The organism is Mycobacterium sp. MMS18-G62 (genome assembly GCF_053877835.1).
Genome location: NZ_CM132662.1, coordinates 3229902 through 3287572 on the forward strand (window position 1 = coordinate 3229902; position 57671 = coordinate 3287572).

Here is a 57671-nt window from a genome sequence, read left to right on the forward strand (position 1 = left end):
GCTCGGTGCGCATGACGCGGCGCTCGGTTTCGGGGTCGTTGTTCAGCCTGTCGGTCAAGGTCGCCAGTAGTTCCCCGGCCGAGCGGCCGCTCGCGCACACCAGGTAGACATAGCCGAACTTGTCTTCGTACGCCCGGTTTTTATCCGCCAACTCCGAACGGAGGTGCTCGTTGGCACCCCGCACTCCCGCCTGCTCGCGTGCGGACGACGGATTGCCTGCGGGCGCGCCGATGCGAGGATGGCCTGCGAGCGCCGCATCGATCTCGCGCTCGGTTAGTTGTGCCAACACACTGTCGGCGTGCGCGAGCAGGTCGTCGGCGTTGCGGAACGGACCGCCGGCAAGCACCTGCTGCGCCCACATCCGCGACGAGCACACATCGAGCAGTCGGTCGAGGCCGAGCATCGTCTCAGAATCGGCCAGGTTCAGACTGTTTGCATGGCGAATGCGACTTCCGCTGCCGGTGTGCTCCTTGCCGCTGGAGCGGGGCGCCGCTACGGCATGCCGAAAGTGCTTGCCGACCAAGGCCGGTGGCTGAAGGCCGGCGTCGTAGCGCTGGCGGACGGGGGCTGCGGCGATGTGGTGGTGGTGCTGGGGGCCGCGGTCGTCGACGTGCCACCGCCCGCCCGGGTGGTGGTGGCGGCGGACTGGGCGGACGGACTGAGCGCGTCGTTGAGCGCTGGATTGCGCGCTGTCGACGCCGACTACGCCGTGCTGCACACCGTCGACGCGCCCGATGTGGGTGCCGATGTGGTGCGCCGAGTGCTGGACGCGGCGCGCTGTTCGCCGTCGGGCCTGGCCCGCGCCCGCTACGGCGACCGGCCCGGCCATCCCGTCGTCATCGCCAGCAGGCACTGGCCACAGCTGCTCGCCGGGCTCGGAGGTGACCAGGGGGCAAGCCCGTTTCTGCGCGGCCGAACCGACGTCGCCGTCGTCGACTGCGCCGACCTGGCATCCGGTGCCGACATCGACACGCAATGACTACGTGAGTGTGTCCGCGAATCGCCGCACGGCGTCGCCGGCGGCCTGCGCGGCCGCGTCGTGGCCGGGGCACGCCCGCAGGCGAATCTGCCCCGAGGCCGGATACAGAGTCACCTCCGCCAGCATCTCGCCGGTCGTCGGTTCGCAGATCGCCCATGTGTAGGAGCGGTCCGACAACCACAGTGCGTTGCAGCGCGTGACGTAGTCCGGCTCGGTTTCCCCGAGCGCGGCGAGCGCGGGACGGTCGTCGATCAGCTCGTCCTGCCGGGGCGCGCGCAGATACCACGCACCGGCGTTGATCTCGATGGGCTCCAGAAGGGATCCAGGCCTTGCCTACTTGATCTCGGCGAGCACCGTGCCCTGAGTGATGGCTGCGCCCGCCTCGACGGCAAGGCCGGTGATCGTGCCGTCCTTGTGGGCGGTGACGGGGTTCTCCATCTTCATCGCCTCCAGGACGACGACGAGATCGCCCGCGGACACCTCCTGGCCCTCCTCGACGGCGACCTTCACGACGGTGCCCTGCATCGGGGCTGTTACGGCGTCACCAGACGCGGTGGCACCGGCGTGCGCGCCACGCTTGCGCGGCTTGGGCTTCTTGCGCACGACATTGCCGCCGCCCGCGGGGGCGCCGCCGTTGCCGATGGCGAGGTCGCCGGGCAGCGACACCTCGAGGCGGCGGCCGCCGACCTCGACGACGACGGTCTGCCGCGGGATGGTGTCTTCTTCCTCGATCGGGTCACCGCCGGTGAACGGCTCGACGGTGTTGTCCCACTCGGTCTCGATCCACCGGGTGTGCACCGTGAAGCCTTCGCCGTCACCGATGAACGCCGGGTCGGACACGATCGCGCGGTGGAACGGGATGACGGTGGCCAGGCCCTCGACCTTGAACTCGTCGAGCGCGCGGCGCGAGCGGGCGATCGCCTCGTCACGTGTGGCGCCGTAAACGATCAGCTTGGCCAGCATCGAATCGAATTGGCCGCCGATCACCGAACCGGTCTCAACGCCGGAGTCCAGGCGCACACCGGGACCGCTGGGCGGATGGAACAGCGACACCGGGCCGGGGGCGGGTAGGAAGCCACGGCCGGCGTCCTCGCCGTTGATGCGGAACTCGATCGCGTGGCCGCGTGGCTCGGGATCCTCTGTGATGTCGAGCTTTTCGCCGTTGGCGATCTTGAACTGCTGCAACACCAGGTCGATGCCCGCGGTCTCTTCGGTGACGGGGTGCTCGACCTGCAGACGGGTGTTCACCTCGAGGAACGAGATCAGCCCGTCCTGGCCGACCAGGTACTCGACGGTGCCGGCGCCGTAGTAGTGCGCCTCCTTGCAGATGCGCTTGGCAGATTCGTGGATCTCCTTGCGCTGCGCGTCGGTAAGAAAGGGAGCCGGCGCTTCTTCCACCAGCTTCTGGTAGCGGCGCTGCAGTGAGCAGTCGCGGGTGCCGGCGACCACCACGTTGCCGTGCTGGTCGGCGATCACCTGCGCCTCGACGTGGCGCGGTTTGTCCAGGTACCGCTCGACGAAGCACTCGCCGCGGCCGAACGCCGCGGTCGCCTCGCGCACCGCCGAGTCGAACAGCTCGGGAATCTCCTCCATGTTGCGGGCGACCTTCATGCCGCGGCCGCCGCCGCCGAACGCCGCCTTGATCGCGATCGGCAGGCCGTACTCCTCGGCGAACGCGACGACCTCGTCGGCGTTCTTGACCGGGTCCGGGGTGCCCGGCACCAGCGGCGCCTGCGCGCGCGCAGCGATGTGGCGCGCGGTCACCTTGTCGCCCAGATCGCGGATCGACTGCGGGCTTGGCCCGATCCAGATGAGCCCGGCGTCGATGACGGCCTGCGCGAAATCGGCGTTCTCCGAAAGGAATCCGTAGCCAGGGTGGATCGCGTTGGCACCGGACTTGTCCGCCGCATCGAGCAGCTTGCCGAAGTCGAGGTAGGACTCGGCCGAGGTCTGGCCGCCGAGCGCGAATGCCTCGTCGGCGAGCTTCACGTGTGGCGCATCGGCGTCGGGTTCGGCATACACCGCCACGCTGGACAGCCCGGCATCCTTGGCCGCCCGGATCACCCGGACAGCGATCTCCCCACGGTTGGCGACGAGCACCTTGGAGATCTTTGAGCTGGCGTGACTAGCCACTGCGCACCCTTTCGGCATGTTCTCTAAGAAACGTCTTTAAGAATGTATCCCCGGCAGTTTAAGGGGCGCACATCTGAGCACGTCGAGCGGTGGTCTCCTACCGACGAGTAGGTTTCTACTCGCCGCGCAGCCGCCGCTTGATCCGCCCCAACATCGCCGACATTCCCCTCAACCGCAGCGGGCTGATCAGTGCCGCCAGGCCAAGCTCGGTGTAGAAATCGTCGGGCACCGCAAGGATGTCGGCGGCGGGCTGCCCGTCGAGCCCCGCAGCGAGGATCGACGCGAACCCGCGCGTCGTCGGCGCCTCGGCCGGCGCGGAAAAGTACAGCCGCACCTTGTCGCGGTCGGCAGCGTCGACATGGAGGAACAGCGGCGATTGGCATTCAGGCACCGGTTCCATCGCGGCCTCTTCGAGCTCGGCCGGCAGCGGAGGCAGCTCGTTGGCGAACTCCAGCAGCAGCTGCAGCTTGTCCTGCCCCTGTACGTCGCCGAAGTCCGAAACCACCTCGGCGAGGGCGGCCGGCATCGATGTCATGGCGCTTCGCCAGGCTCTTCCCCGACGGCGACGGGCACCCGGACCGCATTGCCCCATTCGGTCCACGAGCCGTCGTAGTTGCGCACCCCTGGCTTGCCCAGTAGATGCGTCAGCACAAACCAGGTGTGGCTGGACCGCTCACCAATGCGGCAGTACACGACTGTCTTGTCGTCAGGCGTGAGGAAGCCGTACAGCTCGTCGAGCTCGGCGCGGCTGCGGAAGCGGCCGTTGTCCTGGGCCGCCTTGGCCCATGGGATGGACCGTGCAGTGGGGATGTGGCCGCCGCGCAGTGCGCCTTCTTCGGGATAGTCGGGCATGTGGGTGCGTTCGCCGGTGTACTCCTGCGGCGAGCGCACGTCGATCAGCGGCTGCTCGCCGAGGATCTCGAGCACGTCGTCCTTGAACGCGCGGATCGGCGCGTCATCGCGGTCGACGACCGGGTAGCCCGTGCTCTGCTTGCTTGGCACGTCGAGGGTGGTCTCGCGGCCGTCGGAGATCCAGAGGTCGCGTCCACCGTCGAGCAGCCGCACGTCGGGGTGGCCGAACAACGTGAACACCCACAGCGCGTAGGCCGCCCACCAATTGCTCTTGTCGCCGTAGATGACGACGGTGTCGTCGCGCGAGATGCCCTTGCGGTTCATCAGCTCGGCGAACTGCTCGCCGTTGATGTAGTCGCGCACGTGCGGGTCGTTGAGGTCGGTGTGCCAGTCGATCTTCACGGCGCCTGGAATGTGGCCGGTGTCGTAGAGCAGCACGTCCTCGTCGGACTCGACAATGGCCAGCCCAGGCCGGCCCAGATTGGCTGACAGCCAGTCGGCGGTTACCAGGCGTTCAGGGTGGGCATAAGACTGCAGGGCGGTATTCGGATCGGCAGGCAGCGGCACACCTTCAGCCTACCCAGGCGGCGCGCCGAACAGCACACACCCAATGCCCGAATTGGATTGCGGCAAAGTATCGTGAACACTCGTCGTCGCAACATCTTCGCGCTAGGAACATGAGGAATGATGGCTGAGCCAGCAAAGTACGATGTCGGAATAGTCGGACTCGGTTATGTGGGGCTCACGTTGGCTACCGTGCTGGCCGAAGCCGGCAACACCGTCATCGGGGTGGAGAAGCGACCCGATCTGGTTGAGATGACCAATCAGGGCATCCCGCACTTCACCGAAACCGGTCTGCCCGACGCGCTGGCCGGCGTGACGAAGTCCAAAAAACTGGTGGCGGCCGAGCGATTCGACGACAGCTTCACTTGCGACACATACATAATCACCGTCGGCACGCCGTTGTCGCCCGACGGCGTGGCCCGCGTCGACATGATCGAAGCGGCGGCCCGCGACATCGCCGAGAACATGCGCGACGGTGCGTTGGTGATCCTTCGCTCCACCGTGAAGGTAGGCACCACGCGCGACGTGGTGGCCCGGGTACTGGCCGCCAGCGGAAAGAAGTTCGACATCGCGATGTGCCCCGAACGCACGCTGGAAGGCAAGGCGCTGCAGGAATTGCGCGAATTACCGCAAATTGTGGGAGCCGACAGTATTGAGGTCGGGGATCGCGCCGCAGCGATATTCCGCAGGCTCACCATCTCGATAGTTCAGGTGGCCGATATCGAGACCGCCGAGATCATCAAACTGGTCAGCAACACGTTCCGCGACGTGCAGTTCGCGTTCGCCAACGAGGTCGCGCGAGTGTGCGACGCGTTCGGGGTGAGCGCGCACGAGGTGATCTCGGCCGGCAAGTTGGGCTACAACCGCACCAACATCCCGCTGCCGGGTCTGGTCGGTGGGCCGTGTCTGGAAAAGGACCCGCACATCCTGATGGAAAGTGCGCGCACGCGTGGCATCGAGATGGAGATCACCTCGGCGGGCCGGCTCGTCAACGAGCGCCAGCCCGAGGAGACGGTCCGGTTCATCACCAGTGAGATCGACCGTCGCGACCTGGCGGCGTCGGGGCCGCTGAAGATCAACGTTCTCGGCATGGCGTTCAAGGGTCTGCCGGAGACCAGCGATCTGCGTGGATCGATGTCGATCAAGGTGCTCGACGCGTTGAAGAAGGCGCACCCCAACGCCGAGATCGGGGTGTACGACCCGGTCACATCGCCGGAGGTGCTGGCGGCCGAGTTTCCAGACGAGAAGGTGTTCACCCGGTTCGGCGACGCGGTCAGCGGAGCCCACGTGGTGGTGATCGCCAACAACCACCCGTCGCTTGGCCAGATTTCGCCGCGCACCATCAACGAATTCATCAGCCCCAACGGGTTCGTGTTCGACTACTGGAACCACTTCAGCCACCTACCGACGTCCGAGCTGGGGGATTCGTATTTCGCCGTCGGTCGCAGCGGATGGGCGCCCGTCGATGCCTAAGCGCGTAGTAGTCACCGGCGGTGGCGGTTTCATCGGCGCGTACCTGGTCAAGCGGCTGGTCGCCGACGGTTGGAATGTCGCCGTGGTCGACTCCCTGGTCCGCGGAGACGCCAGCCGGTTCGCCGAAGTCGCTTCTGACGTAGAGCTTTTCACGTGCGATGTTCGCGACCAGGATGCATTGGAGAAGGCGTTCGACGGCGCCGAGGTGGTGATGCACCTGGCGGCGATCAACGGCACCGAAAACTTCTACAAGAGACCGGAACTCGTGCTCGATGTGGGACTGCGAGGCGCGCTGGCGGTGGTGAACGCGGGCCGGGCCGTCGGGGTCCCGGATCTGGTTGTGGCCTCGACGGCCGAGGTGTACCAGACGCCGTCGGTGATACCGACGCCGGAGACGATTCCGCTGATGTTGCCCGACAGCCTCAATCCCCGCTATTCCTACGGGGGTTCGAAGATCGTCAGCGAGCTGATCGCGTTCAATTACGGCCAGGACCACTACAGGCAGGTGCAGGTTTTCCGGCCGCACAACGTCTTTGGGCCCAACATGGGTTGGAAACACGTTGAGCCGCAGTTCATCATGCGAGCGCTGGCGGCTCAGGCCGCGGGCGATAGCGCATTCCCGATTCAGGGCGACGGCACCGAGACGCGTTCGTTCTGCTACGTCGACGACATCGTCGAAGGCATCCTGACGATGTACGAAAAGGGTGGGCACCGCGAGATCTACCACATCGGCAGCGACGAGGAGATCAGCATTCGTGACCTCGCCGCCCGCATCGGCAAGATCGTCGGCATCGATCTGGACATCCGTCCTGGCGAGCTTGCGGCCGGTGGCACGAAGCGCCGTTGCCCCGACATCTCCAAGATGCGCGGGCTGGGATGGTCGCCGGCGGTGGGCCTGGAGGAGGGGCTGGAGCGCACCGTCGCGTGGTATCGCGAACACCGCGACGACGTCCCCGCCAACGAGTTGATGTAGCGGCGCGCACCGCCGTCGAAGAGCTTGCGTGAGCGTTGCTGCTGGACTAGCTTTGCCAAGCAAGCTGGCTGGTGAACACGTCATAAGTTCTGCTAGTTAAATTTGCGGGGGGCAAAGGGGGCGGTATGACGACTACACGTCGATCTGCTCCGTCTACCGGCGTCGTCGGGGCGACCCCAGGCCGCTTTCGCATTCGAGGTCTGGATGGTGCGCGTGGCTTGGCCGCACTGGGAGTCCTCATTGCACACGTCGCCGATTACTACCCAGCCGAATCAACTCTGTCGGCGCGCATAACGGCGCTCGTCGGTGTCAGCCTCATCTTCTTCTTTGTCCTCAGTGGCTTCTTGCTGTTCCTGCCGTATGTTCGGGCATTGACCGAAACTGCATCCCCGACGATGCCGAGCACGAAATATTTTGCGGCCCAACGCTTTGCCAGGGTTGTCCCGGCATACATCGTCATCCTGCTGATCACCAATTACGTGCTGCAGACCGCATACGTCCACAATCCGATGCTGTACCCATTCGGCAGCGGCGGCGGCACAGGCATGATCACGGACCCGGGGCAACTGGTCGCAAACCTGACGCTCACCCAGACGTATATTCCCCAGTATTTTCAAACCGGGCTGAATCCGTCTTGGTCGTTGAGCATGGAGTACGCCTTCTACGCATCTCTTCCACTGCTGTGTGCCGTCATCTTCGCGGTACGTAAGCGGTTTTCGGTGCGGCCGTACAAGCTCGCCGTTTTTGCGGTTATTTCACTGCTCGTAATGGGATTCGTGGGCAAGCTGCTGGCTCCCGTGCTCATCTCCGACTACGACACGATCAACCCTTGGCTCACCAACTGGGGCCCCAACTGGGGGGCGGTTTACCTGCGAAGTTTCCCAGTCAACGCCGATAATTACGCCTTCGGGATGCTGGCGGCGGTCGTCATTGTCGCGATGGAACGCCGAGAGCTCACCGAACGCGTAAGCCGACACGTCCGCTTATACAGTGCTCTGGCGACAATTCCGGTCGCCGTCTTGTTCGTACTATCGCTGTCTCTGCATCGACAGTTCGAAACCAGCGCGTTGGCGCTGTTCGGAGCGTTGTTGATCCTGGTCGTGGTCGCCCCGTCGGCACGTGGGCGAGATTCGATGTTGGCAAACTGGTTTGATGTTCGTCCGGTGAGGTTCCTGGGCCGGGTGTCACTATCGCTATGTCTTTGGCATTTTCCGATCATGCTTTTACTCGGTCGCTGGGGTCTGATGCGAATGGGTTCTGTGTCGGCGACCGTGGAAAATATATTGTTGGTATTTTCAATCGCACTTTTAGTGTCGACGGTATCCTTCTATTGCGTCGAGCGGCCCGCGATGAACGCCGCAAAGCGTTTGAGGAATCGATGGCGATGAGGCACCGGCGCTGAGCTAGCCTCATCACCCATCGTTATGACGTTGCTGTAATCGGTCATGGGACTTTGCGCAGCGCATCGATAATGGCACCTGAATCATTCGCGGACTTCCGCCTTCAACCGGGCAATCGGCGGCGTGCTCGCTACGGCAGCCTGGACGGGTGCGCGACGACGGCGGTCGGCAGTCGGCAGTCTGACGTATGTTGTCAAGTCTTCGCTGGTCTCAGAATGAAGCCGACGACAAAGCGGAGGGTCGTTGTGGGCGCCGGTGTCGCCGCCGCGTCGGCGCCGCCACGCGATATCGACCCATTTTGAACACGGCGTTCGTGAAATCGCGTCTGGCACAATTCGTTTTTTGGATATTGGTGCCCTCCGCCAGAGGCAGCTGCGGTGCGGCAGCGCACTCGAACGTACAGACGACGACGCCGGTGATGTGGCCTTTCGCGCTACTCATATCGCTTTGGCAAATTTCGCTGAGACGCACCAACTAGGGAATGAGGCGACGTTGCGGTCGGGCTCGGAAGCGGCAACGTGGGTCCGCGACACGCGACATGGACGTTGGGTTTGCCAGCCGCCCGAAATAGGTTCAAAATTCCCCCGACAAGTGCATTGCGCAGTTGCCACGAATGATGCGACTATGTTGCTGTGCCGGTCAGCGGCATTTGAGTGATAGGCCGACGAACCAAATATGTCGGGGGGAAGTGGACTTTGCCATGAGCAAACATGCCAAGCAGAAGAGCCAGGGTCTGAAAATCAAGGCGGTTGCGGCCGCCGGTGTGCTGGCTGCGGCTAGCACGGCCGTCTGCGTCTTGCAGTCGGCGCAGACGCCAACTAGACCGGCGAATCCGGTGTCAATGTCGCAGCCGGGCGCCTATGCGACACCCAATACGCTGCTCGCGGCCGCGATCGGCGACCTGCCAGTTGCGGCCGACCCCGCAGCCGGCCTGGTCGTGTCCGGAGGCACCAGCGCTCCTGGCGGTAGCGGGCCTGCGACGCCTGGCCAAAACGCTTCGTTTACACCATTTCTCATAGGTCCAGCCAGTCCCTCGTCCGGCGGGACGACCATCCTGCGCACCGCAGTCGTACAGCCAACCCTGGCGATCCCCGGCGACAACAAGGTCCTTCCCTTCATCGGGTCCGGCCAGAGTGATTCGAAGAATGCAGCGCTGGCCCCGACGGCCGCGCCTGCGGGGCCGGACTTTGGTGCAATGTTCCGGTTCTTCGTCGGCGACGGCACTGCGCCGGGCGAGAACGCAGGCATTCTCTGGGGAAACGGCGCTGACGGTGGCCCCGGTCAAGCCGGCGGCAATGGCGGTCTTTTCTTTGGCAACGGCGGCGCGGGCGGTGACGGCCTTGCAGGACAGGCGGGCGGCAACGGTGGCAACGCGGGCCTTTGGGGTAATGGCGGCGCCGGCGGCAAGGGCGGCGACGGAATCGTCGGAACCGACGGCACGGCACAGGGCGCTGCCGGCGGTAACGGCGGCAGCAGCATGTGGATCGGCAACGGCGGGGCCGGGGGAGCGGGCGGTAATGCTGTTGCGCCTGGCGACGCGGTAGGCGGCGCGGGCGGCAAGGGCGGCGACGGCGGCAAGCTCCTCGGCGACGCGGGGACCGGCGGTGCCGGCGGCACGGCGACGAGCGCAGAGGGCAATGCCACTGGCGGTGCCGGCGGGCAAGGCGGATTGATCGGCGTTGAGGGCAATACCGCTCAAGGCGGCGCAGGCGGCGATGCCCAGGCCGTCAATGGCAACGCCGCGGGCGGTGCCGGCGGTGATGGCGGGAACAGCGTGTGGGACGGCTTCACCGGTAATGGCGGCGCCGGCGGAAACGCGACCACCGTCACGGGTGACGCCACCGGCGGCAACGGGGGCAACGGCGGCAACACTGGCTGGGATGGCTTCGGTGGCGACGGCGGCAACGGAGGCACCGCCACAACCACGACCGGCAATGCGACCGCTGGTAACGGCGGCAATGGCGGCGCGGGCGGCTGGAGCGCGATAAGCGGCGACGGCGGTACTGGCGGTAAGGCCACCACAGGCACTGGCACCGCGACGGGCGGCAACGGCGGTAGGGGCGGCGACTCGCTGCCGCTGAGCTTCAATGCGCCGGGCGGTAACGGCGGCAATGGTGGCGACGCAACCGCCACTACCGGACCCGGTCATGGCGGCGACGGCGGTCGCGGAGGCATCGGCCAGCTCGGCGGCCCGAACGGCACCGACGGCACCGGTGGCACCGGAACCGGAGGCGCCGGCAGCAGCAACGGCAGTAACGGAGGTTCGGGCGGCAGCGGCTAGACCGGATTGGCCTGCCACAGTTGAGAAATCGACAGACCCGCGTGCTGCAGTAACAGTCGGGTCAGCGGCAGGCCGATGCCGATAACCGATGACGGATCACCATCGACTCCGTCGATGAACCAGCCGCCGAGGCCGTCGAGAGTGAATCCGCCGGCCACGGTCAGCGGTTCCCCGTGCTCGACGTACGCGTCCAGGTCGGCCGGCGATGGGACGCCGAAATGCACGGTGGTACAGGTGACGTCGGCCGCGCGGTAGGTGATCACGTTGTCGCGCAAGCGAATTACGCAGTGGCCGGTGTAGAGCTGTCCGGATTTGCCTGCAATCTGCCGCCAGCCCTCCAGGGCCGCGTCTGCGGATGACGGCTTGCCCACTAGCTCGCCGTCGCGGAACAGCATCGAATCACAGCCAATCACAACGCAATCCGCGGCGACGCCTGGATCCAGCGAATGCGCGACGACATCGGCCTTGGCCGCGGCCAGCGCGGTAGTCACATCCCCAGGGGTCGCCTCAGGATCCAGCCGCGCGACGACGGCGTCCTCGTCGACTCCAGAGACGACGACAAGCGGCTCGATTCCGGCCTGGCGCAATACCTTGCGGCGGCCCGGCGAGGCCGACGCGAGCACCACCCGGGTCATTTCCGCATGTGCGTCCGTTCCAGCAGCGTCACACGCTGCCAGCTGAACGTCGTGTAGCGAAGCCGGTCCACGGGGTGGCCCCACAGATTCTGCTCGGCCTCGCGTGGCTCCTCGGGAGTGCCGGACGCCGCCGCGAGAACTGCGAGAAGCGCCGCGAGCTCGTCTTCGGTCGGGTGGCCCTTGACGACGTTGATGTGTGGCTCGTGCGCGTGCGGATCGGCGGCCGCAACCTCGATTTCGTCGCTCATAGTGGAATGTTCCCGTGCTTCTTCGGCGGCACCTGCGCGATCTTGCGTTCCAGCAGTCGCAGCGCCGTGGCCACGTAACCGCGGGTATGCGACGGCGGGATGACCGCGTCGACGTACCCGCGCTCGGCCGCGATGTACGGGTTCACCAACGTGTCCTCGTAGTCCTGCTGCAACTGCAAGCGAAGCGCATCAACATCTTGGCCGTCCTCGGCCGCCTTCTTGAGCTCAGCGCGGTACACGAACCCGACCGCGCCCGAGGCGCCCATCACGGCGATCTGGGCCGTCGGCCACGCCACGACCACGTCGGCGCCCATGTCCTTGGACCCCATCACGCAGTACGCGCCGCCGTAGGACTTGCGGGTGATCACGGTGACCTTGGCGACGGTCGCCTCACCGTAGGCGTAGAGCAGCTTGGCGCCGCGGCGGATGATGCCGTTGTACTCCTGGTCGGTGCCCGGCAGGAAGCCGGGAACGTCGACCAGCAGCACGATCGGAATGTTGAAGCAGTCGCAGGTGCGGATGAACCTGGCGGCCTTCTCCGAGGCGTTGATGTCCAGGCAGCCCGCGAACTGCGTCGGCTGATTGGCGACGATGCCGACCGGACGTCCCTCGACGCGGCCGAAGCCGACGAGGATGTTGGTGGCGTAGCCGGACTGCACCTCGAGGAACTCGTCGTCGTCGAGGATGCGGGTGATCACCTCGTGCATGTCGTATGGCTGGTTCGGCGAATCGGGGATCAGCGTGTCGAGGTCGATGTCCTCGTCGGTCAGGTTCTCCTCGATCGCGCCGGGGTGCGGCGGCGCCGGATACCGCGGCGGGTCGCTGAAGTTGTTGGCGGGCAGGTAGCTCAGCAGCTCGCGGACGTAGTCGAACGCGTCCTGCTCGCCGGAGGCGACGTAGTGCGCCGTGCCCGACTTCGCCATGTGGGTGTGCGCGCCGCCGAGCTCCTCCATCGTGACGTCCTCGCCGGTGACGGTCTTGATCACGTCGGGGCCGGTGATGAACATCTGGCTGGTCTGGTCGACCATGATCACGAAGTCGGTGAGTGCGGGGGAGTAGACGTGGCCGCCGGCCGCAGCACCCATGATGAGCGAGATCTGCGGGATCACCCCCGACGCCTTGATGTTGTTGTGGAAGATCTTGCTGTACAGGCCGAGCGAGACGACGCCCTCCTGGATTCGCGCGCCTGCGCCGTCGTTGATGCCGATCAGCGGACGACCGGTCTTGAGCGCCAGGTCCTGCACCTTGACGATCTTCTCGCCGTAGACCTCGCCGAGGCTGCCGCCGAACACGGTGGCGTCCTGAGAGAAGATGCACACCTCGCGGCCGTCGATGGTGCCGTAGCCGGTCACCACGCCGTCGCCGAGCGGACGCTTGTCGGCCAGGCCGAAGTTCGTGCTGCGATGCCGCGCCAGCGCGTCCAGTTCGACGAACGAGTCCTCGTCCAGCAGCGCCAGGATCCGCTCGCGGGCGGTCAGCTTGCCCTTGGCGTGGACCTTCTCGACCGCTGCCTCACCGACGGGATGCTTAGTCTCCTCGGCCCGCTTGCGCAGATCGGCGAGCTTGCCCGCGGTGGTGTGGATATCGACCTCATGTTCGGAAGCAGGCTCGGTAACGCTCGTCATGGTGGTCGATCTTATCGACTCCTTAGAGTGTTCTCTCAGGCAGGCTTGCGCAGCACCACCACAGCGAAGCTCGTCAGCTGCGGCACCGGGTGCTTGAGGAGGAAGTTGCTCTTCGCGCGCTCGGCGGCGTCCAGCGGCTTGATGTAGTGGTAGTAGTGATGCCCGAACGTGGCGTGGTACTCCTCGACCTGGAATCCGATGCGCTCGAATCGCCGCTTCGCGCGGCGGGTCGGGCCGTTGGTCCAGCGGTAGTACGCCGGGAACTTCTCCAGATTCTCCGAGTTGATCCGCCCTGGCTGAACCTTGTCGAGGAGCTTGCGGGCGAGCTCTTCGGGAATGAGCTTGTTCACCATGAACGGGAAGGTGAACATCGTCGGGAAGTAGTGCACCGACAAGCCGCCCGGCCGCAGCAGTTTGAAGCAGTTCTCATGAAAGACACGGGGATTCGGCAAGTGTTCGCACAACATCTTGGAGAACACGAGGTCGTAGGAGCCCAGGCCGTCGTTGATCGGCTGGCACAGGTCGGCCACGCGGGTCTCGACATCGCCCGAGGCTTTCGACAGTTCGTTGGCCGAGATGTCGACGACGATGCGGTGCTCGGCGAAGCCCCACTTCTCGAGATCGCCGACGAACGGATTGGCGCCGCCACCGAGTTCGGCGACCGTCTTGACGTTGTTGCGCCGCGCCAGATCCAGAACCTGATCTTCGTAGCCCTGCCAGAGCGACGTCATGTCCTTGTAGTTAACCCGGCCCCTGGTCGTGGTCACTGAACCGACGGTGTCGTTCGCCATCTGCCCACTTTCATAGGTTGTTTGCCGGGACGTCACACTATACATCGACAAGACCGCCGCACGCTGGTCGGTCGCAGGGCGACCCGAGTCACATCGAAGGAAGCGCGGACGCCGAAAAACCAGGTGTCTGAGAGCGCGGCCAGGCGGGCTCGCGACGAATATTCATTTGCTACTCGCGAAGCGTCATTGTCGTGTTCAAACAGAAACCGGCCAGCTAAATGGTTATTAAGCCGTCATCTACGCGCACGTCAATCATGGTGCAGGCGCGTACCGCGGGCGTCCGAGCCGCGGCAGTGCCGCATTCCCAACCGGACTGGTGCACGCTCCGCGCAACCGTTCGCCGACGTCGCACAAGGACGCCCGGCCTGCGGCGGCGCCGGTGGGCAAACCGCAAGGCGTGCGTAACCGAAGTTCTCCGGTAGCTTGTGACCGAGACAAGTTTGCGGTTCTATATATGGCTGCGGGTGTGAAAAGCCATCCCGTCATATGTCCGCAAATCGACCAGCGAAGCCTTTCAAGGGGATTATCAACGTGCACGCGAAGCGCAAATATGACGGCGTTGACGGGCCTCGAGTTGCGATCGCGCACGACTACCTCACCCAGCTCGGCGGTGCGGAAAAGATCGTGCTGTCGATGAAGAAGGCTTTTCCCGACGCTCCGATCTACACCATGCTCTACGACCCGGCCACCACCTATCCGGAGTTTGCCGAGTGCGACGTCCGGACACCGTGGGCCAACAAGATCGGCCTTTTGCGCAAATACCATCGCGCGGGCCTGCCGTTGTTTCCGTTGATCGCGCGCTCGGTGTTCATCGATGCGGACATCGTGCTGACCAGCACCAGCGGCTGGGCGCATGGGTTCCGCACCAACGGCCGCAAGCTGATCTACTGCTATTCGCCTGCGCGCTGGCTGTATCTGTCCGACAAGTACCTCGGTGAAGAAGCCGGGCTCGTCAAGCGGCTCGGGCTCAAGCTGACGGGGCGGTACCTCAAGGCCTGGGATCGCCGCCAGGCGCTGGCCGCCGACAAGTACCTGGCCATCTCGACGTTGATCAAGGGCCGGATCGCCGACACATACGGCATCGACTCGGAGGTCATGTTCGCGCCGGTCGCGATGTCGCAGTCCTTTGACACCGAACCGATTCCGGAGTTGCAGAGCTGGTTTCCCACAGATGCGGACGCCGACGGCGGCTTCTACCTGGTCGTGTCACGGCTGCTGCCCTACAAGAACGTCGACGTCATCGTCCGCGCATTCGCCGGCACCGGCCGACGGCTGGTCGTCGTCGGCAAGGGGCCAGACGCCGAGCGGCTGCGCGCCATGAAGACGCCGAACGTGATGATGCTGTCGGATCTGACCGACGGCCAGATGGCCTGGCTGTACAAGAACTGCCGCGCGCTGCTGGCGGCCAGCTACGAGGACTACGGGCTGACCCCGATCGAGGCCGGTGTGTGGGGGCGTCCGAGCGTGGCGCTGCGCTTCGGCGGGTTCCTCGACACGATCGACGAGGGCGTCACGGGTATGTACTTCGACGAGCCAGACCCACGCGCGATCGCGGAGGCGCTTGACCGCTTCGAGGCCATGTCGTTCGACGCGGACAAGATTCGGCGGCACGTCGAGCAGTTCACCGAGGAAGTCTTCACCGAACGGCTGCACGCTGCCGTCGACCAGATGGCGGCCGCCGATGGCTGATGGGCCCGGCGGCGTTGCGCTGCAGCCTCTTTCGCCGTATGGCATCACCGATTGGCAGGCTCACGTGCACAGCGATTCGGCACTGCACCGGCCCGCGGATCGAGCCGTCATGGTGGGCGACGCGGGCAAAGCCGCCGCGATCCTCGACTGGCGGCCCACCACACGCTTCCCCGACATCGTGGGGGCTATGGTTGTTTCGGATCTACGACAGGAGCAAAGTCCGTGAGTGTCGAACCCCAGACAGCGGATCCCGAAGACGTCGCCCGTAAACGTGCCGCCGCCCCGGGCTTGAAAATGCCACCGGAACCGGAGTGGGTGCTCGGTCCGGATGGGCGTGTGATCGATTTCAAGATGCAGGGCATGGGGGTTGCGCGCAAGGCGCGCAATCGCCTTGGCGAATTGATCTTCAACATGTTCATCACCCACATCCCGTCGCACACCATCCGCCAGGGGTACCTGCGGTTGATGGGCGCCACGATCGGCAAGCATTCGGCGATCATGCGGGGCACGACGATTCTGGACATCGAGTTCCTCACCGTCGGCAACGGCACCACGGTCGGCTCCCGCTGTCTGCTGGACTCCCGTGCGGGGCTGTGGATCGGCGACAACGTCATCATCGCCGCCGATGTGCACATCCTCGGCGGTGGACATGACATCAATCATCCGGATTTCCTGCCGGTGCCGATCCCGACGGTGATCGAGGACTACGTGTGGATCGCCAGCCGCGCGATGGTGTTGCCATCGCTGATTCGCCGCGGTGCGGTCGTCGGGGCGCAGGCCTTGGTGATCAAGGACGTTGGCGAGTGTGAAGTGGTCGGGGGTAATCCGGCCAAGGTGATCTCCAAACGCAATCCCGACGCCCTCCGCTACACCGGCCGCTTCCGTCCGCTGTTCTGGTGATGACGACAACGCTCTCCGACTATCGCCTGGTGTTCGTCGGCCCCGCCCTGGGGCAGACGGCCGTAGGCGATTACGCCGAAAATCTGATCGCCGCACTGCGGCCCCACGTTGGCGAGCTCATCGAGCATCGCACCCTGGCGCCCGGTGGTGACAGTGCCCGCGACCTGTGGCGGCATCGCCAGGCCGTCAAGGAACTGGTCGAAAAGGGACCGCCGGGACGGGTGTTGGTGCACGCCGAACTCGCCGCGGGCGGGCTGGTTCCGTTCTGGTCCACGGTCGGCCTGCGCGGGGTGCCCGTCACCGCCACCGTGCACGACCCGCCGCAGGGCATCTGGTGGCCGGCCCGTACGAAGTTCGTGGCCAAGCACCGGTTGATCATGCACGGGTTGCACTATCCGCTGCGCCCGGTCTCGCGAGCGCTCGAAGGCGCCGTCAGCGGGCACCGAATGATCTTCGCGCTCAGTAAGATTGGCCGTCATTCGATCGACATGACCTATCCGAACACCACCACGGTGTACGTGCCGTATCTGGTCTGTGACCGCCCGGCGATCAAGCCCGCGGAAGCCCGGCCCAAGGCCATCGGCTTCTTCGGACACGTCTACCGCGGCAAGGGTTTCGATCAGATCGCCCGCATCCGCCGCGAACTTCCCGACGACATCCTCATCCGCTGTGCAGGCCGAGGCACCGAGTCGCTGCCGCGTGCGGAGGGCGTCGATATCGTCGGGCCTGTCGACGGACCGGATGAGGACGCGTTCTTCGAGTCGGTGCGGGCCATCGTGATCCCGTACGGCAAGCGGCACTTCTATGCCGAGACCTATCCGGCGTCGTCGGTGGCCGCGCACGCGTTGGCTTACCGCACCCCGATCGTGTGTACCGGCTACGGTTCTCTCGCCGAATTCGGCGAGGAAACCGGGGCGGTCGTCGTGCCGATGAACGACGGCGACGACGTCCGCGCAATCCCGCCGGGATTTTCGGAGGCGATCGCCTCGCTGGTCAACGACGAAGAGCGGTTGGCCAAGCTCGGCGCGAATGCCGACCGCACCCGGCAAGAGCGCTCGGCACCTCGAGCGGCGGCCGCCTATGCGGCGGCCTGGTCGGAGATGCTGGCGCGGGGATCCGAACAATCATGATCGGCCGGGCCGACTCGGCGAGGTTATGGTTGTGCCGGGGGATACGACAGGAGCAAAGTTCGTGAGTGTAGAACCCCAGACCGCGGATCCCGAGGACGTCGCCCGTAAACGTGCCGCCGCGCCGAGCTTGAAGATGCCACCGCCGCCCGAATGGGTGCTCGGGCCCGACGGCCGGGTTGTGGATTTCAAGATGCAGGGCATGGGTTTTGCGCGTAAGGCGCGCAATCGCCTCGGCGAGTTGATCTACAACACGTTCATCACCCATATCCCGTCGCACACCATCCGTCAGGGGTTTCTGCGGTTGATGGGCGCCACGATCGGCAAGCACTCCGCAATCATGCGGGGGACGACGATTCTGGATATCGAGTTCCTCACGATCGGCAACGGCACCACGGTCGGCTTGCGTTGTCTGCTGGACTCCCGCGCGGGGCTGTGGATCGGCGACAACGTGACGCTGGCGAGCGATGTGCACATCCTCGGCGGTGGACATGACATCAACCACCCGGATTTCCTGCCGGTGCCGATCCCGACCGTCATCGAGGACTACGTGTGGATCGCCAGCCGGGCAATGGTGCTGCCGTCGTTGATCCGCCGCGGCGCCGTCGTCGCCGCACAGGCGTTGGTGGTCAAGGACGTTGGCGAATGCGAGGTGGTCGGGGGGAATCCGGCCAAGGTGATCTCCAAGCGCAATCCCGACGCCCTGCGATACAGCGCGAAATACCGGCCGCTGTTCTACTGATGTCCCCGGAGCTGAACCAGTACCGCTTGGTCTTTGTCGGACCGGCGGAGGGCCGCACAGCGGTGGGGGACTACAGCGCCGACTTCATCAAGGCCATCCGGCCATACGTCGGTGAGGTCGTCGAGGTGCGCACCGGCGGCCCCCTCGCGGACTCGGTGGCCGACATTCGGCGCTATCGCCGGATGGTCGCCGACGCCGTGGCCGAGCGGCCGGGCCGGGTTCTGGTACACGCAGAGCTGGCCGCCGGTGAGACAGCGGCGTTCTGGGCGATCGCCGGCCTGCGAGGCGTCCCGGTTACCGCGACGCATCACGATCCGCCGCAAGGAGTTTGGTGGCCGGCGGGCATCAGGGGGCTCGCCAAGAGCCGGCTGATATTCCACGGCATCCACTATCCATTGCGTCCGGTGTCCGCCGCCGTCGAGGGCGCGGTCAACGGTCGTCGAATGTTGTTCGCGCTCACCCAAACCGGACGGCTCTCCATCGAACGCCGCTATCCGCGATCGCACGCCGTCTATGTGCCACACATCGTCCGCGAACGGCCGGCGATCAAGCCGGTCCAGGATCGTCCGAAGGCGGTCGGATTCTTCGGCCACGTCTATCGCGGCAAGGGCTTCGAGCTGGTGTCTCGCATCCGCGAGCAGCTACCCGACGACATCGCGATCCGGGTGGCGGGGCGAGGGACCGAATCACTGCCGCGCGTGGACGGCATCGAGCTTGTCGGCAGGGTCGATGGACCCGAAGAGGACGCGTTCTTCGAGTCCATCCAGGCGGTGATGGTCCCGTACGGCAAGCGGCACTGGTACGACGAGACATATCCTGCCTCGGGCGTGGTGGCGCACGCCACCGCTTATCGCACGCCGGTGATCTGTACGGACTATGGATCGCTTGCCGAACTCGACGACAAGGCCGGAGCGATCGTGGTTCCAACCAACCCGGCCAAACCACAGGCGATCGCACGGGATTTGACGGTGGCGGCTGCCTCGCTGCTCAACGATCGGGCCCGGCTGACCGAACTCGGTGAGTACTCCGAAAAGACCCGGCAAGCCCGCTCGGGTGCACGCATCGCCGAGGCGTTCGCCGCGGCGTGGTCTGAACTGTTGGCACGGCACGGTGTCTGAGGTCTCCGCGCCGGAAGCGGCGCCGCGCAACATCGCGAAGACGCTTCTGGCCCTGGTGTGGATCTACGGCGGGCGTGGGCTCGGCCTGCTGTGGACGCTGGTGATGATTCACCAGTTGGGTGTCGACGATTACGGTCAGTACGGCATGGCCGTCGCGCTGAACGCGATTGTGGGCCCGTCGCTTGACAATTCGTTCTCCGTGCGCGCCATCCGCGAGTCCGAGGAGCGGTTCGTGCGGGAGCGGGTCACCCGTTTCCTTGTCGCCCTCACATTGATCGTCCTCGGAATCAGCCTGGTCGGCGAGATCTACTTCGTCGGGTTCGGCCTGATCGTCGCGGGCGGCGAGATCGCGCTCAACGTCGTCAAGAGCCGATCGGCCCGTGACGGCCATCCCGACCGGGTGTATCGAATGGATACCGCCAGGCAGTTCACCGGCGTCGGGATGGGAACGGCCTATCTGTATCTGGTGCCCGGGGCGACGCTGCTCGGCGCGAGCCTGGCGTATTGCACGCCCTACGCGGTGGTCATCGTCTTGGCCGCGTTCGCCGCGGGCAGGCATCGGCCCGGGCTGCCCGGACCGCTGCGCCTGATGGCCGCGCTCACCGGAGAAATGCTGGGCACCGCCGCGTATCTCCAGGGCGACGTGCTGCTACTCGGCGCCCTGACCAACAGCACGACAGTCGGCTACTACACCTTGACGTGGGTGGCGGCGGCCGCGGTGGCGGCGGCGGGTCAGTCCTTCGGCATGACCTATCACGAGCCGTTGCGCGCGGCCAACGGCGACCTGTCGGCGGGTCCGCCGCTGCGAAACACGTTGGGCATCGCCGCGATCGGCGGCACACTGATCTTCCTGATCGGCGTCGGCTTGCTGGTCTCGCCCGCGCCCACCGAACTGGCTATTGCGATGATGGTGATGTCCGGCTTCGCCGCGCTGCGCATCGTCGTATCGGTGTTCCAGGTCATCCTCTACACACAGCGCCGTGACGTCATGCGGTTGACGGCCGCTATCTGTCTGGTGCCGTTCAAGCTGGGGCTGCTCGCGCTGCTGTCCTTCTTGGGTGCCATCGGTGCGGCCATCTCTTCGACAGTCACCGACGCCGTGCTGCTGCTCATCTTCACCTATGCGCTGTATTGGCAGAGGAAGAAATGACCAAAGCCAGTTTTCTGCTCTCCAAGGATCCCGTCTACGAGCACACCGGCGACATCGCGCTCGCGCGGATGCTGATGCAGCTGGCCGCCGATTCCTTCGAGGTGTCCGCGGTGTGCCTGTCACGCGAATCCGGCACGACGACAGCAGATCTCGTGACTGGTGGGCTGCCATTGCGCCGAGTCCGCAAATCAGAGATCCAGCCGCGCAAACTGCTGACGAAATCCCTGCGGACCCGGCGCAGTCTGGTGCACGTCCGGTTCGACACCGACGACTTGGTCGAAGCCATCGAGGCGTCCGTCGCCGACGTGTTCGTCGCCGAACACAGCTACATGGCCGAATCCTTTCTGCGCAGTGTGCATTTCGGTGCCCGCAAGCTCGTCGTCAACACCAACGTGACCGAATCACTGGTATGGCGAGCGACCAGGGGAATGCTCGGCCGCGTCGAGGAACCGCGGCTGCTGCGCGACGAACTGCGGGTGGCACTCGCAGCGGACGCGGTCGGGACGTATGACGCCGAAGAAGCGGAGTTCTACCGGGCCAGGGGAGTCAGGGGCGTGCGCTTCCTCGACATCACCATGCCACCCGGCGATCAGGTCGACGTTTCGGCGACGCCTCGGCGGCTGGTCTTCATGGGCACCCGCGACTGGCCGCCTAATCAGGAAGCGTTCCTGCATGCCCTGAAGATGTGGCCGGCGATCGCGGCGGGTATCCCCGACGCCGAACTATGCGTAATCGGTGCGAAAAAGCCGGGGGCGGCCGACCCCGACTATCCCGACGGGGTTCGTGATCTCGGGTTCGTCGACGACCTGCACGCGTTTCTTGGCAGCTGCCGGGCGATGATCGCCCCGATCAAGACGGGCGGGGGAGTGCGCGTCAAACTGCTCGACGCGATCAGGATCGGGTTGCCGGTGGTGGCCACTACCCCGGCGATCGGATCACTAGGGCCGATCTTCGGTCTCACTGCGGTCGACGACGACGCCGCGTTCATCGCCGAATGCCGCCGCTTGTTGACCGACCGCGACGCCGCGGTCAAGGCAGGCGACCGGCTGTTCGATATCAACAGGGACCGCTGGCAGCAGCGCCTTCCTCACCGGGCGGTAGAGGCGCTGCTGCGCGCGGAGGATGTGGCCGCCGACGCTACGTGAGGGTGACCTTGAAGCCGGTCCACGGCATCCAGGTGATGTTGCCGTGCTGGAAGTTCACGCGGGAACCGCCGTTGGCGTAGATCTCGTCGCTGGTCGCCAAGCCGAGCTGCGGCACCCACGCCTGGGCGAAGCCGAAGCTGGCCCAGTGCACACCCGTGGCCTGTGACCACCACACTCTAAAACCGTTGGTGCCGTTGAAATCCTGCCATCCGTTGGCGAAGGAAGCATTGGGCGTGGCGTTGCGGGCCACCGCGAAGTCAGCGACGGGCTTGGGCGAGGAGAAGATCCCGTTGGGCGTCTCGAAGAGGGTGTTCACCGTCCGTATCTGGGCCCACATCGTGGGTGTGGCTTTGAACACTGGGCTCAGCACACTGCCGTGAACCGGGTCGGTGATCTTAGAAAATCGTTGAAACTCAGGCGATTTGGGTACGCCAGCAGCGATCGCCGCCTTCAGGTCCTGTTGAGCTGGCTTCGGTGTCCAGTTGGACTGGAACACACCGAAGGTGTCGTCTACGGTAGTGCTCGCGGTGTTGCGGTCACGCGTGGTGTAAAACATCAACGGGCCGGTGTAGGGCATCTCCTGCCACTTGGTGTACATGTCCTTGAGGAACGCGGACTGGGTGGCGGGATCGCTGATCGATGTCGGCTGGCCGTATTCGGTGTTCCAGATCTTCTTCGCGGAGTCGCCGTTGGAGATCATCGCCTGCCGCATCTGGATGAGTTGGTTCACAGGCGAATTCGCCTGCGGAACGCCGTCGGAGAATTTCAAGTAGTAGTGGTACGGATGAAACGACAAGGCGTCGAAGTAATTCTTGGCGCCCGCCGTGTACATCTGGTTCACGAACTTCACCGGGTCCATGGCGAAATTGCCCCAGTCGATGACCGCGCCGAGCACGCCCGCGATGACGGTCACCGCCGAATCGACGGCCTTGATCTTCGGGTAAGCGGCCTTGAGAAGGTCGGTGTAACCGGCGGGGTCGGGCTGCGGCGAGTAGAAGTAGGCCGAATTGGGCTCGTTCCAGATCTCGTATGCCGAGACTTTGCCCTTGTAACGGGTCGCCACCTTGGCGGCGAAATCCCCATACGCCGCGGGTGAGGCCGGTCTGCCGCTGATCGGTTGAGCACCTGCCGCGACTGCCCATCCCGGTGTGGAGTTGATGAATCCGATCACGGATATGCCCTTGGCCGCTGCCGCATTGATGGTCTTGTCGACCGTCGACCAGTTCAGCTGACCTTGAATCGGTTCCACACCGGCCCACGGAATCATCAGGCGGACCGTCTTTACATTCGTCGAGCCCATGATTTGCAATGTGTGGTCAACATCGGCCGGTGTCATACCGTAAATGTCGGAGTCGGCAAACCCAATTGTGGTGGGCAACGGATTGATGTTGGCGCTCTCAGCGACGATAACGCGCCGTGGCGAATCCGGGGGAAGCACCACTGCGACGGCAAGGGCGCAAACGACTCCCGTGAAAATCGCGGCGACAATTGTGCTGACCCGACGAAGCCGGCGGCTCCTGCCTGAGCGCACGGGTTACCTCCAGTTTTCTACAGAGGAAGCGCCATTACGACGCGAGTGTGCCCTCAGTTTGCCGTAGCCAGCACCTTTTCTTGGGCATGAGTTGTGGTGTGTCGCAACGAATCCGTGGATTGCCGAGGAATCGTTTACGCAAATGTCAATTTATGGAACGCCCACCCTGACGCCCACATGCGGCGCTGAAACGGCATCTGCCTGAGTTGATTGTCTCTGAAGCGCGTCCCGGCGTTCACGGTCGATATAGACAAGAAACGCCAGCAAGATCGAATACAGGAGCACGATCTGCGCAATATCCGCGGTTCCATGGTCGAGTTGCATTCCGCCAAAACAGAATGCGATGAACACGCCGCCATACAGCGCCCAGGGCAACGAGCGCGAAATCAACGCACGGTAAGAGATAATGCAGCCGACGATCATAACGGCGAGAAATGCCAGGCCGGTGATGATTCCCCCGCGATAGACGGTGATCAACGGCGCGTTCGACACCAGGTTCAGCGTGTACGAGTACGAGGGATCGAGGAATTCGCGTCGGCCCCAGCCGTGCCCGAACACCCAGCTCCCCGACATCTGACCGGGGAAGTTGTGCAAGGCATCGAGTCGGGACGTGGAGCCGGCGTCATCGCTTCGGAACGACGACAGGATTCGTCGGCGCACAGGTGAGATCAGGAAACACAAAGCGGCGATGAGTGCCAGGCTGGCGATCGTCGCGATGCGGTCGCGCGACCGCATCGTGTGGAAAATCAACACCAGGACGATCCCAACAACCAAAGTCCCAATGCTCTGCCGGCTGAGGGTCAGCGCCAAAGCGGCGGTGATCAGCGTCGTGAGGACCACCCGGCGCCAGCCTGCGAACAGCAGGATGCCGAGTATCAGCGCGACCATCAAGTTGAGTCCGGCGCCGTTCGGCTCCACCCAGGTGCCGCCCAAGCGCTGTGTTCGCGATGCCCCCGCGTTTGTATATGCGTAAAAACCCACCGTGTATTGCTCGAGGTATCCGAATGCGCGTAGAAAGCGGAAAGACGTGTGGTTTGGATCGAATGCGATGAGATAGAAGCCGAAGATCCCGTTGAGCGCTGCGCCGCATACGAATATGCGCCCAAAAGTTGCCAGATGCTGCTGCGAAAGCTGAAGCAACGGAAATATCATCGACATTGCAATAACCCACCGAATGAAGATCGAGACATCGGCGAGTGAGTGGTAGGTCGCGACAACGGATAGCCCGGACGTGATGATCAATGCCAAAACGGCCAGCTCGAGCGGATGTGGAGAGCGAGCCAAACGGGGGTGAAGGAGGGATGCGAGTAGGCACCCGAAAGCCAACGGTAGATAAAGCGGCAAGTGGGCACCCGGAAAGCGGCCATATTGAAGTAGGGCCATCACGGCGGCCAAGGCCCAGAACAGCCACAGCGGATGTCGTACACCCACATATGCAGCCACAATTAAGGCCACAAGGCCGACAACACCCAGCAGCGACAGCTTCCCGAAGGACATTGCCAGCCAGACCGTTGCAGCTATCACAGCAACGATCGCGGCGGATACCATATGATTGCGGAGCTGATCCCAGCGGGTGTTCACGAAGACCATGCTCTCAGCTCGACCAGCTAAGCTCAATCCCGGCTGGCCGGACCGCACTTAAAAGGTGGCCGCTGGGGTCGCGAACGCTAACCTGACAACCGTTAAGACGCCCAATTTTGAGGGGACGACGTTGGAGATCAAGGAATACCTGCGCATTTTCGCCAGGTACTGGTGGGTGATCGTGATCCTGACAGCTGTTGGCGCCGCCATCGGCTGGGGGACCTGGCAGTTCACCGACCGCGAGTATCAGTCCACGGCCACCCTGTTCGTCGCTACCCAGAACGGGACGACGGTCACCGAGGCGTACCAGAACAACCTGTTCTCCCAAGAGCGTGTGGTCTCCTACGCCGGCCTGGCCACCAGCGAACAGGTCGCTGCGCGAGCGGTCGACCAGCTGAAGGCGCCGATTTCTTCGGAGGAACTGCGTTCCAAGATCTCCGCCGCACCCGTTCCGCAAACCGTGTTGCTGAATGTCAGTGTCACCGACCCCGATCCGACGCAGGCCCAGACGTACGCCAACGCCGTCGCCGATCAGCTCGTCGGGCTGGTCAGTGAACTCGAAACGTCGCGGCGTGGCGGCACCCCGGCGGCCGGCGCGGTCGTCGTCGACGAGGCCGCGTTCCCCACGTCGCCGCTCGGCCTTGGCATGCTGCTGCGCATCGGCCTCGGTGCGGCAGGCGGCCTCGTTCTCGGGATCGTCATAGCGATACTGGTCGGCATCTTCGACAAGCGCGTGCGCGGCCGGGAACCGGTCGAGAACGCGAGCGGTTCCTTGGTGATCGGCGCACTGCCGCTCGACCCCTCCCGCGAAAAGGTTGACGTCGCCGACCTGGCGTCTGACGACTTGTATGCAGAGCGGCTCAGGGAGCTGCGGACCAATTTGCGCTTCGTGGTGCCGGCAAACGGCGATGACGCGCCACGGGTGATTGCTGTGACGAGTCCGCGTCGGCAGGAGGGCCGGACCACGACGGCCATCGACCTGGCCGCGGCTCTGGCTGAATCGGGTCGCTCGGTCGTCCTCGTCGACGGCGACCTACGAAATCCGCAGCTGGCCGATCGGCTGCCCCTCAACGGCCCGATGCGAGACGGCGCCGGTTCCCGCGGGTTGAGCACCGTGCTGGTGGGGGAGAACAGCGTTGTCGAGTCGGTCATCTCCGACGTCTCGGTCGGCCACCACACGATCGCATTTCTTCCGGCAGGGCCGTCCTCTACGCGTCCCGGCGAGCTGTGGGCGAGCCAACGGGCGGAGAAGCTGTTGGACGAACTCGCCAATGGATACGACTACGTCGTGATCGACACGCCGCCGCTGGATGTCTACAACGACGCCGCGGTCGTCGGGGCATTGTCTGACGGCGCGCTTCTACTGGCGAGGATCCGCAAGACCACCACGTCGGCCCTGCGCCGCGCCGTGCAGGCGCTGCAGACCGCCAACGTCGCCGTCATCGGCACCGTCGTCACGTTCGAACCAGGCGGCCAACGCCGGCTGCGTCGCGACCGAAAGGAAGGGGCGAGCGCGTCGGGTGGTGATCGGTCGGCGCGCGCCGCCGGCTCGACGGCCGGCAACTCGGCCGACGGCGATGCCGATACGACGACGATCAGCCAGAACGGCCTGGTCGGCTCCGCGGGCTCGCCACGGCCGGCGCGCAGGCACGGGGCCGGCTGATCGTGCGGAGGCGGGCCGTCGCGGCGCTCCTCGCGGTGATGGCGGTGCTGGCGGGCTGCTCTGACGACGGACCGGCGCCGTCGCTTACCTACAACCGGCCACCGCGCGACGAACTCACGCCCGGGTTCGTCGGCGCGCCCACGCTGCCGCCGCCTGACATGACCAACGACGGACCGGGCTCTTTGGTGAGCGTCGAGCCCTACACCGACGCCAACATCGAGGACGCGAATTCCGCAGCGGTCAAGGTGGTGTACCGGTCAACGTCCGGTGTCGACGGCGCGCCAACCGAGGTGTCCGGCATCGTGGCGGTGCCGCCCGGCATGCCCCCCAAGGGCGGCTGGCCGATCCTGTCTTTCGCGCATTCGCTGACGGGCGTGATGCCCAAGTGCGCACCCTCGATGGCCGATGGACTGTGGGGTTACTCGCAGACCGTGGCCACGCTGCTGGGCCGCGGCTTCGTGGTGGCGCTACCCGACTATCAGGGTCTGGGCACTCCCGGCACCGACCCGCATTCGATTGTCGACTCAGCGGCGTTGGGCAACAACGTGATTGACGCCGCGCGGGCGGCGCGACGGGTACTGCCGTCGGCGAGCACGCGGTGGGCGGCGTTCGGCATCGGCGAAGGCGGCCTGGCGGCGTGGTCTGCCGCCGAACGGGCCGGAATCTACGGCGGCGGAATGGATCTCGTCGGATCGGTAGCCATCGCCCCCTACGCCGATATGTCCCCGATGGTCGACACCGCCACAAGCGGACAATTCGCAGGGTCCCAGCAGATGCAGATGTACATCCAGGTTCTGCAGAGTCTGGAAAACTTCGACCCCCGCTTCGACCTGGACGCACAGCGATCGGCTGCGGCCCGCCAGCGGTGGGACCTCCTAACTGATTGCGCGCCAAAGGATCCCCAGCAAGCACAGCAGGCACTGACTCAACTCAAACCCGAAGACTTACGGCCGCAAAGCCCCGCCGCGGCGGCGGACGCACGGCAGCGTCTGGCGGCTGCGGCGTTGCCGGCCCGCTATCCCACGCCGGGATCGGCGCCAGTATTGGTCGTCTTCGGAACGGCGGACACCTCGACGCCCGCGCTTGGCGTCCAGCAGGCCCTCGCGAGCGCTTGCGCGAAAGGCGATCGCATCGAGGTCAACAAACGCGCCGGGGACACCGAAGTGACAAACGATCAGATCATCCAGAGTGCGATCGCATGGATGGTCGCCCGCTTCGACGGGCAGCGCCTCGGCAACGTCTGCGTGGGTGCCACGTGAAACCGCCCGCCGGCGCTCCGCGAATCCGGGACTATCTGACCATCCTGCGGGACGGCTGGGTGGTCATCTTGTGCGCGACGCTGGTCTCGGCGGGCGTGGGATTCTTGCAGTGGCGCATCGTCTCACCGGTGTACGTGTCGACCGCCAAGTTCTTCGTGGTGACGCCCGGCAGCGCCACCACGCTCGACGCGTACTACGGGGTGCTGACCGCAGAGCCGAGGGCGGCCACCTTTCAACAACTGGCGCGCAGCTCGCAGGTCACGTCCCGGGCGATCGAGCAGCTGGGGCTTCCCGAAACGTCCGAGGAGCTGGCTGGGCACATCATCGTGCCGCCCACGAATTCGGCGATATTCGACGTCGTCGTCACCGGTGCCGATGCCCAGCGCACACAGGAAGTTGCCAGCGCTGTCGCGGCGAACATGGTTTCGCTGTCGCATGAAATGGCCGCCGTGGATACCGTGCACACCGAGTTAGTGCTGGTAGACGACGCTAGCCCTGCTCAGCGGCAGGGTTCGATGTGGAAGAACATCTTGACCGCGACGCTGCTCGGATTCGCGCTGAGTATTGTGCTGATAAGCGCTCGAGGGTTGCTGGAGGATAGACTCCTCGGCAGGGGGCAGGTCGACCGCGTTGTAGGCGAGGCGACTGCGGAAAGGAACAGATGATCCGGCCCCCTTCAGCAGTGTCTGCCGCCTGCGTCGTGTTGGCGGCCTGTCTCGGCATCGTCGGATGTAGCGATGCGAAGCCCGCAGCGCCTGAGCCTGCGGCGATGTCGGGCATCGACCTGAAACCGGACACCTCGGGCAATGGGGAAGTACCCGGCGCACTTGCATCGGCGAGCACGCTGCCGACGATCGACCGCCGGCTGAAATCCGTGACGTCGTTGGCCGCGCACATTCAGTACACGTCGACGTCGGGCATCACCAACAACCGCACGCAAGTCACCGGGACGGTCTTCGTGCCGAAGGGTAAAGCGCCCGACACCGGATGGCCCGTTGTCGTGTACGCGCACCCCACGACCGGCATCACCTCCGACTGCGCCCCGTCGCTGTCGCCGAATCTTCTTGGCGCATCGGAACCGATCGCGGCGCTGATCAAGGCCGGCTACATCATCGTGGTGCCGGATTACCAAGGCCTTGGCCTCGATACGGAGCGCCATCCCTATTTGGACTCCACCACCGTCGGCTACAACGTCATCGACTCGGTGCGTGCGGCGCGCCGCCTTGTCCCCGAGGCGTCCGACCGCTGGCTTGCGGTCGGGATTTCCCAAGGCGGCCAAGCCGCTTGGGCGGCCAACGAATTGGCAGGCAGCTATGACGCCGGCGGGCTGAAGCTGCTCGGCACCGTGAGCCTGTCACCGGCCACGAACATCAGCGGCTTCGCCGATGCCGCCGCATCCGGCACGTTGACCAAGGAACAACAGGCGGCGCTGCCGTTGATCCTGTCGGCGCTGGCCCAGGAGCATCCGGACTTCAACCTCGACGACTATCGGCGCGGAGTCGTCGAACAACGATGGAATTCGCTGACCTCATGCGAGGGGCCGGCCATCGCCGACCGGACCAAGGTGATCGACGAGATTTCCCCCGACGATTTGCGCCCCGCCAGCCCGCAGGCCGTCGACACACTGCGCGCCGATCTTCAGAAGCGCGGTCTGCCGCAGCGGCCCACGACCGCACCGATGCTCGTGATCTACGGCGGTATGGACACCCTGACGCCGGGCAACTGGACGGACGAGGCGCTCGCAGCGGCCTGCGGTATGGGTGACGTGATCGATATCCAGTTCCAGCCTGACAAGGGGCACAGCGACATCGACGTGACGTATTCGTTCGGCTGGATCAACGATCGGTTCGCCGGGGTTCCAGCGGCCAACAGTTGCGAATCATTCACCGCCGCACGGCAGTCGGTCGAGCAGCCCGTCGCTCCCGCGGGCGAATCTGACTACAGCGAGAGCTACACCCAAGACGAAACTGGAGGAGGCGAATGACGGCCGAGTTCACCGCGATACCGCCGTCGATTCCGCCGGTACCGCCAACGTCTGCGCTCACCCGTGCGAAGACACGGATCATCGGCCTCGACGGAGCGCGTGGGTTGTCGTGCGTCGGTGTGGCGATCATGCATGTCACCGGGCACTACTCGCCGCACACCTCCGCGACGTGGAAGACGAACCTCGTCGGCCTTTCGCTGATTTTCTTCTACGTGCTCAGCGGTTTTCTACTGTTCTTGCCCTACGTCCGCAAGCTCACCGAGGACCGCGGTACCGCCATGCCGAGCACCGCGAACTTCGCGATGCATCGCGTCGCGCGGATCCTGCCCGGATATCTGGCGATCTTTTTGATCTGCAACTTCGTGTTCCAGATCGTCTATGTCCAGAATCCGTCGATGCAGCCGTTGGGCACCGAGGACGGCACCGGGATGATCACCGATCCGTGGCAGTTGTTCGCCAATCTGACGCTGGTGCAGTCCTACATCCCGGAGTACTTCCAGACCGGGCTGAACCCGTCGTGGTCGTTGACTCTGGAATACGCCTTCTATGTTTCCGTGCCGCTGCTCGGGATGTTGTTGTTCGCACTGCGGAAGCGGACGTCGACTCGGCCGCTGCGACTGGCCCTGGTCGCGCCCGTCTTCTTGATCGTGATGGCGTTCACCGGGCGCTCGCTCGTGCCGATGCTGGTGCATCGGTCCGGGATCACCGACCGGGTGTTGCTCGACTGGGGGCCCAATTGGGTTGCGGTGTTCACCAAGACGTTCCTGACCAACGCGGACACTTTCGCGATGGGAATGCTCGCGGCGGTCGTATTCGTCGCGATGGAGCAGTTCTCGATGTCGGAGCGGCTGAGCCGTCGGGTGCGGTTGTACAGCGCGCTTGCGATCATCCCGGCGACCGGCGCGTTCCTGTGGTTACTCGCCACCGCCAGCCCGTTCGCAACCAGCGGCATCGCCGCGGTGTGCGGCTTGATGATCCTTGTCATCATCGCGCCGCTGGCCAGGGGTGAAGACTCGCCCATCGCCCGTCATCTCGACAGCGCACCACTGCGGTTCGTGGGTAAGGTTTCGTTGTCGGCGTATCTTTGGCACTTCCCGTTGATGCTGTTGCTGGGTCGCTGGGGTTTGATGGCCGGCGATTCTGTCCCCGGAATGCTTAGGAACGTCGTCGTGGTACTCACCGTGACATTTGTGGTCTCGGCCGTGACCTTCTATCTCGTCGAGCAGCCGGCCATGAATTGGGCGAAGCGGTATCGAGCTAGGTGGTCGTGATGCGCCGAGCGGTGCTGTGGATCAGCGCCGCCGCCGCGGTCGTGCTGGTCCTCGCGTCATTGCCGTTGGTGTGGAAGCTGGGCGTGCGCTTACTCGAGACCACCCGGCACGGCGCGCAGGGCGACCCCGTCCCGATCCAGACGGCCGACCTGTCCGGTTCCGGGCCGGGCACATTGGTGAGCGCGATGACGATGCCGTCGTTCACGCGCACCGGTGACGGCAAGCTCGTGCAGGCCGCCCGCGTCGTGTACCGGTCCACGTCCGGTGACACCGGGTTGGAAACCGTCGTGTCGGGATCGGTGTTCACGCCGCTCGGGGAGCCACCCGACGGCGGCTGGCCGGTCGTCGCCCTCGGCCACGGAACGACGGGGATCAACGAGCCCTGCGCGCCGTCAGGGTCCGACTCGCTGCTCGGATTCTCCACTGCGGTAGCGGGATTCGCGAAGATGGGATATGCGGTCGCGCTCGCCGACTATCAAGGGCTTGGGTCATCCGGCGTACATCCGTACACCGACGCCAAGACGGCGGGCCTGAACATGATCGATTCGGTGCGGGCCCTGCGCCATACCTTCAAGAACGTGTCGAACCGGTGGGCTGCCGTCGGTGGATCGCAGGGCGGCGGTGCGTCGTGGGCGGCCGACGAACAGGCCGCCACCTACGCGCCGGAGCTCGATCTCGTTGGCGCGCTGGCATATTCGCCCGCGGTCGACATATCAGGGATGGTCGACAAGTCGATGGCTCGCACTTTGACCGACGACCAGGAAGCGGCGTTTCAGGCGATCATCGAGTCGCTGGCGCGTTTACACAAAGACTTGAACCGGGACGACTACCGCCGTGGCGCCGCCGCCAAGTATTGGGAGGTGCTGTCGGCCTGTGCGGGTCCCAAGGTCGGCGACCGTAAGGCGGCCATCGACGCCGTGCAGCCGGGAGATCTTGGGCCGGTCACACCAGAGGCAGCGAACCGGCTTCGCAACCTGCTCAAGGCGTGGGCCCTTCCGCAGCAACGACTTTCGGCGCCGCTGTCAGTGGCCTATGGCGGTCAGGACACGTATATCGACGCTGCGTGGACCACCGCAGCGATCGCCCGCGCGTGTGCGCTTGGCGGAACGGTGGTGTGGCAGCTGCAGCCGGACAAGGGGCACGGCGATGTCGATATCGCATCCCAATTCGCTTGGATGGCAGATCGATTCGCGGGAAAGCCGGTGACCAATGGGTGCCCGTAGGAACCCTGACGGGGATTACGCGCTGTGGATGCGGCTGCTAGTGCAGGCCAAATGCGTGGTGAAGCGCAGAATCGCCAAGCCCGGCATACCAGTGCAACGGCCCGAACAGCCCTACTTGATCGTGCCGATCCTCGGGCAGTCGAACGCCTACGGCATGGGTGTCGGCCTGGACCCGGCGGGACTGGATCGACAGCACCCGCTCGTGCATCAGTGGGCGATGTCCGGGCCGTCGAAGGGCACCGCGGTCGCCGGCGTCGATCCGCTGTTTCACGAGGTGCCGGGCAAGGGTGTCGGCTTCGGCGTGACGTTCGCCAAGCAGCTGGCCGACGAGACCGGGCGCGCGGTGCTGCTGATCCCGGGCGCGCGAGGCGACACCGCTTTCTCGCCGAAGAACGGATACACCTGGGACGTAGACGATACGACCACAAGGACGAATCTGTACCGCCGAGCGATATCGGCGACCGACGCGGCCATCTCCCAGTACCCGGGCAGCACCGTCGCCGTCGTCCTCTGGCATCAGGGTGAATCGGATGTGCCGCTGATGGCGGCGTCGGTTTATCAGAGAAAGCTCGACCGGCTGATCGACGACGTCCGGGTCCGCTACGGCCACGATCTCCCCTTTCTCCTCGGGCAGATGGTGCCCGAGGAGATGGCGGAATCCCACAAGGACTATTCGGCGATCGACGCCGTACACGTCGATACTCCGAACCGCCGCCCGCGCACCGCGTTTATTGACGGTCCCGTCGGGTACATCAACGGTGGCGAGGACCGCCACTACAACGCAGCGGGGCAGCGTGAGCTGGGCCGCAGAATGTGGAGTGCGTACCGCGAGATGTGCGCCGATCACCTGGCGGGTTATGCGTCGGCTTGATCTTGATCGCGTCGTCGTGGAGGCGATTGCCGCGGTGATCGTGATCGTGCTCGTCGACGTTGGCCTCGCCGGGATCATGTTGTTCAACAACGCGAAGGAGGACGAGTTGCAGCACGCCGACGCGATCGTCGTCCTCGCCGGGGAACACGACGGTCGCGAGGATTACGCGATGCAACTTGCCCGCGAGGGCTGGGCACCGACTGTCGTGTTCTCCAATCCGTACCTGTCGGGCGACGACGTCATGGATCGGGTCTGTCGTCCGACTGCCGACATCGAGGTGATCTGCGGGAAACCCCCGTCGGTGACCACGCGCGGGGAGGCCCAGATGGTGCGGCGGCTGGCCGAGCAGCGATCGTGGAAGAAGATCATCGTCCTCACCTGGCGCTATCACATCCCGCGCGCGCGGCTGGTTTTCCGGCAATGCTTTTCCGATCAGCGCGGTACGACAGTATTGCGCGCGATGCCCCGCCAGTATCCGTACTCGTTCCTGCAATGGGAGTTCATGTACTTCTACCAATTTGCCGGCTTCGCGAAGGCCGTTCTGCAGGGCACTTGTCCCTGACCTGGCAGTTTGAAGAATGGGTGGCGTAAGCGGGCAAACAATGCGATAGTGTATCGACAGTCGGGGGTCAGCGATTATTCGGTAGCTGCCAGCAAATAGGAGGTAGTGCGAACCGTGTCGGTGGCAGAAGAGGTTTTTGCACCCGCCAAACCCCGCCTTTCCGCGGTCCGAACCGCTACCGCGACGGTGTGGCAGCGACGGTATAAATGGATCCTCGTCGCCTCCGATGTGGTGGTCGTCACACTTGCTCTCGCGATTGCCCAGGTAGTCCGCCTCGGCAAGCCTGACCAGGCGCCGGAAGCGGCCTGGGCTTATTACTCGGTGTTTTCCTACTACTCGGTGCTCTCGGTCTATGTGGCCGCCATTTGGCTCGGCCTGCTCGCCGCCTATCGCACGCGGTCTCCCCGAATCGTCGGTGCCGGAGTCGAGGAATACCGCCGCGTGTTTTCTGCCACGCTGGCAACCGTCGGCGTAATCGCCGTCGTGCTGATGATCTTCCGGCCGGAATACGCTCGTGGCTATCTCGCTGTGGCCCTTCCCGCCGGATTGTTGGGTTTGCTCCTTAGCCGTAGCCTGTGCCGGCGGATTCTGGCCCGGCAGCGCCGTCGCGGGAAATGCGTGATGTCGGTGCTGGCAGTGGGTGATCCGCGTGCGGTGCGCAGCCTGGTGCAATCACTACAGCGCGGCTGGTCGTACGGCTACTCGGTGGTGGGCGTTTGCCTCACCGGTCGTAGTGACGGCGGCACGTTGGAGGTCCCCGGCGTCGGCACGCTGCCAGTGCTCGGCGACGAGGGCAAGGTGCACGACGCGATCCTGAAGACCAATGCCGACACCGTCGCGCTGACCACGACTGACCACCTCGGCCCCGAGGGCGTACGCGAATTGTCGTGGGACCTCGACAAACTGGGCGTCGACCTGGTCGTGTCACCTGGTGTCGTCGATGTCGCCGGGCCTCGCCTGACCATGCGTCCGGTCGCCGGCCTGCCACTGATTCACGTCGAGAAGCCGCAGTACAGCGGCACCAAGAAGCTGCAGAAGCGCGCCTTCGACATCTTCGTGTCGTTCACGGTGCTGCTCGGCGCGTTGCCGGTGATGCTGGCCGCTGCCATCGCCATCAAGCTGACCAGCAGGGGCCCGGTGTTCTACCGCTCGGAGCGGATCGGTCTGGACGGCACGCCATTCCAGATGATCAAGTTCCGCACCATGGTCGACGGTGCCGACAAGCAGATCGACAGCCTGGTCCACATCAACGAGAGCGTGGGCGGTGTGCTGTTCAAGATCCGGGAGGATCCGCGGGTCACTCCTGTGGGCCGGATCTTGCGTCGTTACAGCATCGACGAGCTGCCGCAGTTCATCAATGTGTTGCGCCGCGACATGAGCGTCGTCGGCCCGCGTCCGCCGCTGCGCCGAGAGGTCGACACGTACAACGACCAGGTCCGCCGACGGTTGCTGGTGCTGCCCGGTATCACCGGCCTCTGGCAGGTCAGCGGCAGGTCCGACCTGTCCTGGGAAGACTCGGTTCGCCTCGATCTTTCGTACGTGGAGAACTGGTCGATCACCAACGACCTTCTTATTGCGGCCAAGACAATTCGTATTGTGGCTGCCGGCTCCGGCGCGTACTGAGTAAGCGTCAAGCGTCCGAGACCTGCATACGCGTCGTTTGTCGGCCACGCCGGTTAGCCGTCAAACGTGCTGGCAACCACATCATCGCCGCTGGTAAGCGGCCCGCTCAGAGCGTTGATTGAACGTCACTGTCGCCCGCCGGGAAAGCTCGTCGTCGCGGTATCGGCTGCCATCGCGCAAAGCATCCTCGCCAGCCTTCGCCGCGGGCGCGGAATCAATATCAATATCCATTTTGCGAATACATTTGAAAGGCGGCAAAGTCATCCAGCAACGTCGAAACGCTCGGATTGATCGCCGGCCGAGACGCGTTCAAGATCGCCGCCCGCAAAATAATTTACTGTGCCGTAAACAAGATCGGATCGACGAACCCGAGGGGTCGGCGCGGCTGCGGCGCCACGTGCGGGTGTTCGCCGAACACTGCATACATCGGCCGGGCACGCCGTTGCGTTACCTGACACGACACGCTCCGAGGCTGACCGACTGTAACAGCCGCGCGCGGAGACGTCGCACTAGATTGAGCGCCAGACCGAGGGCAAAGGAAGCATGTTGAAACGAGCGCTGTTGCCGACGTTCCTGGTCCTGGTAGTAGTCGCCGCCGTGATCGGGGCGGCGGTATGGCTGCAACCCATCGCCGCGACCCTGGGCCTGAAATTGATCAACCAGTTCCCGTCGTCGGGCGGCCCGCCGGTGCCCATTGAATCTGCCGATATGAGCGGATCGGGGCCCGGGACGCTGGTGACCGCGACGACCATGCCGGGCGTGACGCGGACGTTCGAGGGCCGCAATTTGATGGCCGCCCGGGTCGTGTACCGGTCAACCGAGGGCGACACAGGCGAACCGACCGTGGTGTCGGGCTCGGTGTTCGTGCCCAAGGGCGGCGCCCCGCGGGGTGGCTGGCGGGTCGTGACGTTCGGGCACGCCACGCTCGGTATCGAGGGTCCCTGCGCGCCGTCGTTGTCGCCCGATCTGCTGGGCTTCCTGCGCTACGTCAAGGTGCTGACCGATCTGGGTTACGCCGTCGCGCTCGCTGACTTTCAGGGCCTGGGAACCAAGGGTGTGCATCCGTACTCGGATTCCCGCACGGCCGGACTGAACATGATCGACGCCGTGCGCGCGCTCAAGCGCACGTTCCCCGACGTCTCCGATACCTATGCCGCCTTCGGTGATTCTCAGGGCGGCAGCGCGGCGTGGGCGGCCGACGAGCAGGCCAACGACTACGCACCCGAGTTGCACATCGTCGGCGGGCTCGCCGCATCCCCGGCAGCCGATATATCCGGCCTGGTCGACAAGGCCCAGCAGGGCACACTGACCAGTGAACAGCGCGCGGTCATGCAATCGGTCATCGAGTCGCTGGCGCGGTTGCATCCCGACATCGACCGCAACGACTTCCGCCGCGGTGGCGCCGCCCACTATTGGAATGTGTTGTCCGACTGCAGCCCTGGTGCGGCCTACCGACGCGCGAATGCGGTCGGTCAGCTGGGCCCGCGCGACTTCACGCCGCGCACGCCCGAGGCCGGCGATCGACTGCGCGAGCTGCTGCAACAGTGGGCTCTGCCGCAGAAACCGCTCTCGGCGCCCCTGTACGTCTGGTACGGCGGCGCCGACCCGTACATCGACGCAGAGTGGACAAAGGCCGCGATCGCACGGGCCTGCGGGTTGGGCGGAGTCGTCACCGTCGGGTTCGACCCGGCAGGCGGCCACAACCCGCCCGACGCGCTGGCGTTGATCAAATGGATGACGGATCGCTTCGACGGAAAACCCGCCAAGAATGACTGCTGACGATCCCCGGCGGGCACTCGACGCGTCGGCGCTGCGCGCGGATGTGACGGCGGCATCGTCGCTGTGGCGCCAGCTCGACGTGGTGACCGAAACCGGCTCGACCAACGCCGACTTGATCGCCAGGGCGGCCGCAGGCGAGGACGTCGCCGGTGCGGTGCTGATCGCCGAATATCAGAGCGCGGGCCGGGGACGGCAGGGCCGCAGCTGGTCGGCCGTGCCTGGCGCGCAGATCACGATGTCGGTCGGCGTGGATGCGGGCGGGGTCGCCACCGAGAGGTGGGGATGGCTGACGCTGGCCACCGGTGTCGCCATCGTCGACGCGGTCCGGGCGCTCACCGGCGTCGAGGCAGGGCTGAAATGGCCCAACGACGTGTTGGCAGGTGGCGGGAAGCTGGCAGGCATCCTGGCAGAGGTCGCAGCGGCACAGGGGTCCATCGTGGTCGGGCTCGGGCTGAACGTCTCGTTGCGCAGCGACGAGATTCCGGCGCTACAGGCCACGTCTTTGTCCGCACTCGGCGTCGCTTCGCCGGATCGCCACCAGCTCATCGTTGAGCTGCTGCGGCGGCTTCAGCAGCGAATCGTCGAGTGGAAAGACGCCGACGCAAAACTGGCCGACGACTACCGTGACCGCTGCTTGACGATAGGTGCGCGCGTGCGGGCGATCCTGCCCGACGGCCGCGAGGTCGTCGGGATGGCTAAATTCGTCGACGATCAGGGCCGGATCGGAATTGAAAGCAATGGCCATATGACGGCGGTTTCAGCCGGAGATGTGATCCATCTGAGGGGAATCTAGCAATCGTCAATAGCGTCAATTCTCGAGCCGATTACTTGCGTTCGGAAGGGTAGGATTACCGGCGGTGCGCAAGGCTGAGACGATACAGTTCAGCGAATCATTCGTTCATTCAGATCACGGTCGTCTGGGGAGGGCACGGCATATGGATCATGTCGCCGAAGGTCACTACTACAGCAGTCAGATCGGGAGCAAGAACAAGGTCATCGCCTGGAGTCACCAGTCCAGGTTCGACAAGGCTCTCGAGCTGATCGGTGACGGCACCGACAAGCTGCTCGACTACGGCTGCGGCGACGGCACCTTCCTGGCGATGGCCAGCGATCGGGTGGCCGAAGGCCACGGCGTCGACGTCGATGCCGACCAGATAAAAGGCTGCCGCGAGCGCTTCGGGGAGATCGAGAACCTGAAGTTCTACACCAACGATGAGCTTGCCGACCCCGCGCACGACGGCTCCTACGATGTCGTCACCTGCATGGAAACGCTCGAGCATTGCACCGACGAGGTTGTCGAGATCGTGTTGGCCGACGTGGCCCGGCTGTGCGCGCCGAACGGGCGCGTCATCATCAGCGTGCCGATAGAAATCGGCCCGTCCTTCATGGTGAAGCAGGCGGTGCGCGCCATCGCCCGCCGTCAGGGAGCCAGCAGTTACCAGCTTCACGAGACCTATCCCGTCGGGCAGGCCATGAAGATGCTGTTCGCCCGCCGCCGCACGTCGATCGAACGCCCGCTCTACGGTGAGCCGCCGTTGACCGGCCATTCCCACTACGGGTTCAATTGGCGCCGCCTGCGTGGACGGGTCTCGCAGCACCTCGTGGTTGAGCGGACGCTGTTCACGCCGCTGGGCTTCCTGGGCGGCTGGGTGAGCAGCCAGGCCTATTTCGTGTGCCGCCCCAAGGGCTGAGTCACAGCAATGGGCTATCCGGACAACGTCCTCGCCGGTGACGAGCAGGTGGTGCTGCACAGCCATCCGCACTGGAAGCGGCTGATCGGCCCGGTGCTGGTTCTGGTGGCGATCACCGCCGTCGCGGCTTTCGGCGCCGGATATGTCAACCAGACCAACTGGGACTCCACCGCCCGCAAGGTCGTGATGATCGTCATCGGGGTGATCTGGCTGGTGATCGTCGGCTGGCTGACGTTGTGGCCGTTCCTCAATTGGTGGACAACGCATTTCGTGATCACCGACCGCCGCGTGATGTTCCGCCACGGCCTGCTGACCCGATCGGGCATCGACATTCCGCTAGCGCGTATCAACAGCGTCGAGTTCCGGCACGGTCTGTTCGATCGTATGTTGCGCACGGGCACGCTGATCATCGAATCTGCGTCGCAGGATCCCCTGGAGTTCCACGACATTCCGCGAGTGGAACATGTCCACTCGCTGCTGTATCACGAAGTCTTCGACACCCTGGGCTCGGAAGAATCGCCGAGCTGACCGAGCCGCCGGGCGCGCCGGCCGGGCCGACGGAACGGCGTGACGGAGCCGGATTCATGCGTGAGTTCGACATGGTCTTCCATCGCCTCTGCGATGCCGCCGGCGGTCAGCGATTCGATCGCCTTGTCGGGGGCGCGGCCGAACTCGTCGGGGAAGACCCAACGGCGGAAGGCCCAGAACCGGAAGCCCATCTGCAGCAGGTTGCCGATGACGTAGGCCGAGATGAAGTCGGCGATGTTCTCCACCGTCAGCGACACTTCCGGGACGCGCAGGTGCAGCACGTAACTGGAGAACCACAGCGGGGCCATCGACAGCAGCACGCCGACACCGCTGAACACGAAGAACAGCAGCGCCTCGTGGTGACGCTCGCGACCGCCACGATCGCGGAAGCTCCATTCGCGATTGAGGATGTAAGAGGCGATCACCGCGACGATGCCGGCGATGATCTTCGCCGTCACCGGCTTGGGCTCGAGCACCGTCAGCTTGAGCGTGTAGAACACCGCGGAGTCGATGATGAATGTGGTCGCGCCGACGATCGCGAATTTGATCAGCTCGTGATGCCGCTCCGCGAAGGGCCGGATCGGGCCGGGCAGCCGAGCGATCGTGGCGTCGGTGAAGGACACAACAGCGCAGTGTACGGAAATTGGCGACGAGACGCGTACCCGTGCAGGTCACGGCGGATAAAACGGCCGGTTACGGCCATGACAACATATGCCTGTGCCACGTGATCCGAGCGCGCCGCCCGTCGTGACCATGATCGGCGGCGGTCAACTGGCCAGGATGACCCATCAGGCCGCCATCGCGCTGGGTCAGACGCTGCGCGTGCTGGCAGTCAGCCCCGAGGATCCTGCCGCGCAGGTCACCCCGGACGTGGTGATCGGCAGGCACGACGACCTCGACGCCCTGCGCAAGGCCGCCACAGGGGCGGACGCGCTGACGTTCGACCACGAACACGTGCCGACCGAACTGCTGGAAAAGCTCGTCGCCGACGGCGTCAACGTCGCCCCTGGGCCCTCGGCGCTGATCCACGCCCAGGACAAGCTCGTGATGCGGCGGCGGCTGGAGGCACTCGGCGCGCCCGTACCGCGGTTCTCCGAGGTCACCGACGTGGCCGACGTGGACGCGTTCGCTGCCCGAGTCGACGCGCCGCTGGTGGTCAAGACGGTGCGCGGCGGCTACGACGGCCGAGGCGTGACACTGGCTCGCGATATCGCAGAAGCCCGCGAGGCCGCGGAAGCCTATCTGGGCGGCGGTGCGGCGGTACTCGTCGAGGAGAAGGTGGCCATGCGGCGCGAGTTGGCCGCGCTCGTCGCACGTTCTCCGTTCGGTCAGGGCGCGGCATGGCCGGTGGTGCAGACCGTGCAGCGCGACGGCATTTGCGTCGAAGTCATCGCTCCTGCGCCCGGGCTGAATTCCGAAACAAGCAGCGCCGCAGGGCAACTCGCGCTTCGGCTGGCCAATGAACTAGGAGTGGTCGGGCTGCTGGCCGTCGAACTTTTCGAGACCGTTGACGGCGTATTGGTGGTCAACGAGTTGGCGATGCGGCCGCACAACTCCGGACACTGGAGCATGGACGGCGCAAGAACCAGTCAGTTCGAACAGCATCTGCGCGCAGTGCTCGACTATCCGCTTGGCGACACGGCACCGATCGTGCCGGTCACGGTGATGGCCAATGTGCTTGGCGCGCAAAATGTTCCGACGATGAGCATGGACGAACGGCTGCATCACCTATTCGCCCGGCTGCCCGAAGCCAGGGTTCATCTGTATGGCAAAGGCGAGCGTCCGGGCCGAAAGATCGGGCACGTCAACATTCTCGGCGCGCCGGACGGCTCGGTCGACGACGACGCGTACGTCGCAGATGTGCGGGAACGCGCCACCCGGGCCGCACACTGGTTATCGCACGCCGAGTGGACAGACGGATGGAGTGGACATGCCTAGTGCGCGGGTCGGCGTGATCATGGGCAGCGACAGCGACTGGTCTGTGATGGAAGAGGCCGCGCACGCGCTGGCCGAGTTCGACGTGCCGTTCGAAGTCGGTGTGGTCTCGGCGCATCGCACCCCGGCGCGCATGCTCGAGTACGCGCAGACGGCGGCGGGCCGCGGTATCGAGGTGATCATCGCCGGTGCAGGCGGCGCCGCACATCTACCGGGCATGGTGGCTTCCGCGACGCCGCTGCCGGTGATCGGGGTGCCGGTGCCGCTGGCCAAACTCGACGGGCTGGACTCGCTGCTGTCGATCGTCCAGATGCCCGCAGGCGTGCCGGTTGCCACGGTGTCCATCGGCGGCGCCCGCAACGCGGGACTGCTGGCGGTCCGAATCCTCGGCGCATCCGATGCTTCGCTGCGGACACGGATCGAAAAGTTTCAGGCCGACTTGTCCGACATGGTGTTGCAAAAGGACGCGGCGCTGCGTGACCGGCTGCTCGGACGATAGGCTGCCACCCGATGGAGCGAAATTTCGTCCGGTACCGGGCAATTGGCCAGCGGCTTGTCACCGGCTTCCTCGAACCCGAGATCCTGATGACGCTCGAGGTGCTGAATTCGGCACAACGCGCCAAGCAGATCTCGGGCGCGGTCGCCGAGATCGGTGTGCACCACGGAAAACTTTTCATCGGGCTGCGCCTGCTGCAGCGCCCCGGTGAAAAGTCCGTGGCCATCGACATCTTCGACGATCAGGAACTCAACATCGACGGCTCAGGGCACGGCAGCCTCGAGAAGTTCGTCAACAACGTCAAGCTGTGGTCGACGATGGACGATGTCGTGCTGCATCAAGGCGATTCGACGAAACTCGAACCGGCCAAACTGCGCGAACTCGCCGGCGGCGATATCCGTTTCTTCTCGGTTGACGGCGGCCATACCGCGGAAATCGTCTATTCCGATATGAATCTGGCCGAGGCCACGCTGGCCGACGGCGGCATCGTCATCGCCGACGACGTGTTCAACCAGCAGTGGCCCGGCGTCGCGACCGGAACATTGCGATATATGGAAGACGGCGGCGGACTCGCGCCGTTCCTGATCGGCTTCAACAAGGTGTTCTTCGCCCAGCCCGACTATTGCGCGTTCTACCGCGGCGAGGTCGAGTCGGTCGTCGAGGGCAAGCTGCGGCTCGGCACCGGCTCGTCGGTCTTCGCCGGCCACGATGTCGGGTTGGTGGTGCCGCAGACGGCGGTCGATATCCTGCGTCGCAGCCAGACCATCCGGTCGGTTTATCACCGCACGTACCGCGAAATGGTGAGGGGTCTTCAGCTCGTGGCGGGCAGGGGTGGATCCGGCCGCTGAGCGCCTTGACGGTAAAGTTACCGGCAAGTAGCAAGGAGTTTTCATGGCCATCGGTAACCCGTCGTTTGACGCCTTCCAGCTCTCCGAGGAGCACCGCGAGCTGCGGTCGGTCCTGCGTGATCTGTGCGAAAAGGAGATCGCCCCGTACGCCGCGGACGTCGATGAGAAGGCGCGCTACACCGATGAGGCTCTAGCAGCTCTGACCTCATCCGGTTTCGCCGCGATCCACATCCCGGAGGAGTACGGCGGCGAAGGCGGCGACTCGATCGCCGCGTGCATCGTCATCGAAGAGGTGGCGCGGGTGTGCGCGTCGTCGTCGCTGATCCCGATCTGCAACAAGCTCGGCACCATGGGCCTGCTGATGCGTGGGTCCGAGGAGCTCAAGAAGCAGGTGTTGCCGTCGATCGCGGCAGGCGAGGCGGTGGCGTCGTACGCGCTCAGCGAGCGTGAGGCGGGCAGCGACGCGGCTTCGATGCGGACCCGGGCGCGTCAAGAGGGTGACGAGTGGGTCCTCAACGGCTCCAAGTGCTGGATCTCCAATGGCGGTCACTCCACGTGGTACACGGTGATGGCGGTGACCGATCCGGACAAGGGCGCCAACGGCATCTCGGCGTTCGTCGTGCACAAGGACGATCCGGGATTCGCGGTGGGCGCCAAGGAACGCAAGCTGGGCATCAAGGGATCGCCGACCACGGAGCTCTACTTCGAGGACTGCCGGATCCCTGGCGACCGGATCATCGGCGAGCCCGGCACGGGTTTCAAGACCGCGCTGGCCACGCTGGATCACACCCGGCCGACGATCGGTGCGCAGGCGGTGGGCATCGCCCAGGGCGCGCTGGACGCGGCATTGGGATACGTCAAGGAGCGCAAGCAGTTTGGCAAGCCGATCGGCGACTTCCAGGCCGTGCAGTTCATGCTGGCCGACATGGCGATGAAGCTCGAGGCCGCCCGGCTGATGGTCTACACGGCCGCGGCGCGCGCCGAACGCGGCGAGCCCGACCTCGGGTTCATTTCGTCTGCGTCGAAGTGCTTTGCCTCCGACGTCGCGATGGAGGTCACCACCGACGCAGTGCAGCTGTTCGGCGGCTATGGCTACACGGTTGACTTTCCGGTCGAGCGCTTCATGCGCGATGCCAAGATCACCCAGATCTACGAGGGCACCAATCAGATCCAGCGCGTCGTGATGTCGCGCGCGCTACTGAAGTAGACGGCACCTGCTGTTGTGGCAATGCTGAGGTGTACCCGGGCTATCCCGGTGACCAGCTATGGGACGGGAGATATCACGCGTGCGTGTCGTGGTGGCAAATTTTACGGGTGCGAAAGCTGAAGATTTGCTGTAGCGTCTGACTCGCCATTCAAGTCTGAATGCAACCTGGTGCGGGGGCCGAAGGACGTATTCCGATGCCGGCGAAAACCGCCTTGCCCGCAACCGTGGTTCACCCCCGCGGCATGCCCAGCCGGATGACTCCGGTTGACGCGATGTGGTACTGGTTCGCGACGAAGTTCCGCACCGATCAGTTCCTGGTCTACGCGTTCGCCGGGACCGCCGATATCGACGCCGCGGTCGCCGAAATCCTCGACCGCGCCGACGCGTCGCTCGATCTGAAGTTGCGCATCGCACCCCGGCGCTGGGACCTCACCTTTCCGCGTTGGCGCATCGGCGACGTCGAATCCGATCAGGTTGTCGTGCACAGTCTCCCGGAGCCGACGTGGCCGGCGTTCCTGCAGGCGCTTTCGCCGCTCATCGACGATCAGCTGGACCCGCGCTCGGCGGCCTGGCGGCTACACGTCTATCCCGGACTGTCGCAGGTTCCCGCCACGCCGGGGGAGGCGACAGTCGTCGTGCTGCAGGTCGCGCATCCGCTTGGCGACGGGATGCGCTCGTCGGCGCTGGCCGGCTATCTGTTCGGACGGAACAAGCCATTGCCGGAAACGAGATGGCGCCGCACCGGTGGGCTCGCGGCTCGAATGATCGAACGCACCGCACAGCAGCGCCGGTTAGCACGCGACGTCGAGGCCGGCCGGATTCAGCCGAAGAGCGGCCTCGTGCCCGCGCTGAGCACCAACAACATTCCCACCGGTACCCGTCTGCTGCGCACTCTGGCCATGTCGGAATCGAAGATCGCGGCCCCTACGGTCACGATCGGCGTGCTCGCCGCGATATCGGAGGCGCTGTCGGGTTACCTGACTGCACGCGGCGAGGATGCCTCGCGGCTGGCCGCCGAGGTGCTGATGGCCAAGCCAGGCATGCGCTACTCCTACAACCATTTCGACGCGGTCGGCGTCGGCCTGCATTCCGCTGCCACTTCGCGAGGTGAACGAATCCGATTGATAGCGGGGGAGTTACAAGCCTGCAGGACGTATCGCGAGCATCCCGCAGTGGTCGCCGGCGAGCGTGTCTTCGAGGCGGTCCCCGGCCCGCTGCGCCGCTGGGGCGTCAAGCGACTCAACCCCAACGCCAGGCCCGAAATGGTGCGCGGCAACACCGGCGTTTCCAGCGTGCACCGCGGACCGGCCGACCTCCAATTCGGCGGCTGCCCAGTAACTTTGACGTGTGGCTACCCGGCGCTGTCGTCGGTGCTGGGGCTGACGCACGGTGTGCACGGTATCGGTGACACGATCGCAATCAGCGTGAACACCACCTCGTCGATCATCGGCGACTTCGATGAATACATGGACCGGCTGGCCGTCGCTTTGCGCTGACGGGATCGCCTCGGCGGTCAGCCGATCAGCGACGCAGCCGGCGATACACGGCCCGCGCGGTTTCGCTGCGGCGGGCCACATCCGCCGGCCGCTTCGGCACCGGCACCAGCACGCCGACATCATGGCCTGCGAACACCGACGCGTAAACCGCGGTCATGAATCGGTGCCCGTACGCGAAGTCGAGCGCGTGCCGGTAGCGGTCGGCATGGCTGCGGTGAGCGAAGAGAACCTTGTTGAAACCGATGTAGAACGGCACCAGCGCACCGCCCTGCTCGAGATAGTGCACCGTGCCGACGGCTACGCCGGGCCACTGTTGGTTGAACACGTCGTCGGCGATCACCACGCCACCGTCGGCAAGGGACTCTTCGGCCAACCGCATATCGCTCAACACGATCTCTTCGGTGTGGCCGCCGTCCACGGAAAACAGCCGCACCTCTTTCAGTTCGGGAATGTCGCCGGGCTTGATCTTCGCCGAGTCGCCGCCGTGGATCACCAGGCCGTCCCTGCTGGACCACCGATCGACGTTTTGCAGAAACCGGCCGAGGTCACCTTCACCGGACCTGTCGATGTTGGCCGCCTGATTTTCGAAAAGGTCGATGGCGATCGCCGCCTCGCCGGGCCGCTGGAGCAACTTCATCGCGATGAACAATTGCCCGTGATGGACCCCTATCTCAGCGATCGGCCCACCGATACCCGCCTGACGCTGGGCGGCGTCGACCTCTTGCAGCAGGCCGATCGCCGTTGACTCCGTGTAGCCGGCTACCCGACGGTGTCCGAACAGCCGATACGCAGAAAACCCCCTCGAAGTCCCCACCACGGCGCTCAGTTTACGTGTCGCGGCTTGCCGTTCGAAAAAGCCACGCCAGTTGCTGGACCCTGCCGTGGCCCGGTCATCCCCGGGTGACCTTCTCCATCTGCCGGCGACGGTCCATCACCGAAGCATCCGGATTCGCCACCTGTACCAGCGAAGCCCCTGCCGCGAAAACCGCCAGGAGACCATCGGTCAGCTCATCGGCGGTGTCCCAGTGCGCCGTTGACAGCACGCGGTCACCAGCGGTGAAACCCTGTGCGGCGGCGGAAGATTGGGCACCGGCGATGACATCGGTAACCGACCGGCCGTCGAGCGCAAGGCCGGGATGGCGTTCGGGCGTGATCTGGTCGCCGTGCACACGCACCGAGGTGGCGTAATCGGTCACGCCGATCGGAAGATCGGCAACCGGCTTGCCGAACGGATCCAGCGACAGCGCCGCGATCTCGCCCGCGCCGACTGCGGCGTCGGCATCGGACAGCCGGTCGGCTGTGCACAGCGCGATGTCCGCGTCACCGTCCAAGGCGACTTCCGCTCCGATCCACCAGATTCCGAACAGCACCGCTGCGGTCTGCCAATGCGCGGGCAGAAGCACCGCGACTCTCGACGCCGGCCCAGCGCCCAGTTCGTCGCGCAACATGTTGCCGGTCTTGGCCGCCCAGTTGGCGAGCGTCACGGTGGACAGCTCGATACGTTCACCGGTCGCGTCGTCGTAATAGGTGATCCGCGGCCCTGCCGGGTCAGCGGCGATCAGCGGATCCAGCAGCGCCGACGTGACAGTAGTCAGTTGACGCACTCCGGGTCGTTCGAGCCGGCTGTCAGGATCGGCGAAGGGGCAGGGGTCGATTCCGTCGAATCGCCCGAGCCTGCGGCGACTTGATCGGCGGTGGCCACCGTCGGGCTGTTGCCGTCGAGGCCTGCGCCTGGTCCGGTGTAGTCGGCGGTCAGTATGACGCGCACCGAGCCGGGTGCGATCGATGGGTTCTGGACGACTGGAAGGCCACCGAGTTCTTTGGAAACCGATTGCGCGCCAAGATCATCGGCCTTAGCGGCCTGCACCTGGCTGCCCGTGACGTGGCCGCTGTCGTTATTGCCGGTGCTGCCCGGCGTGAATCCCTTGTTGGTCAATACCGTTGACACGGCGGCGGCCAGCCCGTTGACGTCGGAGTCGTTGACGACATCGACGGTGGTCTTGCTCGGCGAGTAAGCCAGTTGTTCGGTCTTACCCTCGTCCTGATCGTGCAGCAGGCTGGACACCCACTCCTTGACCGCAGAAGGATCGACCCGAACCACGCTCTGCATCCCGTCGTCGCTCCACCCGGCCTCTTCGACGATGGGAATGGTGGCGAATGCGACGCTGCCTGCGGCGAGCTTCTGCAGCTGCTTGACGAAATCCATGATGTCCCAGCCCTCGGACAGCACGACCGACCGTTGGACGGCGTCTTCCAGGCGATTGAGGGTGGACGGGCTGGACAGCGTCTTGCTGGAGATCACGTCGTGCGCCAGCGACGCCATCACCGCCTGCTGGCGCGTCACCCGGTCCAGGTCGCCGCGCGGCAGGTCGTGGCGCTGGCGGACGAAGCTCAAAGCCTGTGGGCCGTCCAGCTTCTGCCAGCCAGCAGGAAAGTCCGCACCCGAAAGGGGTTCGTAGACAGCCTCTTTCAGGCACACGTTGACCCCGCCCAGCGCGTCGGTGATCAACGCGAAGCCAAGCAGGCCGATTTCGGCGTAGTGGTCGACGGTGACACCGGTGAGGTTGGCGACGGTCTTGATCAACGCTTCTCGGCCGGCTTCGGTTGCTTCGGGCTCGGCCTTCGCCGGGTCCATACCCTTTTGTTCGACGAGCTCCGTCTTCTTGTCGAAATAGGCCGAGCCGTAGACGCCGTTGATCTTCATCTTGTTCCCGCCCGGAGTCGCGACGTAGGAGTCGCGGGGGATGGAGATCGCGGTGGCCGACTTCCCGTTGTTCGGGATGCGCACCAAGATGATCGTGTCGGTGTTGGTCGACTCGTCGTCGCCGGCCCGCAGCGTCGCCAGCTCCTCAGCCGAAAGAGGGTTGCCGTGTGCGTCGGTGCGGCTGTCCAGGCCGACCAGCAGGATGTCGATCGCGCCGTCCGCGCCGCCCTCGCCGAGCGCGACGGAGGAAAAGTGGTTGATTCCGGATTCGAACGACCGGATCTTGCCCCACGCGACGCCGGTGCCCACCACGATCGCCAGGGCCACGCACACGGCGATGACACGGAGCGTGCGAGCGGGCATCAGCCCAGGCTACTTGCGAGACGGCCTCAGGCGGGGTAGCGCTTCTCGGCGTGCCAGACTCGTGATCATGTCGGGCCGAATCGTTATCTCCGGCGCGGGCGGCCTAGTCGGGCGTGTCTTGGCAGATCAGGCACGCAGGCAGGGCCGCGACGTGCTCGCATTGACGTCGTCGCAGTGGGATATCACCGATGCGGCCGCCGCCGAACGTTTCATCGCCGCCGGCGACGTCGTGATCAACTGCGCGGCCTACACGAAGGTCGACGACGCGGAGAAGGACGAGGCCAAGGCGCGAGCCGTGAACGCGACGGGGCCGGAGAACGTCGCGCACGCCTGCGCCCGCGCCGGTGCGGACCTGATCCACATCTCCACCGACTACGTGTTTTCCGGTACGAAGCGCCGGCCCTATGAGATCGACGACGAGACGGGCCCGCTGAGTGTCTACGGCCGCACCAAGCTGGCAGGCGAATTCGCGGTGCTGGCGGCGATGCCCGAGGCCCACATCGTGCGCACGGCGTGGATCTACGAGGGCGGCACCGGCACGGACTTCGCCGCGGTCATGCGCAGGCTGGCCGCCGGCGATTCAACGGTGGACGTGGTAGCCGACCAGGTCGGCTCGCCCACCTATGTCGGCGACCTCGTCGGTGCGCTGCTACAGGTCGCCGACGGCGCGATTCGCGAACCGGTGCTGCACGCGGCGAACGAGGGTGAGGCCAGCCGCTTCGAACAGGCGCGCGCGGTGTTCGAGGCGGTCGGCGCGGATCCGGAACGCGTGCGGCCCGTGGGCACCGAAAGCCACCCTCGTCCGGCGCCGCGGCCACCCTATTCGGCTCTGTCCGGCAGGCTTTCCGCGAAGGCCGGGCTGACACCGTTGCGGCCGTGGCGGGATGCGCTGGTGGCGGCGATCACTTCAGGTGGCCCGCTAACCTCTAGCGCGTGAGCGACGAACTGGTTTCCGTCACGTGAGTGACGATTCGGCAGGGGTCACGTGAGTGACGAATTAGTAGTGGTGACGGTTACGTACTCACCGGGACCGCACCTCGACCGGTTCTTGGCCTCGCTGTCGCATGCCACTGATCGGCCGGTGACGGTGATCATGGCTGACAACGGTTCCACCGACGGCGCCCCCGAAGAGGCGCTCGACCGCTATCCCAACGTCCGGCTGCTGCGCACCGGAGGCAACCTCGGCTACGGGACGGCGGTGAACCGCGCCGTCGACGAATACCTCAAAGACTCGGGATACTCGGAGTTTTTTGTCGTGGCCAACCCGGACGTGCAGTGGGGGCCGCGCAGCATCGACATCCTGATGGAGGCCGCCGCGCGCTGGCCGCGTGCCGGTGCGCTGGGGCCGTTGATCCGTGACCCCGACGGTTCGGTGTACCCGTCGGCACGGCACCTGCCGAGTTTGATCCGCGGCGGGATGCACGCCGTGGTCGGTCCGTTCTGGAAGTCCAACCCGTGGACCGCGGAATACCGCCAGGAGCGACTGGAGCCCAGCGAACGTCCCGTCGGCTGGCTGTCGGGCTCGTGCCTGTTGCTGCGGCGCACCGCGTTCGATGAGGTGGCGGGCTTCGACGAGCGCTATTTCATGTACATGGAGGACGTCGACCTGGGAGATCGTCTCGGCAAGGCGGGCTGGCAGAACGTGTACGTGCCGTCGGCGGAGATTTTGCACGACAAGGGCCACGCCACCGGCCGCGATCCGGCCCGCAACTTGGCGGCCCACCATACGAGCACCTACACTTTCCTGTCAGATCGGCATCCAAGTCGGTGGCAGGCTCCGTTGAGGTGGACGATAAGGGCAGCACTGGCAGCGCGCGCGAGCTTGGTGGTCCGCAATTCTCGGCGAAGGCAGGCGAAAGGACGGCCCTGATGGTCAACCCGGCAGAGGTGGACGCCGTCGTCCTGGTTGGTGGGTTGGGCACGCGGCTGCGACCGCTGACGCTCTCGGCGCCCAAGCCGATGCTGCCGACCGCCGGACTCCCGTTCCTGACCCACCTGCTGTCGCGCATCGCCGACGCCGGCATCGAACACGTGGTGCTGGGCACGTCGTACAAGGCCAGCGTCTTCGAATCGGAGTTCGGTGACGGCTCCAAAATGGGCCTGCAGATCGACTATGTGGTCGAGGACGAGCCGCTGGGCACCGGCGGCGGTATCGCCAACGTGGCGAACAGGCTGCGCTATGACACCGCGCTGGTGTTCAACGGCGACGTCCTTTCAGGCGCCGATCTGGGTGCGCTGATGCAGACCCATGACAGCAATGACGCCGACGTCACGCTGCATCTGGTGCGTGTCGGTGATCCACGTGCGTTCGGCTGCGTGCCGACGGACTCCGAGGGTGTGGTCACCGCGTTCCTGGAGAAGACGCAGGATCCGCCGACCGATCAGGTGAACGCCGGCTGCTACGTGTTCAAGCGGTCGGTCATCGACCAGATTCCGAAGGGCAGGCCGCTGTCGGTCGAGCGCGAGGTGTTCCCGCAGCTGCTGGCCGACGGCCTGAAGGTGTGCGGCTACGTCGACGCCACCTATTGGCGTGACATGGGCACGCCGGACGACTTCGTCCGCGGCTCGGCCGACCTGGTTCGCGGTATCGCGCCGTCGCCTGCCCTCGGCGGGCAGCGCGGCGAAAAGCTTGTGCACGACGGCGCGGCCGTCTCGCCCGGCGCGTTGCTGATCGGCGGAACGGTCGTTGGCCGCGGCGCCGAAATCGGCGCGGGCGCACGGCTTGACGGTGCGGTGATCTTCGACGGCGTGCGCATCGGCGCGGGCGCGGTGATCGAACGCTCGATCATCGGCTTCGGTGCACGTATCGGTCCGCGCGCGTTGGTCCGAGACGGTGTGATCGGCGACGGCGCCGACATCGGTGCGCGCTGCGAGTTGCTGCGCGGCGCGCGGGTGTGGCCGGGAGTCACGATTCCCGACGGCGGCATCCGCTATTCGACCGACGTCTGAGCGGCGCTCGCTAGTTGCGTCAGGCCGAAGTCGCACTCCTCGGGAAGCGCGTGTAGCGGCCACCACCGCAGGTCCAAAGACTCCTCGCTGACCGCGATTTCGGCGTCGGCCGGTGCGTGTACGACGAACTGCATGTCGAGATGGCGGGTCGGCACGCCGAGCGAGCAGGTGACAGGATGCACATGCAGCGCGGCCAGCTCCGGGTCGATGGTCAAGCCGTCGATGCCGGATTCCTCAGTGGCTTCCCGCAGCGCAGCGGAAACGATGTCGGGATCGGTTGCCTCGCAATGGCCGCCGAGTTGCAGCCACCGGCCGAACCGCGGGTGCAACGTCAGCAGTGCGTGCGTGCCGGTGTGGTCGAGCACCAACGCCGAGGCCGTGACATGGCCGGGCACACACTCGCGCAGGCACCCGTCCGGGCGGGCGGCAAGAAACGCGAGCACGGCGTGTCGCAGCGTGTCCTGCGCGGGATCCGGTGCCTCCCAACCGGTCAAGATCTCGACGGCCGAGGCATGAAGGCTCACTTGCGCACCAGCAGATCGTCGGTCGGGACCGGATCGCGGGGCCCGGATGCCTGTGTGCCCTCTTCGGGGTAGCCGATTGCTATGGCGCCCAACGGCTCCCATTCGGGCGGCAATACCAGCTCGTCGCGAACCAGGTCAGGGGCGAAGATCGTCGAGCCGATCCAGCAGCTGCCGACACCGCGCACGGCCAGGGCCACCAGCAGCGCCTGCACGGCGGCGCCCACCGCAACGGTGAACATCGTGTGCTCGGCCGCGGTCCGGGCCGGATCGGGATAGCTATGGGCGCCGTCGGGAACCATGAACGGGATCACCAGTTCCGGTGCGTCGTAGAGGATCTGACCGCGGCTGACGCGACGCTCGACTGCGTCGGCCGGTTTTCCGTCGCCGGCCAGGTCGGAGCTCCACTTGTCTTTCATCCGATCCAGCAGCCGCTGACGCGTGGCCGTGTCCTGTATCCAGACGAACCGCACCGGCCGGGTGTGGTGGGGTGCGGGTGCGGTGAGTGCTTCGGCCACGGCGGACTCGATGAGTTCGGCCGCGACGGGATCCTCGGAAAATCGGCGCACCGACCGCCTCAGCAGCTGGGCCTGACTGCGCCCCAACGCGATGGCTTCTTCGGTGCCCAGCCAGAACAGGTCATCCTCGCCGGGCCGCAAAAGGGTGCGTGCGTTGGACCCGTTGTCCGACAACGTCAACCCGCGAACCACCGCGACCGGAATGTCGGTCAGCTTGCCTTTGACCAGGTCGGCCGCCGCCGCGATCTCGTCGGCGACGGCGATCTCGGTGACGATCAGCTCGTTTCCGTGGCGATCGTGGGCCCCTGCGTATCCGTGCAGCACCGTCAGGCCTGCGGCGCCGATCGCGAAATCGGTCTGCCCGTTGCGCCACGCCCGGCCCATCGTGTCGGTGACGACCACGCCGACGGTGACGCCGAGCCGTTCCCGTACCCCTGCCCGCAGCGTCGCCGCGCTGGCGTCGGGGTCTTCGGGGAGCAGCGCCAATTCCGTTGCGCCGATGTTGGAGCCGTCGACACCGGCGGCGGCCTGCACAAGGCCGAGCGCGTTCTCGGTGATCAAGGTCCGGCCCTTGCGTGCCAGGACCCGCACGGCTTCGGCGTCGATCAGCTTGCGCCGCAACGCGTCCCGTTCTTCGGGGTCGGACGGCGCGGCGACGATGCGGCCCTCGCACTTGGACACCACCTTGCTGGTGACCACCACGACGTCGTCGTCCTGCAACCACGGTGCCGCCTCGACGATCGCCGCGGCCAGGTCGTCGCCAGGGCGGAACTCGGGCAGCCCGGCCACGGGAAGCAGTTCGACCGCAGCGGCCGAACCGTGCTCGGTCACGGCTTCACCCCCGCGAGATCCAGCCCCGCACGGACCATTTCGGCCGTCGCCGCCGGATCGGTCATCAGCAGCGGCACCGACCGGACCTCGATGCCCTCGATCTCGGCGTGGTCGCCCTCGTGGATCAGCCATCCGTCGAGAATGCCGACGCCGGAACGTGGACCGTAATAGCCGCCGACCGCTTCGGAAGTGCTCGCCACGCCGATGACCGACAGGCATTCGTCGGCCATGCCGCGCAACGGCTTTCCGCCAATGATGGGGGAGTAGCCGATCACGTGTGCCTTCGTCGAGCGCAGCGCGCCCCGGATACCGGGGATGGCCAATATCGCGCCGATGCTCACCACTGGGTTGGACGGCGCGAGCAGCACCGCGTCGGCCTCTGCTATCGCCTCTGCGACGCCGGGGCCGACGGTGGCCTTGTCGGCGCCGACGAACGCAAAGCTGTGCGTTTGGACCTTCGCGCGGTAGCGCACCCACCATTCCTGAAAGTGGATCGCGCGTTTCTCACCGTCGCTGGGATCGGTGATGACGACATGGGTTTCGCTGCGGTCGTCACTGGCAGGCAGCAGCTGCGCGCCGGGTGCCCAGCGCTGGCACAGGGCCTCGGTGACTTGCGAGAGCGGATAGCCCGCGCGCAGCATCTGGCTGCGCACTAGATGGGTGGCCAGATCGCGGTCGCCGAGACCGAACCAGTCCGGCTGCACACCGTAGGCGGCGAGCTCTTCTTTGGCGTGCCAGGTTTCGTCGCGGTGCCCCCAGCCGCGTTCCGGGTCGATGCCGCCGCCGAGGGTGTACATGCAGGTATCCAGGTCCGGGCAGATCCGCACGCCGTACATCCACGCGTCGTCGCCGATGTTCACCACGGCGGTGAGTTCGTTATCGGATTGGGACCCGCCAAATTGGCCCAAGCCCAGCAGGTGCTGCACGCCCAGCAGGAAGCGCGCGCCCCCTACACCGCCGACCAGAACCGTGACCTTCACATCGACCGACACTAGGCCGTCGCGCCGGAACCGGTGGCGGCGCGGGGGTGTGAGAGACACGCCACGCCGCGACGCGCCGAATTCCGATCACGGAATGGTATGAATTTCTGTTCTAGCGCTTGACCGCGGCAGCTAACACGTGTGTAATCACACCAGTGTCATTTCGCGGTTGGCCGGCCGGTTCCGGTGTCGCAGACCGAGATTCGATCACTTGTTCGAATTGAGATGGCCGCACATAACAATAGTGGGGCTTAATTTAACGATCTACGAGACCAGGTGAGGAGGCGGAACATGGCTTTTGAGCAGGTCGATTTCGGTCACCACGACCGATTTGACAACCGGATTCTCGGCTCAGTAGGCGACACCCGTCACACCATTACCGGACCGACACCAATTGGGACACCGGGACGGCCCCAATTGAGTTTGGTGCCAGAGCAACCCGAGAGATATGAAGTTGCCCCGGCAACTACCGAAGATGAACTTTGGCAAGAGCGCGGTTTGTGCGCGCAAACGGACCCCGAGGCGTTTTTCCCCGAGAAGGGCGGCTCGACCCGCGAGGCCAAGCGAATCTGCATGGGGTGCGAGGTGCGCGACAAGTGCCTCGACTACGCACTGGCCCATGACGAGCGCTTCGGCATCTGGGGCGGGCTCTCGGAGCGCGAACGCCGTCGCCTCAAGCGCGGCATCGTCTAGGCATACGTTTTATTCGTCATCGATCGTCGGGTCGATGACAGACGGTTCGACGCCCAAATAGGTGGCGACCTGAGCCACCAACACCTCATGCAGCAGCTCCGCCAGCTCGACGGTGTCCTTCGCCCGTCGCTCAATCGGCTTGCGGAACAAGACGATTCGCGCCCGAGTCGAGTTACCGCGGACATCGACCCCGGCTGGGATAAGCCGCGCCAGTGCGATCGGACCGTCCGCGAGTACCTCCGGCGGCCACGACACCGCGTCCGGATCCTTCGGTGAGATACGGGGTATCTCGTCCACGGCGACGTCCAGCGCCGACACCCTGTCGGCCCAGCGCCGTTCGATGGGTTCGTAGGCCTCCAGCACCGCCATGTCGAAGCGCTCGGCCCGGCTCCGCCAGCCCGGCACCGACGGCGGAAGGAGCGGCCCGCGCATTTCCCGGCCGCGACGCGATCGCCGCAGATTCTGCTCGGCCACGAGATGAAGAGTAACGGTTGGAGATCGTCGCCTCCGCGGCTGCGCGTGTCCGGCGGCCCACGGCGATTCCGCACGATAGCCTCTCGCTGTGAACGTTCCCCGTCGCTGCTGCCGGCCCGGGTGCCCCCACTATGCGGTCGCGACGCTGACCTTCGTCTACTCCGATTCGACGGCCGTCGTCGGTCCCCTTGCCACGGTGTCCGAGCCGCATTCGTGGGATCTGTGCGTGGCGCACGCCGGCCGCATCACCGCGCCGCGGGGCTGGGAGCTGGTTCGCCACGCGGGGCCGCTGCCCTCTCATCCCGACGAAGACGATCTCGTCGCGCTCGCCGATGCCGTGCGTGAAGGACGCGACGGCCCAGGTCCGATGAACGGCGTGGCGGCAGGGTTTTCCGATCCCGTCACCGGTGTGCACGGCGGTGCCCTGATGGCGCCGGCCGCCCGCAAACCCGAGTCGAACGGACGCCGGCGGGGCCACCTGCGGGTGTTGCCAGACCCCAGTGACTAAACCCCGAACCGGCTTAAGGCCCTAGGCCCGAGTAGTCGGCGTGCGCCGACGGCGCGACGGTTAGGCTGGCGCCAACGGTCCCTTTTGCAAGGAGTTCTATGTCACGGCCCGCCGCCGATGTTCACCGCGTCATCAAGGCGTATGACGTCCGCGGGTTGGTCGGCCAGGAACTCGATGAGCAATTCGTCGCCGACGTCGGGGGTGCGTTCGCGCGCATGGTCCGTGGCGATGCTTCGCAAGTGGTGATCGGCCACGACATGCGGGCCAGTTCACCGTCGTTGTCGGCGGCATTCGCCGATGGCGTTGTGGCCCAGGGTCTCGACGTGGTTCGGATCGGGCTGGCCTCAACGGATCAGCTGTATTTCGCGTCGGGTCTGCTGGACTGCCCCGGCGCGATGTTCACCGCGAGCCACAACCCGGCCGCCTACAACGGAATCAAGCTGTGCCGTGCCGGCGCCAAACCCGTTGGCAAGGACACCGGGCTGACCGCCATCAGTGAGGACGTCATCGCGGGCGTGCCCGCCTACGACGGACCCCGCGGCAGTATCTCCGACCGCGACGTGCTGGCCGACTACGGCGAGTTCCTGCGGTCACTGGTCGACGTCACCGAACTGCGCCCGCTCCGGGTCGCCGTCGACGCCGGCAACGGCATGGCGGGGCACACCACACCAGCGGTGTTGGCGCCGGTCGCCGGAATCACGCTGCTGCCCCTGTACTTCGAGCTCGACGGGACCTTCCCCAATCACGAGGCCAACCCGCTGGACGCGGCCAACCTCGTCGACCTTCAGGCCTACGTTCTCGAGACGGGTGCCGACATCGGGCTTGCCTTCGACGGGGATGCGGACCGGTGTTTTGTGGTCGACGAAAAGGGGCATCCGATTTCTCCGTCAGCGGTGACCGCGCTGGTCGCCGCGCGGGAACTGGGCAGAGAGATCGGCGCAACGGTGATCCACAACTTGATCACCTCGCGAGCGGTGCCTGAACTGGTCGCAGAGCGAGGCGGCACGCCGGTCCGTTCGCGGGTGGGGCATTCCTACATCAAGGCGCTGATGGCCGACACCGGAGCGATCTTCGGTGGTGAGCACTCGGCGCACTACTACTTCCGCGACTTCTGGGGCGCCGACTCCGGGATGCTGGCCGCGCTGCACGTACTCGCCGCGCTCGGCGAACAGGAGCGGCCGCTGTCGGACATCATGGCCGACTACCAGCGTTACGAAGCATCCGGCGAGATCAACTTCACGGTCACCGACGCCGAGGCGTGCGTGGACGACGTCTTGAAATCGTTCGGCACGCGGATCCACTCCATCGATCACCTCGACGGTGTGACCGTCGACCTCGGCGACGGCAGCTGGTTCAACGTGCGGATGTCCAACACCGAGCCGTTGCTGCGGCTCAACGTGGAGGCTCGCACGGCTGAAGAAGTTGACGAGATAGTCGGTCAGGTCGCATCCCAGATCGCCGCTCGCAGTGAGGCGGCCACGTGAATGCCACGCACGACGTTCTCGACTTAGACGATGTCGAAGGCCTGATGGCCGCAGACCAGGACGGTTTGCTGCGCGCGGCGTCGATGGCAGGTGCACAGGTGCGCGCCACCGCGGCACAGGTCGACGAGGGTGATCTCGACGCGCTGAAGTCCGACGAGCCACCGAGAACGGTGATCTGGGTGGCAGGCCGGGGCAACGCCGAGACCGCGGGGTCCATGCTCGCCGCGGCGCTCGGCGGTTCGGTGGCCGCGCCGATCGTCGTCGCATCCGAAG

At 65.4% G+C, this 57671-nt stretch carries 57 protein-coding genes (2 of these 57 cut by a window edge); 38 read left to right on the forward strand and 19 right to left on the reverse strand.

Annotated elements, in window-relative coordinates; translation table 11 throughout:
• A protein-coding gene (gene uraD / locus ACWW36_RS16095) for a 2-oxo-4-hydroxy-4-carboxy-5-ureidoimidazoline decarboxylase (protein WP_456137005.1) crosses the window boundary here: on the reverse strand, nt 1–403 show its 5' portion. 377 nt of this gene lie to the left of the window's left edge; 403 of the gene's 780 nt are visible here — the first part of the coding sequence; it begins with the start codon at nt 401–403; its stop codon lies beyond the left edge, outside the window.
• 33 nt (nt 404–436) lie between these two features.
• Here uraD and ACWW36_RS16100 point away from each other — a divergent pair, with 33 nt between their 5' ends.
• Nucleotides 437–979, forward strand: a complete 543-nt coding sequence (locus tag ACWW36_RS16100; RefSeq protein ID WP_456137006.1) for a nucleotidyltransferase family protein — start codon at nt 437–439, stop codon at nt 977–979.
• On the opposite strand, the gene ACWW36_RS16105 is transcribed toward ACWW36_RS16100, so the two are convergent.
• From ACWW36_RS16105 to ACWW36_RS16120, 4 genes are all read right to left on the reverse strand, one after another.
• Nucleotides 980–1294 carry a hypothetical protein gene (locus ACWW36_RS16105; protein ID WP_456142510.1) on the reverse strand — a complete coding sequence of 105 codons (315 nt, stop codon included), beginning with the start codon at nt 1292–1294 and terminating at the stop codon, nt 980–982. It lies immediately after the preceding gene.
• A gap of 18 nt (nt 1295–1312) precedes the next feature.
• Entirely contained in the window at nt 1313–3112 is a 1800-nt protein-coding gene (locus ACWW36_RS16110) for an ATP-binding protein (protein ID WP_456137007.1), read from the reverse strand.
• A 115-nt stretch (nt 3113–3227) separates the two neighbouring features.
• Nucleotides 3228–3647, reverse strand: a complete 420-nt coding sequence (locus ACWW36_RS16115) for a SufE family protein (RefSeq protein WP_456137008.1) — start codon at nt 3645–3647, stop codon at nt 3228–3230.
• Nucleotides 3644–4531: a sulfurtransferase gene (locus ACWW36_RS16120; RefSeq protein WP_456137009.1), complete on the reverse strand. Its 888-nt coding sequence runs from the start codon at nt 4529–4531 to the stop codon at nt 3644–3646. The genes ACWW36_RS16115 and ACWW36_RS16120 overlap by 4 nt, the downstream gene beginning before the upstream one ends.
• A gap of 120 nt (nt 4532–4651) precedes the next feature.
• Between ACWW36_RS16120 and ACWW36_RS16125 the strand changes: the two genes are divergently transcribed.
• From ACWW36_RS16125 to ACWW36_RS16140, 4 genes are all read left to right on the forward strand, one after another.
• Nucleotides 4652–6001 carry a nucleotide sugar dehydrogenase gene (locus tag ACWW36_RS16125; protein WP_456137010.1) on the forward strand — a complete coding sequence of 450 codons (1350 nt, stop codon included), beginning with the start codon at nt 4652–4654 and terminating at the stop codon, nt 5999–6001.
• Nucleotides 5994–6974, forward strand: coding sequence for an NAD-dependent epimerase/dehydratase family protein (locus ACWW36_RS16130; RefSeq protein WP_456137011.1), 981 nt, complete (start codon nt 5994–5996; stop codon nt 6972–6974). Before ACWW36_RS16125 ends, ACWW36_RS16130 begins: the two co-directional genes overlap by 8 nt.
• Before the next feature lie 125 nt (nt 6975–7099).
• The gene (locus ACWW36_RS16135; RefSeq protein WP_456137012.1) at nt 7100–8362 is read left to right on the forward strand and encodes an acyltransferase family protein; all 1263 of its coding nucleotides are present in this window, start codon (nt 7100–7102) and stop codon (nt 8360–8362) included.
• Between the two features lie 712 nt (nt 8363–9074).
• The gene (locus ACWW36_RS16140; protein WP_456137013.1) at nt 9075–10655 is read left to right on the forward strand and encodes a PGRS repeat-containing protein; all 1581 of its coding nucleotides are present in this window, start codon (nt 9075–9077) and stop codon (nt 10653–10655) included.
• On the opposite strand, the gene ACWW36_RS16145 is transcribed toward ACWW36_RS16140, so the two are convergent.
• The 4 genes from ACWW36_RS16145 to ACWW36_RS16160 are packed head-to-tail and all read right to left on the reverse strand — an operon-like array spanning nt 10652 to nt 13930.
• Nucleotides 10652–11290 carry a Maf family protein gene (locus ACWW36_RS16145; protein WP_456137014.1) on the reverse strand — a complete coding sequence of 213 codons (639 nt, stop codon included), beginning with the start codon at nt 11288–11290 and terminating at the stop codon, nt 10652–10654. The genes ACWW36_RS16140 and ACWW36_RS16145 overlap by 4 nt on opposite strands.
• Nucleotides 11287–11538, reverse strand: a complete 252-nt coding sequence (locus ACWW36_RS16150; protein ID WP_456137015.1) for an acyl-CoA carboxylase epsilon subunit — start codon at nt 11536–11538, stop codon at nt 11287–11289. The genes ACWW36_RS16145 and ACWW36_RS16150 overlap by 4 nt, the downstream gene beginning before the upstream one ends.
• On the reverse strand, nt 11535–13163 hold the full coding sequence (locus tag ACWW36_RS16155) for an acyl-CoA carboxylase subunit beta (protein WP_456137016.1): 1629 nt from the start codon (nt 13161–13163) through the stop codon (nt 11535–11537). Before ACWW36_RS16155 ends, ACWW36_RS16150 begins: the two co-directional genes overlap by 4 nt.
• A 35-nt stretch (nt 13164–13198) precedes the next feature.
• Entirely contained in the window at nt 13199–13930 is a 732-nt protein-coding gene (locus ACWW36_RS16160; protein WP_456137017.1) for a class I SAM-dependent methyltransferase, read from the reverse strand.
• 555 nt (nt 13931–14485) lie between these two features.
• On the opposite strand from ACWW36_RS16160, the gene ACWW36_RS16165 reads away from it, so the two are divergent.
• The 8 genes from ACWW36_RS16165 (at nt 14486) to ACWW36_RS16200 (ending at nt 21825) form a co-directional block, all read left to right on the forward strand.
• Complete coding sequence (locus ACWW36_RS16165; RefSeq protein WP_456137018.1) at nt 14486–15643, forward strand: glycosyltransferase; 1158 nt, start codon at nt 14486–14488, stop codon at nt 15641–15643.
• Complete coding sequence (locus tag ACWW36_RS16170) at nt 15636–15869, forward strand: hypothetical protein (protein ID WP_456137019.1); 234 nt, start codon at nt 15636–15638, stop codon at nt 15867–15869. The genes ACWW36_RS16165 and ACWW36_RS16170 overlap by 8 nt, the downstream gene beginning before the upstream one ends.
• Nucleotides 15866–16543, forward strand: a complete 678-nt coding sequence (locus tag ACWW36_RS16175; protein WP_456137020.1) for an acyltransferase — start codon at nt 15866–15868, stop codon at nt 16541–16543. The genes ACWW36_RS16170 and ACWW36_RS16175 overlap by 4 nt, the downstream gene beginning before the upstream one ends.
• A complete protein-coding gene (locus tag ACWW36_RS16180) occupies nt 16543–17673 on the forward strand; it encodes a glycosyltransferase family 1 protein (RefSeq protein ID WP_456137021.1) in 1131 nt (376 codons plus the stop codon). Before ACWW36_RS16175 ends, ACWW36_RS16180 begins: the two co-directional genes overlap by 1 nt.
• Before the next feature lie 61 nt (nt 17674–17734).
• Nucleotides 17735–18412, forward strand: a complete 678-nt coding sequence (locus tag ACWW36_RS16185) for an acyltransferase (protein ID WP_456137022.1) — start codon at nt 17735–17737, stop codon at nt 18410–18412.
• Nucleotides 18412–19530: a glycosyltransferase gene (locus ACWW36_RS16190; protein ID WP_456137023.1), complete on the forward strand. Its 1119-nt coding sequence runs from the start codon at nt 18412–18414 to the stop codon at nt 19528–19530. Before ACWW36_RS16185 ends, ACWW36_RS16190 begins: the two co-directional genes overlap by 1 nt.
• Nucleotides 19523–20680 carry a hypothetical protein gene (locus ACWW36_RS16195; RefSeq protein WP_456137024.1) on the forward strand — a complete coding sequence of 386 codons (1158 nt, stop codon included), beginning with the start codon at nt 19523–19525 and terminating at the stop codon, nt 20678–20680. Before ACWW36_RS16190 ends, ACWW36_RS16195 begins: the two co-directional genes overlap by 8 nt.
• Nucleotides 20677–21825, forward strand: a complete 1149-nt coding sequence (locus tag ACWW36_RS16200; RefSeq protein WP_456137025.1) for a glycosyltransferase — start codon at nt 20677–20679, stop codon at nt 21823–21825. Before ACWW36_RS16195 ends, ACWW36_RS16200 begins: the two co-directional genes overlap by 4 nt.
• Here ACWW36_RS16200 and ACWW36_RS16205 read toward each other — a convergent pair.
• Together ACWW36_RS16205 and ACWW36_RS16210 are read right to left on the reverse strand one after the other, a co-directional pair.
• A complete protein-coding gene (locus ACWW36_RS16205) occupies nt 21818–23356 on the reverse strand; it encodes a cellulase family glycosylhydrolase (protein ID WP_456137026.1) in 1539 nt (512 codons plus the stop codon). The genes ACWW36_RS16200 and ACWW36_RS16205 overlap by 8 nt on opposite strands.
• Nucleotides 23357–23506: 150 nt before the next feature.
• Nucleotides 23507–24946: an O-antigen ligase family protein gene (locus tag ACWW36_RS16210; RefSeq protein WP_456137027.1), complete on the reverse strand. Its 1440-nt coding sequence runs from the start codon at nt 24944–24946 to the stop codon at nt 23507–23509.
• 121 nt (nt 24947–25067) lie between these two features.
• On the opposite strand from ACWW36_RS16210, the gene ACWW36_RS16215 reads away from it, so the two are divergent.
• The 13 genes from ACWW36_RS16215 to ACWW36_RS16275 all read left to right on the forward strand — a co-directional run bounded on the left by ACWW36_RS16215 (nt 25068) and on the right by ACWW36_RS16275 (nt 39391).
• Nucleotides 25068–26600: a polysaccharide biosynthesis tyrosine autokinase gene (locus ACWW36_RS16215; protein ID WP_456137028.1), complete on the forward strand. Its 1533-nt coding sequence runs from the start codon at nt 25068–25070 to the stop codon at nt 26598–26600.
• Nucleotides 26601–26602: 2 nt separating this feature from the next.
• On the forward strand, nt 26603–27859 hold the full coding sequence (locus tag ACWW36_RS16220) for an alpha/beta hydrolase family protein (protein ID WP_456137029.1): 1257 nt from the start codon (nt 26603–26605) through the stop codon (nt 27857–27859).
• Nucleotides 27856–28524, forward strand: coding sequence for a YveK family protein (locus tag ACWW36_RS16225; protein ID WP_456137030.1), 669 nt, complete (start codon nt 27856–27858; stop codon nt 28522–28524). Before ACWW36_RS16220 ends, ACWW36_RS16225 begins: the two co-directional genes overlap by 4 nt.
• 17 nt (nt 28525–28541) lie before the next feature.
• A complete protein-coding gene (locus tag ACWW36_RS16230; RefSeq protein ID WP_456137031.1) occupies nt 28542–29843 on the forward strand; it encodes an alpha/beta fold hydrolase in 1302 nt (433 codons plus the stop codon).
• Nucleotides 29840–31114 (forward strand): acyltransferase family protein, encoded by a 1275-nt coding sequence (locus tag ACWW36_RS16235; RefSeq protein ID WP_456137032.1) that lies wholly within the window; start codon nt 29840–29842, stop codon nt 31112–31114. The genes ACWW36_RS16230 and ACWW36_RS16235 overlap by 4 nt, the downstream gene beginning before the upstream one ends.
• On the forward strand, nt 31114–32337 hold the full coding sequence (locus ACWW36_RS16240; RefSeq protein WP_456137033.1) for a lipase family protein: 1224 nt from the start codon (nt 31114–31116) through the stop codon (nt 32335–32337). Before ACWW36_RS16235 ends, ACWW36_RS16240 begins: the two co-directional genes overlap by 1 nt.
• Complete coding sequence (locus ACWW36_RS16245) at nt 32324–33208, forward strand: sialate O-acetylesterase (protein ID WP_456137034.1); 885 nt, start codon at nt 32324–32326, stop codon at nt 33206–33208. The genes ACWW36_RS16240 and ACWW36_RS16245 overlap by 14 nt, the downstream gene beginning before the upstream one ends.
• Nucleotides 33195–33770: a YdcF family protein gene (locus ACWW36_RS16250; RefSeq protein WP_456137035.1), complete on the forward strand. Its 576-nt coding sequence runs from the start codon at nt 33195–33197 to the stop codon at nt 33768–33770. The genes ACWW36_RS16245 and ACWW36_RS16250 overlap by 14 nt, the downstream gene beginning before the upstream one ends.
• Nucleotides 33771–33884: 114 nt before the next feature.
• Complete coding sequence (locus ACWW36_RS16255) at nt 33885–35393, forward strand: sugar transferase (RefSeq protein WP_456142511.1); 1509 nt, start codon at nt 33885–33887, stop codon at nt 35391–35393.
• A gap of 543 nt (nt 35394–35936) precedes the next feature.
• Nucleotides 35937–37172 (forward strand): lipase family protein, encoded by a 1236-nt coding sequence (locus ACWW36_RS16260; RefSeq protein ID WP_456137036.1) that lies wholly within the window; start codon nt 35937–35939, stop codon nt 37170–37172.
• Complete coding sequence (locus ACWW36_RS16265) at nt 37162–37965, forward strand: biotin--[acetyl-CoA-carboxylase] ligase (RefSeq protein ID WP_456137037.1); 804 nt, start codon at nt 37162–37164, stop codon at nt 37963–37965. Before ACWW36_RS16260 ends, ACWW36_RS16265 begins: the two co-directional genes overlap by 11 nt.
• A gap of 142 nt (nt 37966–38107) precedes the next feature.
• On the forward strand, nt 38108–38863 hold the full coding sequence (locus ACWW36_RS16270) for a class I SAM-dependent methyltransferase (protein ID WP_456137038.1): 756 nt from the start codon (nt 38108–38110) through the stop codon (nt 38861–38863).
• 9 nt (nt 38864–38872) lie between these two features.
• Nucleotides 38873–39391 (forward strand): PH domain-containing protein, encoded by a 519-nt coding sequence (locus ACWW36_RS16275; protein WP_456137039.1) that lies wholly within the window; start codon nt 38873–38875, stop codon nt 39389–39391.
• Here ACWW36_RS16275 and ACWW36_RS16280 read toward each other — a convergent pair.
• A complete protein-coding gene (locus ACWW36_RS16280; protein WP_456137040.1) occupies nt 39346–40014 on the reverse strand; it encodes a GtrA family protein in 669 nt (222 codons plus the stop codon). The genes ACWW36_RS16275 and ACWW36_RS16280 overlap by 46 nt on opposite strands.
• A gap of 130 nt (nt 40015–40144) precedes the next feature.
• Between ACWW36_RS16280 and ACWW36_RS16285 the strand changes: the two genes are divergently transcribed.
• The 5 genes from ACWW36_RS16285 to ACWW36_RS16305 all read left to right on the forward strand — a co-directional run bounded on the left by ACWW36_RS16285 (nt 40145) and on the right by ACWW36_RS16305 (nt 45373).
• A complete protein-coding gene (locus ACWW36_RS16285) occupies nt 40145–41329 on the forward strand; it encodes a 5-(carboxyamino)imidazole ribonucleotide synthase (RefSeq protein WP_456142512.1) in 1185 nt (394 codons plus the stop codon).
• Nucleotides 41250–41825, forward strand: a complete 576-nt coding sequence (gene purE, locus ACWW36_RS16290) for a 5-(carboxyamino)imidazole ribonucleotide mutase (RefSeq protein ID WP_456137041.1) — start codon at nt 41250–41252, stop codon at nt 41823–41825. The genes ACWW36_RS16285 and purE overlap by 80 nt, the downstream gene beginning before the upstream one ends.
• An 11-nt stretch (nt 41826–41836) precedes the next feature.
• A complete protein-coding gene (locus ACWW36_RS16295) occupies nt 41837–42670 on the forward strand; it encodes a class I SAM-dependent methyltransferase (RefSeq protein WP_456137042.1) in 834 nt (277 codons plus the stop codon).
• A gap of 43 nt (nt 42671–42713) precedes the next feature.
• Complete coding sequence (locus ACWW36_RS16300; RefSeq protein WP_456137043.1) at nt 42714–43877, forward strand: acyl-CoA dehydrogenase; 1164 nt, start codon at nt 42714–42716, stop codon at nt 43875–43877.
• A 194-nt stretch (nt 43878–44071) separates the two neighbouring features.
• Entirely contained in the window at nt 44072–45373 is a 1302-nt protein-coding gene (locus ACWW36_RS16305; protein WP_456137044.1) for a DUF1298 domain-containing protein, read from the forward strand.
• A gap of 25 nt (nt 45374–45398) precedes the next feature.
• On the opposite strand, the gene ACWW36_RS16310 is transcribed toward ACWW36_RS16305, so the two are convergent.
• From ACWW36_RS16310 to ACWW36_RS16320, 3 genes are all read right to left on the reverse strand, one after another.
• Nucleotides 45399–46190, reverse strand: a complete 792-nt coding sequence (locus ACWW36_RS16310) for a class I SAM-dependent methyltransferase (RefSeq protein WP_456137045.1) — start codon at nt 46188–46190, stop codon at nt 45399–45401.
• 73 nt (nt 46191–46263) lie between these two features.
• Entirely contained in the window at nt 46264–46968 is a 705-nt protein-coding gene (locus ACWW36_RS16315; protein ID WP_456142513.1) for a TIGR03089 family protein, read from the reverse strand.
• Nucleotides 46965–48440 (reverse strand): LCP family protein, encoded by a 1476-nt coding sequence (locus ACWW36_RS16320; RefSeq protein WP_456137046.1) that lies wholly within the window; start codon nt 48438–48440, stop codon nt 46965–46967. Before ACWW36_RS16320 ends, ACWW36_RS16315 begins: the two co-directional genes overlap by 4 nt.
• A 67-nt stretch (nt 48441–48507) precedes the next feature.
• Here ACWW36_RS16320 and rfbD point away from each other — a divergent pair, with 67 nt between their 5' ends.
• From rfbD to manB, 3 genes are read left to right on the forward strand one after another with little or no spacing between them, the layout of a single operon-like run.
• On the forward strand, nt 48508–49377 hold the full coding sequence (gene rfbD / locus ACWW36_RS16325; RefSeq protein ID WP_456137047.1) for a dTDP-4-dehydrorhamnose reductase: 870 nt from the start codon (nt 48508–48510) through the stop codon (nt 49375–49377).
• 48 nt (nt 49378–49425) lie between these two features.
• Nucleotides 49426–50310, forward strand: a complete 885-nt coding sequence (locus ACWW36_RS16330; protein ID WP_456137048.1) for a glycosyltransferase family 2 protein — start codon at nt 49426–49428, stop codon at nt 50308–50310.
• On the forward strand, nt 50310–51389 hold the full coding sequence (gene manB / locus ACWW36_RS16335) for a mannose-1-phosphate guanylyltransferase (RefSeq protein ID WP_456137049.1): 1080 nt from the start codon (nt 50310–50312) through the stop codon (nt 51387–51389). Before ACWW36_RS16330 ends, manB begins: the two co-directional genes overlap by 1 nt.
• On the opposite strand, the gene ACWW36_RS16340 is transcribed toward manB, so the two are convergent.
• Genes ACWW36_RS16340 through cofD form a run of 3 tightly spaced genes read right to left on the reverse strand, consistent with a single transcriptional unit; the run spans nt 51371 to nt 54239 of the window.
• A complete protein-coding gene (locus tag ACWW36_RS16340; RefSeq protein ID WP_456137050.1) occupies nt 51371–51913 on the reverse strand; it encodes an NUDIX hydrolase in 543 nt (180 codons plus the stop codon). The genes manB and ACWW36_RS16340 overlap by 19 nt on opposite strands.
• On the reverse strand, nt 51910–53259 hold the full coding sequence (locus ACWW36_RS16345) for a coenzyme F420-0:L-glutamate ligase (protein WP_456137051.1): 1350 nt from the start codon (nt 53257–53259) through the stop codon (nt 51910–51912). The genes ACWW36_RS16340 and ACWW36_RS16345 overlap by 4 nt, the downstream gene beginning before the upstream one ends.
• Entirely contained in the window at nt 53256–54239 is a 984-nt protein-coding gene (cofD, locus tag ACWW36_RS16350) for a 2-phospho-L-lactate transferase (RefSeq protein WP_456137052.1), read from the reverse strand. Before cofD ends, ACWW36_RS16345 begins: the two co-directional genes overlap by 4 nt.
• Nucleotides 54240–54530: 291 nt before the next feature.
• Here cofD and ACWW36_RS16355 point away from each other — a divergent pair, with 291 nt between their 5' ends.
• Entirely contained in the window at nt 54531–54932 is a 402-nt protein-coding gene (locus ACWW36_RS16355; RefSeq protein WP_456137053.1) for a WhiB family transcriptional regulator, read from the forward strand.
• Nucleotides 54933–54941: 9 nt separating this feature from the next.
• Here the strand turns inward: ACWW36_RS16355 and ACWW36_RS16360 are convergent, their stop codons facing one another.
• Complete coding sequence (locus ACWW36_RS16360) at nt 54942–55364, reverse strand: metallopeptidase family protein (protein ID WP_456142514.1); 423 nt, start codon at nt 55362–55364, stop codon at nt 54942–54944.
• 130 nt (nt 55365–55494) lie between these two features.
• Here ACWW36_RS16360 and ACWW36_RS16365 point away from each other — a divergent pair, with 130 nt between their 5' ends.
• From ACWW36_RS16365 to ACWW36_RS16375, 3 genes are all read left to right on the forward strand, one after another.
• Nucleotides 55495–55914: a DUF3499 domain-containing protein gene (locus ACWW36_RS16365; RefSeq protein ID WP_456137054.1), complete on the forward strand. Its 420-nt coding sequence runs from the start codon at nt 55495–55497 to the stop codon at nt 55912–55914.
• A 98-nt stretch (nt 55915–56012) separates the two neighbouring features.
• Nucleotides 56013–57398, forward strand: coding sequence for a phosphomannomutase/phosphoglucomutase (locus ACWW36_RS16370; protein ID WP_456137055.1), 1386 nt, complete (start codon nt 56013–56015; stop codon nt 57396–57398).
• Nucleotides 57395–57671: the beginning of a TobH protein gene (locus tag ACWW36_RS16375; protein WP_456137056.1), read on the forward strand. The gene runs 818 nt beyond the window's last position; the window shows 277 of its 1095 coding nt (coding positions 1–277); the start codon lies at nt 57395–57397; its stop codon lies off the right edge, out of view. The genes ACWW36_RS16370 and ACWW36_RS16375 overlap by 4 nt, the downstream gene beginning before the upstream one ends.

Bases quoted from the DNA above. Each gene is read 5' to 3' on its own strand.
- ACWW36_RS16100 (WP_456137006.1), top strand. From the start codon at position 437: ATGGCGAATGCGACTTCCGCTGCCGGTGTGCTCCTTGCCGCTGGAGCG.
- ACWW36_RS16115 (WP_456137008.1), bottom strand. From the start codon at position 3,647: ATGACATCGATGCCGGCCGCCCTCGCCGAGGTGGTTTCGGACTTCGGC.
- ACWW36_RS16125 (WP_456137010.1), top strand. From the start codon at position 4,652: ATGGCTGAGCCAGCAAAGTACGATGTCGGAATAGTCGGACTCGGTTAT.
- ACWW36_RS16130 (WP_456137011.1), top strand. From the start codon at position 5,994: ATGCCTAAGCGCGTAGTAGTCACCGGCGGTGGCGGTTTCATCGGCGCG.
- ACWW36_RS16135 (WP_456137012.1), top strand. From the start codon at position 7,100: ATGACGACTACACGTCGATCTGCTCCGTCTACCGGCGTCGTCGGGGCG.
- ACWW36_RS16140 (WP_456137013.1), top strand. From the start codon at position 9,075: ATGAGCAAACATGCCAAGCAGAAGAGCCAGGGTCTGAAAATCAAGGCG.
- ACWW36_RS16145 (WP_456137014.1), bottom strand. From the start codon at position 11,290: ATGACCCGGGTGGTGCTCGCGTCGGCCTCGCCGGGCCGCCGCAAGGTA.
- ACWW36_RS16150 (WP_456137015.1), bottom strand. From the start codon at position 11,538: ATGAGCGACGAAATCGAGGTTGCGGCCGCCGATCCGCACGCGCACGAG.
- ACWW36_RS16155 (WP_456137016.1), bottom strand. From the start codon at position 13,163: ATGACGAGCGTTACCGAGCCTGCTTCCGAACATGAGGTCGATATCCAC.
- ACWW36_RS16170 (WP_456137019.1), top strand. From the start codon at position 15,636: ATGGCTGATGGGCCCGGCGGCGTTGCGCTGCAGCCTCTTTCGCCGTAT.
- ACWW36_RS16180 (WP_456137021.1), top strand. From the start codon at position 16,543: ATGACGACAACGCTCTCCGACTATCGCCTGGTGTTCGTCGGCCCCGCC.
- ACWW36_RS16190 (WP_456137023.1), top strand. From the start codon at position 18,412: ATGTCCCCGGAGCTGAACCAGTACCGCTTGGTCTTTGTCGGACCGGCG.
- ACWW36_RS16200 (WP_456137025.1), top strand. From the start codon at position 20,677: ATGACCAAAGCCAGTTTTCTGCTCTCCAAGGATCCCGTCTACGAGCAC.
- ACWW36_RS16210 (WP_456137027.1), bottom strand. From the start codon at position 24,946: ATGGTCTTCGTGAACACCCGCTGGGATCAGCTCCGCAATCATATGGTA.
- ACWW36_RS16235 (WP_456137032.1), top strand. From the start codon at position 29,840: ATGACGGCCGAGTTCACCGCGATACCGCCGTCGATTCCGCCGGTACCG.
- ACWW36_RS16240 (WP_456137033.1), top strand. From the start codon at position 31,114: ATGCGCCGAGCGGTGCTGTGGATCAGCGCCGCCGCCGCGGTCGTGCTG.
- ACWW36_RS16245 (WP_456137034.1), top strand. From the start codon at position 32,324: ATGGGTGCCCGTAGGAACCCTGACGGGGATTACGCGCTGTGGATGCGG.
- ACWW36_RS16250 (WP_456137035.1), top strand. From the start codon at position 33,195: ATGCGTCGGCTTGATCTTGATCGCGTCGTCGTGGAGGCGATTGCCGCG.
- ACWW36_RS16260 (WP_456137036.1), top strand. From the start codon at position 35,937: ATGTTGAAACGAGCGCTGTTGCCGACGTTCCTGGTCCTGGTAGTAGTC.
- ACWW36_RS16265 (WP_456137037.1), top strand. From the start codon at position 37,162: ATGACTGCTGACGATCCCCGGCGGGCACTCGACGCGTCGGCGCTGCGC.
- ACWW36_RS16270 (WP_456137038.1), top strand. From the start codon at position 38,108: ATGGATCATGTCGCCGAAGGTCACTACTACAGCAGTCAGATCGGGAGC.
- ACWW36_RS16275 (WP_456137039.1), top strand. From the start codon at position 38,873: ATGGGCTATCCGGACAACGTCCTCGCCGGTGACGAGCAGGTGGTGCTG.
- ACWW36_RS16285 (WP_456142512.1), top strand. From the start codon at position 40,145: ATGATCGGCGGCGGTCAACTGGCCAGGATGACCCATCAGGCCGCCATC.
- purE (WP_456137041.1), top strand. From the start codon at position 41,250: ATGTGCGGGAACGCGCCACCCGGGCCGCACACTGGTTATCGCACGCCG.
- ACWW36_RS16295 (WP_456137042.1), top strand. From the start codon at position 41,837: ATGGAGCGAAATTTCGTCCGGTACCGGGCAATTGGCCAGCGGCTTGTC.
- ACWW36_RS16300 (WP_456137043.1), top strand. From the start codon at position 42,714: ATGGCCATCGGTAACCCGTCGTTTGACGCCTTCCAGCTCTCCGAGGAG.
- ACWW36_RS16305 (WP_456137044.1), top strand. From the start codon at position 44,072: ATGCCGGCGAAAACCGCCTTGCCCGCAACCGTGGTTCACCCCCGCGGC.
- ACWW36_RS16320 (WP_456137046.1), bottom strand. From the start codon at position 48,440: ATGCCCGCTCGCACGCTCCGTGTCATCGCCGTGTGCGTGGCCCTGGCG.
- rfbD (WP_456137047.1), top strand. From the start codon at position 48,508: ATGTCGGGCCGAATCGTTATCTCCGGCGCGGGCGGCCTAGTCGGGCGT.
- manB (WP_456137049.1), top strand. From the start codon at position 50,310: ATGGTCAACCCGGCAGAGGTGGACGCCGTCGTCCTGGTTGGTGGGTTG.
- ACWW36_RS16355 (WP_456137053.1), top strand. From the start codon at position 54,531: ATGGCTTTTGAGCAGGTCGATTTCGGTCACCACGACCGATTTGACAAC.
- ACWW36_RS16360 (WP_456142514.1), bottom strand. From the start codon at position 55,364: ATGCGCGGGCCGCTCCTTCCGCCGTCGGTGCCGGGCTGGCGGAGCCGG.
- ACWW36_RS16370 (WP_456137055.1), top strand. From the start codon at position 56,013: ATGTCACGGCCCGCCGCCGATGTTCACCGCGTCATCAAGGCGTATGAC.